The sequence below is a fragment of the Paenibacillus pasadenensis DSM 19293 genome (assembly GCF_000422485.1).
GTDB classification, from domain to species: Bacteria; Bacillota; Bacilli; order Paenibacillales; family Paenibacillaceae; genus Paenibacillus_O; species Paenibacillus_O pasadenensis.
In genome coordinates this window covers 168,178-225,848 of sequence record NZ_KE383853.1, presented here as the reverse complement: position 1 = coordinate 225,848, position 57,671 = coordinate 168,178, and the positions used below count along the sequence as shown (strand labels likewise).

Here is a 57,671-nt window from a genome sequence, read left to right as displayed (position 1 = left end):
TTCATTGTACGGCTCGCCGAAGCTGACGAAAATGATCGAGATCAAGGGGGGCTCCTATGAGCTCACGAGCATCAACCGTCATCGGGATGTCGATCAGCTGGTCTTTTATACATCGGACTATTCTCAATCGACTCATACCTCTCCCGACGGGGACGAATATGTGCTGACGATACGGGAAGGGGAAGTGAAAAGCGGACAGCAGGTCAAGCTCCAGGTTGCCGAAGTCCGAACGGGAAAAGGCGACACGGCATTGACGGAAGGAACCGTCGTCTTATCCGCGTCCGGAACGGCAAGAGCCGTTGCCTCCGGGCTTAAGGCAGGAGACGAGGTCGTCGCTTCTTTCCTGCTGGACGGTCCTTGGCAGGAGGCGGAGCTGATCATCGGCGGAACCGGACCGCTCGTAAAAGATGGCGTCGTCCAAGCCGACGTCGGTCCGGCAGGCGTCCATCCACGGACCGCTATCGGCACCAAGGCCGACGGCAGCGTCGTCCTGTTCGAGGTCGACGGCAGAGCGCCTGGCTTCAGCGAGGGCGTCGAGACGACCGAACTGGGCGGCATGATGAAGGATATGGGCATCGTGCAGGCGATGAATCTGGACGGGGGAGGATCATCGACGTTTATTGCCCGCATGCCGGGAACATCTAAAGCGGTCATGATGAACCGCGGATCGGACGGGTTCGAGCGCAAGACCGGCAATGGGCTGCTGCTTGTCAGCACGGCGCCAGAAACCGGGATCGCGGCGAGTCTGGCGGTACAGCCTTCGGCCGAGCGGATTTTGGCCGGCTCGTCGCTGGCCTTCACAGCCGCAGGCGTGGATGAGAACGGCCATCCTGCTCCAATGGCAGGCGAGCCTGTCTGGAGCAGCGAGGGCGGAATCGGAACGATCGGAAGCGACGGCAAGCTCCAGGCGGGGACGAGCGCGGGCAGCGGGTTGGTCCGAGCGGCATCCGGGCAAGCGAGCGGTACGGCTCAGGTCGAGGTAGTGGACGTCTTGACCGGCCTGGAGTTCCCCGACAAGGCGAGGACGTTTTCCAGCGGGGCCAAGGAAAAGCTCGCTGTTCGGGCGCTGAGAGACGGGCAGGTCATCCAAGCCGACAACCGGAGCCTGCAGTGGAGAGTGGAAGGCGATATCGGCACGATCGACGCGGAGGGGGTCTTTGCCGCTGCGGAAGAAACGGGCGTGCACGGCAAGATCGTCGCCAGCTACAGCGGCATCGAAGCGACCATGGACGTCAGCGTCGGCGTTCCGCCGGCTCTGCTGGAGACGTTCGAGCAGGGCTTGTCCGCGTATCAGGCATCCGGCGCCGCGTTCAATTCGGTGGAAATCGCCGAGACGTCCGATCCCGACTTCGTCCGCAGCGGGCAGAAGTCGCTCAAGCTGGATTACGACTTCACGGGCAAAACCGGCACGTCAGGGGCCTACCTGAGCGCCGTATCTCAAGAGACGCGGATCCAGGTGCCGGGCTACCCGGAAAAGATCAGCATGTGGGTATACGGAGACGGAAAGAAGCACTGGCTGCGCGGGCAGCTGAGGGACGGCAACAACGCGGCGGTGGCGATTGACTTCACCGATCAAGGAATCGGCGTCGATTGGACGGGCTGGCGCTATGTCGAAGCCGCGGTGCCGAAGGGCAAGACGCTTCCGTTCACGATGGACATGCCCGTCCGATATATGGAGACGAAAAATACGAACAAAACGGCAGGCACGCTCTACATCGACGACATCCGCGCCGTCTACGGTCCGCTGGAAGAGGACCGCGAGCCCCCGGCGCTCCTAAAGGCTTCGCCGGCTGCCAATGAGAGAGTGTCCACGCCGACGCCGATGATCTCCGTGACGGCAGAAGATGCCGGCTACGATCCGGTCCAGCATCCGGGAACGACGCTGATCGATCCGGAGTCGATCCGGGTCTATGTCGATGACCAGAAGGTCGAGCATGGCTTGTACCCTCCCAAGGGCGAGATTTCCTACAAGCCGCGAGAGCCGTTGGCGGAAGGACGGCATAAGGTCAAAGTGGCGGTCCGGGACCTGGCCGGCAACCAGACGATCCAAACCTGGTCTTTCAGCGTCAATCTGGGCTCGCCGTATTACGAATATGGCACTTCGGAGGAACTTCATCCTGGCGGAACCTACGCGGTGGAGGTTCGGGCCGAAAAAGCGTCCAAGCTGATGGAAGGGCATATCGCCTTCCGCTTCGATCCGAATGCGGCCGGAGGCTTGCAGGTGCGGCGCTCCGACAAGGTGTCGGAGCAGCAGCTGGAGACAACGGTAGACGAGGAACAAGGCGTAGTTCGCTTGAACTTCAAGCAATTGCATGAGGCGGGACTGTCCGATGAGGATTCGATCGCCTCGATCCTGTACACGGTGGACAGCGGCTATATCGGTCCCCACACGCTGGAGGAAGCGAAGGGAGAGCTGGCGCGTCCGTTTGCAATCCGCTTCGAGTCGGGCTCCGTCCGATCGACGGAAGGCGAAGGCAAGACGATCGAATTCGCCGGACCGGACATTGAGGCGCTCGTGCGTCCGGAGCTTTCCTTGGCTTGGCAGCCGCATGAGATCGCGCTTGGGGAGCCTGCGGAATTCACCGTCCTGAGGCAAGGGGCGGCGGTGCCGGATGCGAGGCTGCTCTTGAACGGCATTGAAGTGAGCGACGGCTCTGCAGAAGAGGGCGGCATCATCCGCAGCCTCGAAGCTGCGGCCAAGGCGGGAACCTACACGCTGCAAGCCGTGTCGGGCACATCGTACAGCGCGCTGCTGCGCTATACGGTCGCGCCCCCGGCAGGCTCTTCGGCGCCGCAAAATGTAAATGTCACGGTCGGAGAGGACGCCGCGACGGAGCGGCTGTTCGCTTGGCAGACGTCCCCGGAGACGAAGGGCACGGTCGTCGAGCTGGCGGAGCGGGAGGCGTTCGAGGGCTTCGATAAAGGCGCGGTCCAGCGGATCGAAGGAACGTCGAGCCTGTATACGACGGACAACGACGGCACCCTCCGCTTGCACCGGGCTCGGTCCGCCCATCTGGAGCCGGATACCGAGTATGCCTACCGGGTCGGAGACGGACACGGAGCCTGGAGCTCCGAAGGCTCGTTCCGCACGAGCGGGGACAAGGGAGCGACGACTCGATTGCTGTTTTTCGGCGACTCGCAGGCGGGCGATCAGGCCGGCTTCAAGCTTTGGGGCGATACGCTCAAGCGGGCGCTGGCGGACGTGCCGGATACGGATCTGATCCTTCATGCCGGCGATATGGTGGACAAAGGCTTTGAGCAGGAGCAGTGGAACTGGTGGTTCAGCGAAGCCGGCGAAGCGCTCCGCACGACGACGCTCGTGCCGGTCATCGGCAATCACGAGGTCATGGGCACGAACGGAAGCGGCGACTTCCGGGCGCAGTTCCAGACGCCGGACAACGGGGCTTCGGCAGCTCGGGGAACGAGCTATTCCTTTGACATCAAGGATACCCATGTCGTCGTCCTCGATACCGAGCAGGCCGATGCCGGGCTCAAGGAGCAAGCGGAATGGCTGGATCGCGACCTGGCCGGCTCCGAGGCGAAATGGACGGTGCTCGTGTTCCATCAAGGTCCTTACGGCAGCATTTATTCGAATGAGAAGGTCCAGCAGCTGTGGGTGCCTGTCATCGACAAGCATGAGGTCGACCTCGTGCTGAACGGACATGACCACATCTATATGAGAAGCTACCCGATGAGGGGCGGGCAGATCGCGGCGGAAGAGGACGGCACCCGCTACGTCATCGGCGGCTCTTCCGGACCGAAGTTCTATGCCTGGACGGAGCGCATGTGGCAGGAGAAGATTTTTGATGGAGACGAGCAGATCTATACGTCGATCGTTATCGGCGAAAAGGAGATCCAGCTGACGGCGAAAAAGCTGGACGGAAGCATCGTCGACACGCTGCGCATTCCAAGCCGCGAGGCGGAGAAGCCGGCCTCGCTGCGGCTGACGGGCAAGCTGCAGCTGAAGCCGGGAGAAACGGATGCCGTCGTGACCGAGGCGGTGTACGCCTCCGGCCGCGTGCAAGCGGTTCGGGAAGGCGTCGCGTACTCCAGCTCGAATGAGCGGGTCGCGACAATCGACCGCGACGGAATCGTCACGGCGCTGCAGGCAGGCCGCGCTGTCGTGCAGGCCGAGCATGGCGGCTTGACGGCGAGCTACGAGCTGGAAGTGACGGAGAAGGAGCCGACGCTCGCGTCGATCCGGCTCCAAGGACCGCGCAAGCTGGCTCCGGGAGAAAGCGCCGTGTTGGTTACCGAAGCGGTATACAGCGACGGGCTTCGTTATGAGCTGAAGGGAGTCGAGTACGGCACGGACCATCCGTCCGTGGCGATCGTCCAAGACGGCTATCTGAAGGCGGTAGGAGCCGGCCGGACGGTCGTGACCGCCGTCTACGGAGAATGGCGAGACCGGTACGAGCTGGAGGTTGCAAGCCCGGCATCGCCTTCGCCGGAGCCTTCGCCGACGCCGAGCCCGAGTCCGGATCCGAGCCCGGATCCGACTCCAGCGCCAAGCGTTCCGGCATTGCCGACGCCGCGTCCAGGCGGCGACCCGACCCCGACGCCGACGCCGTCGTCGGATGTGCTGGTGCTGACGGAAGAACAGCTGCGAGGAGCGGGGCAGGAGGAGAGCCGCGTCGTCGTGAGCGTTTCGGACTGGCCAAGCCGGATCGCGTTCCCGGACCGGGCTGGCGAGCTGCTGGACGGGCGGACGCTGCAGATCCAATCGAGCCGGATCCGCGTCTCGATTCCAGCGGACACGCTCCGCAAGCTGCAGAGCCGGCTGCCGGGAGATGAATCCGCCGCCGCGGGCGCGAGCCTCGTGCTGACATCCCTCCCGCAGGATGCGGAAAAGCTGCTGGCCGCCGCCGCGGTACGCTACAACGCCCGGGTGCAGGCCGCGGGCGAGCTGCGGGAATGGTCGCTGGCGCTAGTCGGCCAAGACGGCCGGACGATCGCCGAATCGGATCAGCCGATCGGAGTGGAGCTGCTTCAGGAAGGAGCTGATCCGCAGCGGACAGGCCTTTATCGGCTGTTGCCGGACGGAACGCTTCGCTTCGAAGGGGCCGCGGCAGGCTCCTGGGCTTCCATGAAGCTGGAGGAAGCCGGCGTATACGGAATGCTTCTATTCGAACGGTCCTATACGGATGTGAAGGCCGGCCATTGGGCCGAGGGAGCGATCCATTCCTTGACGGCGAGGCTGATCGTGCAGGGCGTTGGCGGACAGGCGTTCGAGCCGGGGCGGAGCGTGACCCGCGCCGAGTTCGCGGCGATGCTGGCCCGCGCTCTAAGGCTGGAGCCGAGCGACGGAGAAGCGGGCTATGCGGACGTTTCGCCGGACAGCTGGCATGCCGCCGAGATCGCGCAGGTCCGGCAGGCTGGACTGACGATGGGCTCGGCTGCCGGGCGGTTTGAGCCGGACCGTGCGATCATGCGCCAGGAAATGGCCGCCATGCTGGTCCGCGCCTACGCGCATCGAACGGAGCGGCCGCTCCCGGACGCGCCAGCGGACGCGGGCTTCCGCGATACGGCCAAGCTGGCGGCTTGGGCCAAGCAGGCGATCGGCCAGGCTGACTCGCTCGGATTGATCGAGGGGGCCGGCGACGGCCGGTTCCTGCCGGTCGCGAGCGGGACGCGGGCCGAGGCGGTCGTTTTGATTCAGCGGCTCCTGGACCTGCTGGAGGCGATCGAACAGGATTGACGAAGGGGCGCCCGCCGGGGCGCCTTTTCTGCTTGTCCTGCCAGGTCCGGGAAGCCCCCGGACAGCGGGTGGAGGAAGCCCCCGACCTGAGTCCAGGTCGAGAAACGTTCCGAGGTCCGTTTTGGGAAATGCGCGTCTGACCTAGAATAAAGACATGAAGAAAACGACCTAAGGTCCGGAAGGCGGTGACAATCAACGATGAAAAAGAATTCGACGGTAGGCTTAGTCTTGATTGCGGCAGGGGTGCTCGTCGCAATGAAATTCCTGGGGCTCGGACATTTGATCAGCTGGGTCGTCTCGCTGCTGTTCCCTCTGATCCTGATCGGCCTCGGCTACATCGGATGGCGCAACGGCAATAAGCTGATCGGCGGCATTCTCGCCTTTATCGGCGTAATCATCCTGCTCGGCAAGCTGTCTGGCCTGTTCCTGCTGCTGCTGGCGATCGGCCTGATCGCATGGGGCGTATCGAAGCTCAAAGAAGGACGTACTTACTGACCGGATATCGCATCATAAGCGCCTGCTAAGGAGGAAGAATGGATGAGCATCATCAGAAGAGTTCGCGACATTACGCTCGCAACCTTGAACGAGCATCTTGAAAAAGCCGAGGATCCGGTCAAGCTGATCGACCAGTTCCTGTGGGCGACGCGGGAGGAGATCATTCAGTCCGAACGGCTGCACGCCAAGTACTCGACGCATGGCCAGCACCTGAAAATGCAATGGCTCCAGGCGGAGCAGCAGAAGGAAAAGAGAGAGCAGCAAGCAGTGACGGCGCTGAAAGCCGGAGAAGAGCAGCTGGCTCGCATCGCCCTTCACGAAAAGGCTTCGGCCGAGGAACGCTCCGCCCAATACCGCGACCTGTACGAGCAGAGCCGGCTCAATATGGAGGATCTGGAAAAGACGCTGCAGGAGATGCGCAGCGAGTATCAGATCGTATACGACAAGCGGGAATACTACTCGGCCCGCATGGAATCGCTCAAGCTGCAGCAGCGCATGAACTCGCGCTATGGCGCGGTCGGCTCCAGCGGCAAGCCGGAGGGCATGTTCCGCCGCCTGGACGACCGCATCAGCTGCCTGGAGCATGAAGCCCGCAGCCTGCGCGATCTCAGGCAGGGCGGCCCCGACTACGCCGGTCCGCAGCGCGGAGTCGGCAATCCCCAAGTCGAGCTGGAGCTGGAGCAGCTCAAACGGAAGCTAGGACAAGGAGGCTGACCGACATGAAGCAACTTTACCGGTCCAGACAAAAGAAGATCATGACCGGGCTCAGCGGCGGATTGTCCGATTACTTCAACGTCGATGTCAATCTGCTCCGCATCCTGATTATCATCCTGGCGATCTGCACGAGCGGAGCTGCGATCGTGGTCTACATTCTGGCGGCGCTCGTCATTCCGAAGGAGCCGCCCTACGATTCCTACCCGCCCGGAGGCTACGGATCCTATGGCGGATACGGCGGCCCGCAGCGTCCGGAGCAAGGCTACGGCTTCGATCCGCGCAGACGCCCGGAGGGTCCTCACGGCGGCCCGTACCGCAACCCGCCGCATTTCGGCGCCGGCGCGCATGATCCGGCATGGAAGGACGCTTCGGAGCCGACCGCGTCCGAGCTGGACAAAATGATGGACGATCTGGAGAAAAAGGCGCTCCGCAAGGAGCTGGACGATTTGAAAGCCAAACTCGCGAAATACGAGAAGGGAGAATGACAACATGGGTATTTTCAAACGGATGAAGGATATTACGAAGGCTTCGATGCATGAGGTGCTGGACAAGATGGAGGATCCGGTCATCATGCTCAACCAGTACCTGCGCGACATGGAGCAGGAGATCCACCAGGCGGAGGTCACCGTCGCCAAGCAGATGGCGAACGAGCGCCGCATGCAGCAGCGCTACGAGGAAGCTCAGCGCAGCGCGGCGGACCGCGACAGCAAGGCCGAGGCGGCTCTGCGCTCCGGACAGGAGGATCTGGCCCGCACGATGCTGGAGGAAAAGCTGTACTTCGACGAGAAGACCGAGGAATTCAGCCGCCTCCATGCGGAAGCCAAGGCTCAGGCCGATGAGCTGAAGCATCAGCTGTACGGCATGAAGGACGAATTCTACCAGCTGCGCAACAAGCGCAACGAGCTGGCGGCGCGCGCTCAAATGGCCAAGGCCAAGAAGCAGATGTCCCAGAGCTCTTCCGTCGGCCATATCGACTCGGGCACCGCTTCCCGCGGCTTCGGCCGCATGGAGGAGAAGATTCTTCGCCTGGAGGCGGAAGCCGATGTGCTCCGCACGCCTTACGGTCAAGGAACCGGCGGCTATCGCTCTGAGACGAAGCCGGAGAACCAGCTCAAGGTCGAGGAGCAGCTGCGTCTGCTCAAGAACAAGCTGAATCCGACGCCGCCGGCGGAAGAGCCGACGTCGACGGAATCCTAGGACGACAGGCGGAACGGGGGCCGAGACTCGCGGCTGCTCGTCCTGCGGCAGCCCCAACCGGACAGCTGAAGCTGACGGTTCGGGGCTTTTCTTTGGTTGAGTGGCTTCGTTGCGACGGCATGAGCTTGTTCCGACAGCTCGGGAAGCGTTAAAGTAGAGAAAGAGAGGGGGAGCTGAATTGTCCGCCAAGAAACCTCCGGGCAGCGAACGGGAGCCAAGCCGCCGCAACCGAATGGAAATTCTGCTGTGGCTGCTCATTTTGCTGGGCTTGCTGCTCATTTTGCTGCAAGGGCTCGGGTATGTGGAGTTTTTCGCGCTGCAGGGCAAGGCCGCTCTGTACGGACTGTCGATCATCGCGGTCGCGATGGCGGCGGCCGCGCTCAAGAGCTCGGTGCAGACGAGCAAGCTGAAGGAAGCGCTGCGCAAGCTCAATCAGCAGCAGGGGGCGCGGCGCAAGACGATTACGATTCCGTCGGCGAAGGATCACGACGAGCAAGACGAGCAAGAGGAGCAGGAGCGCGAGGAATGGCAGGAGCAGGTAAAGTTCACTGCGGTCATCGAAGAGCGCCAGCGTCTCGCTCGGGAGCTGCATGACGCGGTCAGCCAGCAGCTGTTCGCCATCTCCATGACGGCTACCGCCGTCAGCCGGACGATCGAAAAGGACTGGGAACGGGCGCGCCGCCAAGTGCAGCTGATCGAGGAGATGGCGGCGGTCGCCCAATCCGAGATGAGGGCGCTGCTGCTTCATCTGCGGCCGGTCCATCTCGACGGCAAGGATTTGGCGCAGGCGCTGGAGCGGCTCGTGTCGGAGCTGCAGGCGAAGGTGCCGATGGAGATCAGCATCCAGGTCGATCGGACGCTGCTGTTCCATCCCAATGCGGAGGACCATTTGTTCCGCATCGCGCAGGAGGCTCTTTCGAATACGCTGCGGCATGCCAAGGCGACCAAGATGGACATTTCGCTGAGACGGGACGGATCGATGGCCAAGCTGAGCTTCACCGACAACGGAATCGGATTCGATTTGGAAGAAAAGAAGCAGGCCTCTTACGGCTTGCTGACGATGGAGGAGCGCATCCATGAGCTGGGCGGACGGATCGCCGTCAATACGGCTCTGGGCGAGGGCACCGCGATCGAGATGTGGGTGCCGCTCGAGGATGGAAAGGGGATAGGAGCATGAGCAGAGCGTTAGACGTCGAAGGCCGGGAGGCATCGGCGATCCGGGTGCTGCTGGTCGACGATCATGAGATGGTGCGGATCGGACTGGCGGCGGTGCTGGATACCGAGGACGGCATCGAGGTCGTCGGCGAAGCGGGCAACGGCAAGGACGGGGTCCGCCTGGCCATGGCCTACAAGCCGGAGGTCGTGCTGATGGATCTCGTCATGGAGGAGATGGACGGCGTGGAGACGACCCGGCAGATCATGGAGCAGCTGCCGGAGACGAAGGTCATCGTGCTGACCAGCTATCTGGACGACAGCAAGCTGTACCCGGTCATCGAGGCGGGGGCGTTCAGCTATTTGCTGAAAACGTCGCGCGCCGGCGAGATCGCGGACGCGATCCGGGCCGCGTCCCGCGGACAGTCCGTGCTGGAGTCGCAGGTGGCGGCCAAGATGATGAACCGCTTCCGGCAGCCGAAGCCGTCCGCGCAAAAAGCTCCGCATGAGGAGCTTACGGAGCGGGAGATGGACGTGCTCAAGCTGGTCGCCCAGGGGCTGTCCAACCAGGACATCGCCGACCGGCTGTTCATCAGCATCAAGACCGTCAAGTTCCATGTGACGAACGTGCTGAACAAGCTTGGCGTAGAGGACCGCACGCAAGCCGCGATCTACGCGCACAAGCATGATTTGGCGCTCGACTGAACCGGCGCGGGCGACAGGCGGGCGGGCCGCATGGCCGACGCCCGCGCCGAAGCGGCGCCTGCCCCGCTCACAAAGAGGCGGCGCCTGCTTCGCGCGAGCGGGGCTTAGACGCTTTCGTGCAGCCGCCAGCCTTGCGGCGGCAGGAAGCTGCCCGGCGTCCCATACTCGTTGTACTGCGTATAGGGCAGCGTCAGCGCGTCGCTCAGCAGCGAGCGGGACGGCTGCGCCAGCAGCCCGGTCAGGATGTCCTCGGCGCAGGGGAGCAGGCCTTCCGCGCTGAACAGAGCGCGGAGCACGGAGTCCGGCCGCTCGTCGAGCAGGCGGCGCAGGGCGATCGAATCGAGCTGGAGCCTCCCTTTCCCGGCAGCCTCGGCAGGCTGGAATCCGGCTGCTGCGGCGGCAGGATGCGCAGCCAGGCGGCATAGCTCCGATTCAACGTCATCGCTCAACGTCGCGCTGTAGCGGAAGCCCAGCAGCAGCAGCGAGTTCCATCCGCTCTCAAGCCTGCGGACGGCCTCTCCAAGGCCGGGGACGTCCAGGACGCTTCTGCCATCCGCCAGATGGCGGCGGCGTTCCCGCAAGCGGCGGATGTCCAGGAGCTGAGCGGCCATCGCTTCCGACCAGGAAGCGGCCTCCGCGAGCGCTCTCTTCATATGACCTCCTGCTTCTCCATAGAGCAGGCTCCAGTCCGGAGCCCCAGAGGGCGCGGAGGTCTCCGGACGGATGGAGGCGGGCTGGATCGGCGCTGTCCGCTCGATCGAGCGGCGAGGGAAGATCCGTTGCAAGGGCTGGAGCATGGGAGGTCCTCCTTCCTGATGCGGAATGGAATGCTTTCCCTCTTTTACCCGGATCGATCGACGCGCCAAACAGCCTGCTCCCTTTTTTTCGAAAAGGAAGCAGGCTGATCCGCGCTGAGCCGGCCGAGTCCAGCTCCGTATCAGATGAGAAGCAGCAGAAAGGCCAGGGCGGCCAGGCTGACGCCGATCGCCGCGCCGAAGCCATACGGCGGAAATCCGCCAGGGTAGCCGCCGGGATAACCGCCGGGACCGCCCGGATAGCCGAAGCCCTGCGCTCCTCCCTCGGCCGCGCCGGGGCCGTAAGGATAGCCGGGACGGAACGGAAAAGCCTGCGTATGGGCTTCCGGCTCCAAGTCGGCCGACTTGGCGGCCTTGCCTTTTTTGCCCTTGACCTTAGACGGCTTGGCGGTCTTGGCGGCCGAAATGCCGGCGGACAGGAAGCGGCGGTCATGATGCTCCTCGCCGCCGTTCAAGAAAATATGGCCGTCGCGGCAGGCGGTAAGCATGCCGACATGGCGCGTGCCGTCCTTCAGGATCATGCATACGGGCATGCCGCAAAATTGCTTGATGTGGTCTTCGTGAAGCGGTCGAATCGGTTCCATGCTGCCAATCATCCTTTCTGACCGAAGTGGGGGATGGGATGATGCAGTATATTCACCTACGGGCGAATGCGCATGGTCAAATACCCAATTCGGATCATCCGAAAGGAGCGGATCGGATGCAAGCGAACGATTTGGAGCGGAAACGGCGGTCCAGGCAGGCTTTCGGGCTGGGGGCGGCGGCGCTGCTGCTCGCCGTGCTGGCCCTCTACTCGTCTTCCCGCGGGGCGGGGACGCCAGGGTGGGGAGTGCCCGACAAGCCGGCGAGCGCGAGCCAGCTCGTGTCGGCGTCGACGGGCGATCTGGGCCGGCTCTGGCAATGGGCCGATGCGGAGTTCAGCGGCGGCGCGGCCGGCGGCAGCTGGGGACTTCGCTGGCTCGTCCCGGAGCTGACGGAGACGCAGGCGAAGCAGCTGCGGACGCAGCTGGCCGGCGTCGATGCGGCTTCCGTGCCTTCCACGGATGAAAGGGGAGCGGAATCGGGCATTCTATGGAAAGCGGAGCGGACGGACGAAACGGGCCGCTGGCTCGTCTCCGCGCTGCGGAGCGGCAGCGGGGAAGGAGAGATGGAAGCCGTCATCCGGCTGGCAGCGGCGCAGCCCGCTTCCAAGCCGTCGCTGGAGCGCGCGCAAGCGCGGGTGCTCGGCGTCCTGCGCGGCGCCGGCGTGGACGACGCGGCCGCGCTCCTGTCGATTCAGGCAAGCGGGAAAGGGCTGCGGGAGGACAGCGCCGAGCGCATCCTCGCCGCTGCCGAGGCGCGGCGGCTGGACAAGTACGAGGACGAGGCGACGATCGTGTCGACCTACGCCACCGACCGCCTGGAGGGTTCCGTCAGCCTGGAGGCTGATGATGGCTCGGAGCGGGCGAACCTGCAGCTGGCGCAGTCCAAGCCGGGAAACAAACCAGGCGCAGCCATCACGATCGGCGTGCCTTTATTGACGGGCGAGGCCGGCCGGCCCTAGGCGGACGCAGCCGCCATGCTTCGATGCTTGCCGAACGTGAAGGGCCCATGAAGATTGGGTGAGATCAATAGCCGCGCCCTGCACGATATGATACACTACATACCATATCGAACCGATCCAACCAAATTCATGACGAAAGAATGAGGAACATGAACTACTCTAACAAACAGGAACTGACAGCCGCCGAAGGCGCGGTCTACTATCTGTTCGGAGCCACAGGCGATCTGGCGAGGAGGAAGCTGTTCCCGGCGCTCTTTTCCCTATATAAAGAAGGCAAGCTGGCGGAGAACTTCGCGGTCGTCGGCCTCGCCCGCCGTCCTCGCGACAACGGCCAGTTCCGCCAGGACATATTCGAGTCGATCCAGGAGTTCTGCCGGTACAAGCCGTCCGATCCGGAGCTGTGGAGCCGGTTCGCCGATCATTTCGTCTACATGCCGCTGGACATCCACAACGTGGACGGCTTCCGCGAGCTGAACCGGCTGTCCGGCGAGCTCGACCAGAAGTTCGGCATCAACGGCAACCGCCTGTTCTACCTCGCGCTGGCGCCGGAGCTGTTCGGTCCGGTCTCGTTCAACCTGCGGGACGGAGGGCTGCTCGAGTCCGCCGGCTGGCATAAGCTCGTCATCGAAAAGCCGTTCGGCTATGACCTGAAGTCGGCGCGCGAGCTGAACAGCCAGCTGAGCCAGGTGTTCAAGGAAGAAGAGGTGTACCGGATCGACCACTATCTCGGCAAGGAGATGGTGCAGAACATCCAGGTGCTGCGCTTCGCCAACCAGATGTTCGAGCCGCTCTGGAACAAGAACCATATCGCCAACGTGCAGATCACGCTGTCGGAGACGGTCGGCGTCGAGGAGCGCGGCGGCTACTACGACCACTCCGGAGCGCTGCGGGACATGGGCCAGAACCATATCCTGCAGATGATCACGATGATCGCGATGGAGCCGCCGGGACGCCTTCATCCGGAGAGCCTGCGCGACGAAAAGGTCAAGGTGCTCCGCTCGCTGCGCCAGTTCGCCGGCAGCGACGAGGTGCGCGAGCGCGTCGTGCGCGCGCAGTACCGCGCAGGCAGCAGCAAGGTCAAGGAGCTGCCGGGCTACCGGCAGGAGGACAAGGTCGATCCCGAGTCGACGACGGAGACGTACTTCGCCGCCAAGGTGTTTGTGGACAACTTCCGCTGGGCGGGCGTGCCGTTCTACATCCGCACGGGCAAGCGGCTGCCGGTCAAGACGACGGAAGTCGTGATCGAGTTCAAAAACGTGCCGGACAACGTGCTGTTCGCCAAGCGGCATCAGCTCGCTCCGAACCTGCTCGTCATACGCGTCAATCCGATGGAGGGCATCTACCTCAAGATCAACGCCAAGCGGCCGGGCTCCGACAACGAGGTGCAGCCGGTCGCGATGGAGTTCTGCCAAAGCTGCCAGATCGGCATCAATACGCCGGAAGCGTACGAGCTGCTCCTCTACGACGCCGCTCGCGGCGACTCCACATACTTCACCCGCTGGGACGAAGTCGCGGCCGCTTGGACGTTCGTCGACCGCATCGCCGCCGCATGGCGCGAGTCCGACGGCGATCTCCGCTCGTATGCGGCCGGCTCCTGGGGGCCGGAAGAAGCGGATCGCCTGCTGCAGCAGGACGGATTCTTCTGGTGGCCGGTCAACGGCCAGGCCGAAGACAACGTCGTCTGGATCAGCGGCGGCGGCAGCTGATTCGACCGATTCTTCATATCCATCGCCATTCCAATCCTGTTCGGGCATCCGGACAGGATTTGAGGCGTTTTGGCCCGTCTATTCCTTCTCGCGAAAGGGGATTCCTATGTTCAAGATCTACGACATCTCCATGACGGTCCAGCCCGGCATGGCCGTATGGGGCCGCGCTCCCGAAAAGCAGCCGGAGCTGCGCACGCTCAGCCCGCATCCTCCGGACAAGGACGGCGTCTACGAATCCGAGCTGCGGCTCGGCCTCCATACCGGCACGCATCTCGACGCTCCGCTGCATATGCTGGCGGACGGCGATACGATCGAGACGATCGGCCTCGAGGAGCTGGTGGGAAGCGCGCGGGTCGTCGACTTGACGGCCGTGCGCGACGGCATCGGACGCGCCGATCTGGAGCCGCTCGGCCTCGTCCGGGGCGACTGGGTGCTGTTCAAGACGATCAACTCCGAGACGGAAACGTTCGAGGACGACTTTATCTACTTGCGCGAAGATGGCGCTCGGTATTTAATTGAAGTAGGGGTTCGAGGCATCGGCACGGACGCGCTCGGCATCGAGCGCTCGCAGCCGGAATTTCCGACGCATCGGCTGCTGTTCCGCAACCGCATCCTGATTGTGGAGGGCCTCAGGCTCAAGGAGGTCGCCGCCGGAACCTACTTCATGGTCATCGCTCCGCTCAAGCTGAGCGGGATCGAGGCCGCGCCCGCGCGGGCGCTGCTGATCGGTTCATGACAGAGGGGAACAAGCCGATGCTGCATCCGATCTGAGTTTTCCGGCCATCCGCCAACGGAGAGCGACGCACAAGTCGGAGCCTGACGATAAATTGCACGAAGCAAGGAGAAGTCAATGACGAAGCAACTTATGGAAGAGATTCAACACGAAGTCGACAAGAGGCGGACGTTCGCCATCATTTCCCACCCTGACGCCGGCAAGACGACGCTGACCGAGAAGCTGCTGCTGTTCGGCGGCGCGATCCGCGAGGCGGGGTCCGTCAAGGCCCGCAAGGCAAGCAAGCACGCGACCTCCGACTGGATGGAGATCGAGAAGCAGCGCGGCATCTCGGTCACGTCCTCGGTGATGCAGTTCGATTACAAAGGGCATCGCGTCAACATCCTGGATACGCCGGGCCACCAGGACTTCAGCGAGGACACGTACCGCACGCTGACGGCCGCGGACAGCGCGGTCATGCTCATCGACGTCGCCAAGGGCGTCGAGGCGCAGACGATCAAGCTGTTCCAGGTATGCCGCCGGCGCGGCATTCCGATCTTCACGTTCATCAACAAGCTGGACCGCGAAGGGCAGAGCCCGTTCGACCTGATGGAGGAGCTCGAGCGCGTGCTCGGCATCCGCAGCGTGCCGATGAACTGGCCGATCGGCATGGGCCGCGAGCTGTGCGGCGTCTATGACCGCATGAAGGACCAGGTCGAGCTGTTCCAGGGCAACGACCACTCGACGATCGAGGTGCGCAAGGTCGGCGGCTTCCGCGATCCGGTCATCCGCGAGATGGCGGGCGACTATTTGGCCGACCAGCTGGAGCAGGACCTGGAGCTGCTCGATGTCGCGGGCGACCCGTTCGACTTCGAGAAGGTGCGAGCCGGCGAGCTGACGCCGGTGTTCTTCGGCAGCGCGGTCAACAACTTCGGCGTGCAGACGTTCCTGGAGAACTTCCTGCAGCTGGCGCCCAAGCCGACGCCGCGCAACAGCACGAGCGGACCGGTGGAGCCGACGAGCGAGAAGTTCAGCGGCTACGTGTTCAAGATCCAGGCCAACATGAATCCGGCGCACCGCGACCGGATCGCGTTCCTGCGCATCGTCTCCGGCCGCTTCGAGCGCGGCATGAGCGTCAAGCATGTGCGCATGGGCAAGGACATCAAGCTCGCCCAGCCGCAGCAGTTCCTCGCCCAGGACCGCGACATCGTCGAGGCGGCTTATCCGGGCGACATCATCGGCCTGTTCGATCCCGGCATCTTCCGGATCGGCGACTCGCTCGCGATGACCAAGGAGCTCGAGTTCGACGAGCTGCCGACGTTTTCGCCGGAAATTTTCGCCAAGGTATCCATCAAGAACGCGCTCAAGAAAAAGCAGTACGAGAAGGGCCTCGACCAGCTGACCGAAGAGGGCACGATCCAGGTGTTCACGACGGCGGGCGGCTTCGAGGACACGATTCTCGGCGTCGTCGGCCAGCTGCAGTTCGAGGTGTTCGAATACCGCATGAAGGGCGAGTACGGCGTCGACGTCATCCTGCAGCGGATGCCGTTCCAGTTCGCCCGCTGGATCGTCGACGACAATATCGATCCGTCCAAGTACCGCATCAACTCGACGCTCGTGAAGGACAAAAAGGGCAACTATGTCGCGCTCTTCGAGAACGAGTACGCGATGCGCACGGCCATGGACAAAAATCCGACCTCGAAATTCCTCGAGACCGCTCCTTAATGGAGCGGTTTTTTTTGCGCTCGCTCGATGTCGCGATTTCGCATTGACAGCTGAAAGCGCTTCGCGTTAGAATGAACGCGCGTACATTATGATGGCATCAGAGGGTCCAAGAAGAAGCGGAAAGATGGTTTTGCGATGAGGAAGCAAGTAGCGGACAAGGCGGGCGTTTCCGAGGCGACGGTCTCGAGGGTGTTCAGCGGATCCGAGGCGGTGAAGCCGAAAACCCGCGAGCGGGTGCTGCAGGCGGCAAGCGAGCTGGGCTACGTGCCGAGCGAGCTGGCGCGGCAGTTCGCGAAGCGGCGCAGCGGCAATATCGGAGTCGTGCTTCCGTACCTGCCCAAGGTGCAGCTGTTCTCGACGTATTATTTCTCGGAAATTCTCGGCGGCATCAGCGAGGCGGCGCGGGAGCTCGGTTCCGACCTGCTGCTGCTGCAGCGCAGCCCGGACGAGCGGCGGGAATACGGGCTGCTGTTCCGGCAGCGCAAGGTCGGCGGCCTGATCGTGCTCGGCGCCCGCGACGGCGAGGAGGAGCGAGAGGCGCTGCTGGAGCTGGAGCGGGACGGGCATGCCTACGCGCTCGTCAATCAGCGGATGGAAGGGCTCGAGCAGCGGACCGTGGAGGCGGATCATCGGGAAGGAAGCCGGCTGGCGACGGCGCATCTGCTGGAGCAGGGCTGGAGCCGTCCGGCGTTTGTCGGCGGTCCGCCGGATTATTCCAACAGCCGCGACCGGCTGCTCGGCTACCGCGATGCGATGAGCGCCGCCGGCGCGGAGCGGCTCGAGCCGCTCGTCGGCAACTATAGCCGCAAAAGCGGGCTGGAGATGGCTGACGCTGCGGCTCGGCTGATTCGCAGCGGCGAGGCCGACGCGCTGGCGGCGGCGAACGACCGCATGGCGATCGGCCTGCTGCAAGGAATGCGGCAGCTCGGGCTGGAAGCCGGCCGGGACTATGGCCTGGCCGGCTACGACGATTCCGACGGCGCGAGGCTGACGCAGCCGGCGCTGACGAGCGTTTCGGCCAGCTTTTACGAGATGGGCCGGCTGGCGGCGAGGATGGCGCTCGGCGAGCTGGAGCGGCCGGACGGGAAGCTGCCGCCGCGGCTCGTCGTGCGGGAGTCGAGCCTGAAGCGGGATGTCGAGCGGAATTGACCAATTCAAGCGAAACGGGGAGAGGCATATGGCGCAAGCGGAAGTGAAGAACACCCTTCGGATCGGCATGATCGGCTACAAGTTCATGGGCAAGGCGCACAGCAACGCCTATCGGGCGCTGCCGATGTTTTTCGGCGGCGCTCCGCTGCTGCCGGAGATGGCCGTACTGTGCGGGCGTGATGCCTCCGCGGCCGAGACGGCGAGAGCTCAGCTCGGCTGGCGGGAGCTGGAGACGGACTGGCGCAAGCTGGTGGAGCGCGACGATCTCGATCTGATCGACATCAACGCGCCGAGCGACGCGCATCTGGAGATCGCGGTCGCGGCGGCGAACGCGGGCAAGCATCTGTTCTGCGAGAAGCCGCTGGCGCTCTCGCTGGCGGATGCCCGCACGATGCTGAAGGCGGCCGAGGATGCCGGGGTCAAGCATATGACCGGCTTCAACTACCGCTTCTCGCCGGCGGTGAAGCTGGCGAAGAAGCTTGTGGAGGAAGGGCGGCTCGGACGCATCTATCATTTCCGCGCGTGGTTCCTGCAGGACTGGATCGTCGATCCGGACTTCCCGCTCGTATGGCGGCTGCAAAAGGAGATCGCCGGCTCGGGCTCGCATGGCGATCTCGGGGCGCATCTGATCGACCTGGCCCGCCATCTGGTCGGAGAGTTCGACGAGGTGGTCGGCATGAGCGAGACGTTCGTCAAGGAGCGTCCGCTGCCGACGGAAATGTCCGGGCTGAGCGCGAAGGGCGGCGCGTCCGCGGATGCGCCGCGCGGCCCGGTCACGGTCGACGACGCCACGCTGTTCCTGGCGCGCTTCGCGAACGGGGCGCTCGGCAGCTTCGAGGCGACGCGCTTCGCGCCGGGACATCGCAGCACCAACTCGTTCGAGATCAACGGCAGCAAGGGCAGCGTCCGCTTCGACTTCGAGCGGATGAACGAGCTGGAGGTGTATTTCGCCGACGATGCGGAGGACGTGCAGGGCTTCCGGCGGGTGCTGTGCACGGATGCGGCCCACGCCTATTCGGAGGCTTGGTGGCCGGCCGGGCATACGATCGGATTCGAGCATACGTTCACGCATGAGATGCTGGAGCTGATGAGCGCGGTCGCGGAAGACCGCCAGCCGAGCCCGAGCTTCGTGGACGGCGTCAAGTGCCAGGAGGTGCTCGAGGCGGTGGAGCGCTCCGTGGAGGAGCGCCGCTGGGTGAAGCTGGCGGAGATGGAGCAAGGCTGAACGGCGGCGGAAGATCGGGAACCGGGAGAGGGGAAGAGAAGAAATGAATAAACAGGCATTGATCGTGCAAGGCGGCTGGGACGGCCATCAGCCCGCGGAGGTGGCGGAGCTGCTGGCCGGCGTGCTTCGCGGCGAAGGCTTCGAGGTGAAGGTCTCGGATACGCTGGACAGCTTCAAGGATGCGGCGCTGATGGCGTCGCTCGACCTGATCGTGCCGATCTGGACGATGGGCACGATCGAGCAGGAGCAGCTGAAGCCGCTGCTCGAGACGGTGCAGGCCGGCTGCGGGCTGGCCGGCTGCCACGGCGGGATGTCGGACGCGTTCCGTCAGGAGGTCGACTATCAGTACATGGTCGGCGGCCAGTGGGTCGCGCATCCGGGCAACGACGGCGTCCGCTACGATGTCGAGATGGTCGACGCGGACGATCCGCTGACGTCCGGCATCGGGACGATCGAGGTCGCCTCGGAGAAGTACTACATGCATGTCGATCCGGCGATCAACGTCCATGCGATCACCCGGTTCGGCGAGACGGAGATGCCGGTCGTCTGGACGAAGGGCTGGGGCGCAGGACGCGTCTATCACTGCACGCTCGGCCATCAGGCGAACATCGTCGAGATGCCGCAGGTGCTGGAGCTGATGCGGCGCGGCATGCTGTGGGCGGCAGAAGGAAAACAAGCGTCTCGGGAAGCGGCAGCCGGGACGGCTCAGGAGGAGACGACGCGATGAGCGGAAGCATGCGGAAGGCGAAGGTCGGCATCATCGGCTGCGGCAACATCAGCCGCATCTATTGCAAGAATCTGCTGGCTTATGAAGAAACGGAGCTCGTGTTCTGCGCCGATCTCGATCCGGCCCGGGCCGCGGAGCGCGCGGCGGAGTACGGCGTGCCGAAATCCGGCACGGCGGAGGAGCTGCTGGCCGATCCGGAGGTAGAGATCGTCGTCAACCTGACGATCCCGGCCTCGCATGCGCGGGTCAGCCTGCAGGCGCTGGAGGCGGGCAAGCATGTCTACGCGGAGAAGCCGATCACGGTGACGCGCGAGGAGGCGCTCGCGCTGCAGGAAGCGTCGCGCCGCACCGGCAAGCGCATCGCCGGCGCTCCGGAGACGTTCCTTGGCGGAGCGATCCAGACCTGCCGCCGGCTGATCGACGAAGGCGCGATCGGTCGTCCGGTCGCCGCCTCGGCGTTCATGCTGAGCGGAGGCCACGAGAGCTGGCATCCGGATCCGGAGTTCTACTACAAGCAAGGCGGAGGCCCGATGTTCGACATGGGGCCGTACTACCTGACCGCGCTCGTGACGCTGCTCGGTCCGATCGCTTCGGTCACCGGCTCGGCCGTGACGACTCACGCCGAGCGGCTGATCCGCAGCGAGCCGAAAAAGGGCACGCTCATCCAGGTCGAGGTGCCGACGCATCTGGCCGGCGTCCTGGATTTTGAAAACGGGGCGGTAGCGACGCTCGTGACGAGCTTCGACACCCCGGGAGGCACGACCGTTCCGCCGATCGAGATCTACGGCACCGAGGGCACGCTGCTCGTGCCGGATCCGAACGGCTTCGGCGGAGACGTGCAGCTGCGCCGGATCGGCTCGCCGGGCTTCGAGAGCATCCCGCTGACGCATGGCTATACGGACAACAATCGCGGCATCGGCGTCGCCGATCTGGCCCGCGCGATCCGCGAGGAGCGGCCTCATCGCGCGAGCGGCGACATGGCGGCGCATGTGCTGGAGGCGATGCATGGCATCCATGACGCGGCGGCAACGGGCATCCGCTACCGCATGCGCAGCCGCTGCGAGCGGCCGGAGCCGATGCCGGAGCTGCAGCCGGAGGACGGCGCGGCGGCAGGCTGACGGCTTCCGCAGCGCGGATCGGCGAATGCGGATTGGCGGAAGGAATCGCCGGCGCGCGGAATTGGAAGGGTAAAGGCCGGATGCGGCAGCTGCCGCGCCCGGCCTAGTTGGTTTTGTCCAGCTCCTCGAGCTGGAAGGCGGTGCGGAAGCGCAGGCTGTCCGCCGGAGATCGCAGGGAGCGTCCGCTCAGCTGCTCGATTTTGGCGATCCGGTAGATGACCGTATTGCGGTGGACGAACAGCGCCTTGGCGGTGTCGGCGATACGTCCGTGATGCTCGTAGTAGGCGCGCAGCGTCCGGCGCAGCTCCTCGCTCTCCTCGGCGAGATCGAGCGCGCCGAACGTCTCGGCGACGAAGCGGCGGCGTTCCTGGAGCGGCAGCATCCGCAGCAGCTCGGGCAGCTCGCGCACATGGCTGAACTGGATGAAGCGCCGCTTGCCACCGAGCAGGCCGGACTGCCAGGCGTCCTGCGCTTCCTGGAAAGAGCGCGCAAGAAAGCTCAGCGTCTCGGCCGGATTGCCGATGCCGCAGCTGAGTCCGGCGCCGAGCGCTTCCGCGGCTTGGCCGACGGCTCGCTGCAGCGGCGAGCCGAGCAGCGGCTCCAGTCCGCTCGCTCCGCCTGCCCGGCAAGGCTCGATCATCGCCAGGCCGTCCTGCTTGGCGAACAGCAGCCCGCCGAGACCGGCGGAGCGCGCGGCTTTTTTGACCGCTTCGTACAAGGCGTCCCGCTCGCGCCGATCCATCCGCTGCGGACTCGACTCGCCCCCGGCCATCAGGTCGGACGGCGGGTCTTTTTTGATGACGACGCAAACATAGGGCTGCAACGGCTGCAGGCCGTAGACGCTGCCCCGCCGCGCGATCTCGTCCTCCTGGACGATCAGCCCGTCGACGACATCGGAGAGGAAGTCATGCTTGTAGCGGCGCGAGCGCTCGCGCACGGCCAGCGTCTTGAGCAGCTCGAAGCTGGCGACGTTCGCCGCCTGCTCCAGCGTCTGGTAGACCATCTCGTCGGGAGAGCCGTCGCGGCATAAGGCCAGCAGCCCGCCTTGGAGCTGGGTCGTATGGATCGGCGCGGCGAGCACGCCGGACCAGCTGGAGCCGTGGCGATCCAGCGGGAAATAGACCGGGCGGAGGGAGGAGAGCCCTTGACTCTCGCGCAGCCTCCGGAAAATAGAGCTGCCGAGCGGCTCGCCCGTGCCGGAGGACGGCCGCTCGCTGGACATCAAGTCAGCGGGCCAAGCGCCGCCCGCACCGATGCCTGAGGTCGCCAGCGGCTCTCCTTCGATCCCGAGCAGCAGCACGGGCAGGCCGATCAGGCGGCCGACGGCCTCGGTCAGATCCTGGAGGCTGCGCCCTTCCATGACGAGCTCGGTCAGCTGGCGATGGGCGAGCAGCGCATAGCGCATCTCCTCCGTGCGGAACTGCAGGATGCGGCCCATCAGCTGCTGCACCGCATCGGCCAGCGAGCAGTCCAGCCCCAGCTCCAGCAGCGGCAGCTGATGGCGGTCCGCCGCTTCCTGCAGCCCGGCCGGCATGCGGTCGAAGTAGCGCTTCGTCTTGATGCCGAGGCCGGCGCAGCCGAGCCGGGCCATCTCCTCGATGAGGCGCAGCAGCATCTCCGGCTTGTCCTTGACGGCATAGGCGGTCGTGAGCAGCAGCTCATTCGGCTTCAGGAAGTCAAAAATATCCGGCGAATCCATCATGTTGACGCTGGCGACCATCCGGTCGAGCCCGCCCTTGCCGCCGATGAGCCGGGAGCTGCCGAGCACGGGCGCATCAATCAGATCTCCGATCCTCATCGTCCTTCTTCCTCTCGTCATATATATGTCAGATATTCAATCCTGCGAGAGTTCCTTTGGTCATTCGAGCCAAGTGGGCTCTATTTTTTCGTTAAGTATAACCAAAGACAGCAAGGGGAGCAATCCATTATGCTAGTTTCAAGTCAAAGAATGTTAGAAAACATGACATAAACGGGGTGGAGACAGATGGGCACGATACTGATTCGAAACGGCTCCGTCCTGACGATGAACGACAGCCGAGAGCTGCTGGAGCCGGGATATGTGCTGGTGGAGGACGACCGGATCGTCGAGGTCGGCCGCTGGCCGCTGGAGGAAGGCGAGGCGAGGCTGCTCTCGCGGGCCGAACGGATCATCGATGCGGGCGGGATGGCGGTCATCCCGGGGCTGGTCAACGGGCATACGCATCTGTTCCAGACGTTTCTGCGCGGCGTATCCGACGAGTTCCGGCTGTCCGACTGGCTGCGGCAGGTGATCTGGCCGGGCTCGCTGGCGATGGAAGAAGAGGATTTTTATTTGGCGGCGATGATCGGCTGCATCGAGAACCTGAAGTCCGGCGCGACGACGATCATGGACCATCACTACATCCATACGTTTGAAGGCAATACGGACGGCGTGCTGCAGGCGATGCGCGAAAGCGGCATCCGAGGCTATCTGGCGCGGGGCGGAGTCGATCTGAGCTACGAGGAGCGGCTGCGCGAGGAGGAGGAGGACATCTTCCGCCGCACGGAGGAGGCGCTGGAGCGCTGGGACGGCGAGGCGGGCGGCCGGCTGCGGATCGCGATGGGGCCGCTCAATCTGTACGGCTGCTCGCGGCAGTTCCTGGAGCGGGCAGGCCGATTCAGCCGCGAGCGCGGGCTCATCGCCCACATCCATGTCGCGGAGACGAGCAGCCAGATTGAAAATACGCTGGAGCGCTTCGGCCTCCGCAACCTGGAGCTGGTCGAGGCGTCCGGCCTGCTCGGGCCGTCGACCCAGGTCGTCCACGGCATCTGGCTCAGCGACCGCGAGCTGGAGCTGATCCGGGATGCGGGCGCGTCCGTCATCCACTGTCCCGTATCCAACCTGTACCTCGCCTCCGGCGTCGCCAGAGTGCCGGACATGCTGGAGGCCGGCATCAACGTCGCGCTCGGCACGGACGGACCGGGCAGCAACAACTGCCAGGACAATCTGGAGGTGCTCAAGTTCACCGCCTGCCTGCACAAGCTGGATCGGATGGACTCGACCGTGCTGCCGCCGATGCAGGTGCTGGAGCTCGGCACGAGAGGCGGAGCGAAGGCGCTCGGCCGCGAGCATGACCTGGGCAAGCTCGCGCCGGGCATGAAGGCCGACATCGTCATCGTCGATCTGCAAAAGGCGCATATCGCGCCGGTGCACCGCATCTCCTCGGCGCTCGTGTACAACGCCAACGGCAACGATGTGCACACGGTGCTCGTGGACGGACGCGTCGTCGTCAGCGGCGGCCGCTGCACGCTCGTCGACGAGGCGGAGGTGATCCGCCGCGCCCAGAGCCGCGTCGATCGGCTGCGAAGCCGGCTGGCCGCCTCTTATCCGGCCTACGCCCAGCGGGGCTGACGCCGGATCGGAGGCGAGATCGACAGAAGTTCCATAGAAGGGGGTCATCCATTTGGGAGATAAGGGCACGGCCCGTGAAAAAGCCCTCCTGCTGCTCGTCGAAGCGCTGTTTTACGCTCTGGCGCTTGCCGGGGCGCTGGCGGCAGGAGCGGCGGTGATGGCGGCGGCGGGCATCTCGCCCTGGTCGGCCTATCCGGTCCTGTGGGAGGGGGCGGCCGGCAGCGCGAACAGCATCAAGGAAACGCTCGTGAAGGCGACGCCGCTGCTGCTTACGGGGCTCGCCTACAGCTTCGCTTACCGCTGCGGCCTGTTCAACATCGGCGCCGAAGGCCAGCTCTACGCCGGAGCGCTCGCCGGCACGGCGGCGGCGCTGCTGCTGCCGCCGCTGCCGGGCTGGCTGCATCTGCCGCTGGCGCTGCTGTGCGGCATGGCGGGCGGGGCGCTCTGGGGCGGCATCGCCGGAGCGCTCAAGGCCGGCCGAGGAGCAAGCGAGATCATCAATACGATCATGCTCAATTATGTCGGCCTGTACGTCGTCAGCTACATGGTGACGGGGCCGCTGCGCGATGCCGGCGGGTCGCTGCCGCAGACGGCGGCGATTCCGCTGGCGGCGGAGCTGCCCAGGCTGCTCGGCTCGCGGCTGCATGCCGGCGTGTTCGTCGCGCTGGGCGCGGCGCTCATCGCCTATCTCCTGCTGCATCGCTCGGCATGGGGCTACGAGATCCGCTCTGCCGGCTCGAACTGGCGGGCGGCCGAGGTGATGGGCATGCCGGTGAGGCGCAACACCGTGCTTGTGCTCATGGCGAGCGGCGGCTTCGCCGGTCTGGCCGGGTGGGTCGAGATCGCCGGCGTGCAGCATCGGCTGCTGCAGAATTTTTCCCCGGGCTTCGGCTATGACGGCATCGCGGTCGCGCTGCTCGGAGGCGCGCATCCGCTCGGAAACATCCTGTCGGCGCTGCTGTTCGGCGGACTGCGCAGCGGAGCGAACGCGATGCAGCGCGCGACGGGCGCCTCGACTTCTCTCGTCTACGTCATCCAGGCGGTGCTCATCATCCTGCTGCTCTGCAACCGCTACTGGCTGGCCGGGGTGAAGCGGACGATCGTCGCGCGGCTCGTCGGCCAGCGGTCGGCGGAGCAATCCGGGCACTCCGGGCAATCCGGCCAAACCGGACAGAGCGCGGCTATCGATTCCAAGCTAGGAGGGGAAGGCGCATGAGCGCAGACGTATGGATCAACTACGCAGCGGCGGCAATCCGGCTGTCCGCGATCGTGCTGCTGGCTTCGCTCGGCGTGCTGTTCATGGCGCGCAGCGGCATCCTGAACATCGGCATGGAGGGCATGATGCTGATCGGCGCGCTGGCTGCGGTGCTCGGCTCGGCCGCCGGCGGCAGCGCCTGGATGGGACTGGCGGCCGGCGCTGCCGCGGGCTGCCTGATCGGCCTTCTGTTCGCCTTTCTCGTCGTCACGACCGGAGCGGACCAGGTCATCATCGGCACCGCGCTCAATCTGCTCGGCCTTGGCGTGACGACCGTTTTCGGGCGCAGCCTGCTCGGCATGGGCACGGAAGCGCGGCAGGCGGTCAGCCTGCAGCCGTGGCCGGTTCCGCTGCTGAGCGATCTGCCGGTCGTCGGACCGCTGCTGTTCCAGCACAATGCACTGACTTATCTCGCCTTCCTGCTGCTGCCGGCCGTCAGCCTCGTCCTGTATCGGACGAACTGGGGACTCAGCGTGCGTGCGGTCGGCGAGCATCCGCTGGCCGCCGATACGCTCGGCGTGCGCGTGCATCGCATCCGCTACCAGTGCTGCGCCATCGGCGGCGTGCTGGCTGGACTTGCGGGGGCGGCGCTGTCGATCGGCATCTTGAACCAGTTCACGGAAAATATGGTGGCGGGGCGAGGGTTCATCGCCTTGTCCGCGGTCATCTTCGGCCGCTGGACGCCAGGGGGCACGGCGGCGGGCTCGCTGCTGTTCGGCGCTGCCGACGCGCTGCAGCTGCGCTTCCAGACGCTCGGCATCGAGATTCCGTACCAGCTGCTCCTCCTCTTCCCGTATGTGCTGACGATGCTCGCCCTATCCTGGTTCTCGGGCCGGACACGGGCGCCGGCAGCGACGGCCATGCCGTACAAAAGCGCCGCCAACCGCGCCTGAGCTTGCTCGAAGCCTAGATAAGGAGGGAACGCCATGCGGACAAACGGCAAAGCGGCGGGAGAAAGCATGCTCGCCACCCGCGGACTGACAAAGCGGTTCGGCTCGTTCACGGCGAACGACAGGCTGGACCTCGATATCCGGCGCGGCGAGATCCACGCCATCCTCGGCGAGAACGGCGCCGGCAAAAGCACGCTCATGAACATGCTCTCGGGGCTGATCGAGCCGGACGAGGGCGAGATCCTCTTCAACGGAGCGCCGGTCCGCTTCGATTCGCCTCGCGCGGCGATGAGAGCGGGCATCGGCATGGTGCATCAGCACTTCATGCTCGTGCCGGCGCTGACGGCGGCGGAAAACGTAATGATCGGCCTGAAGCAGGGTCGCGGTCCGCTGTTCCGCAAGCGGCAGGCTTGCCGCGACATCGAGCGGCTGTCGGAGCGGTTCGGACTGCGGATCGATCCCCGGCGCAAGGTGCAGGAGCTGTCCGTCGGACAGCAGCAGCGCGTGGAGATCGTCAAGACGCTGTATCGCGGAGCCGAGTTCATTATTCTCGACGAACCGACGGCGGTGCTGACGCCGCCGGAGGTGGAGGAGCTGATCGTCATTTTGCGCCGCTTGCGGGAGCAGGGCAAGACGATCGTATTCATCAGCCACAAGCTGCAGGAGGTGATGAGCGTCTGCGACCGGGTGAGCGTGCTGCGCTCCGGCCAGCTCGTCGCCAGCCGGGACATCGCTTCGACGAGCGCCTCCGAGCTGGCCGCGCTCATGGTCGGGCGCGAGCTGAAGCCGGTCTCGAACCGGACGGCGCGCCGGCAAGGGCAGACGCATCTGAAGATGAAGGAGGTGCATGCGCCGGCGCCGGAAGGCCAGCCGCTGCAGGGGGTGTCGCTGGAGCTGCGGGAGGGTGAGATATTGGGCATCGCCGGCGTCGACGGCAACGGCCAGCGGGAGCTGTGCGAGGCGCTGCTCGGCCTGCTGCCGATCGCAAGCGGCGAGGTGGAGCTGGGCGGGAAGCGCCTGGAGCGGCCCAATCCGCGGCGGCTGGCGGAGCTCGGGGTCGGCTACATCCCCGAGGATCGGCATCGCGAGGGGCTGTGCCTCGATCTGACTATCGGCGAAAGCTTGATCGCCAAGTCCTATCGCAGCGCTCCGTTCAGCCGCTTCGGGCTGCTGCGCCGGCTTGAAATCCGCCAGGCCGCGGAGCAGGCGGTGCAGTCGTTCCGCGTGCGGACGCCGGGTCTGAGCAAGCCGGTGCGGGCGCTGTCCGGAGGCAATCAGCAGAAGGTCGTGCTGGCGCGCGAGCTGATGCTGGAGCCGAGCCTGCTGCTGGCGATGCAGCCGACGCGGGGCATGGACGTCGGCGCCGCCGAGCATGTGCGCGAGCGGCTGCTCGCCGAGCGCGAGCGCGGCTGCGCCGTGCTGCTGCTGTCGACGGAGCTGGAGGAGCTGCTCGCTCTGTCCGACCGCATCGCGGTGATGTACCAGGGCCGGCTGCTCGGACAGCTGGAGCGCGGCGAGTTCGACGCGGGCCGGATCGGCATGTGGATGGCCGGCATGGAGAGCTGACCGTTCAGGCGGGCGCGGCTCGCGGCTGGAGGAGGTTCATTTCAAACCAAAACGGGGGTCGATGAGATGGAACAGGCATACGGAATGAAGCAGCAGGAAAACGGCAGGAAGCGGCTCGGCAAGCGGAGCCGCATGAGGACGTCGCGGCTGATCGCGCTGCTGCTGGCGCTGACGCTGCTGCTGGCAGGATGCGGCGGCAACAAGGCGGCCGGAACGACTGCCAAGCCGGAAGCGGAAGCGGCGGGCAAGAGCGGCTTCAAGGTCGCCTTGCTGACGCCGGGAGCGGTGAACGACAACGGCTGGAACAGCGTCGCCTACAACGGCTTGCTGAAGATCAAGGATGTGCTCGGAGCCGATACCCAGCATTCGGAGAAGGTCGGGCAATCCGACGCGGCGGAGTTCATCCGCGGCTATGCGCAGGACGGCTTTCAGGTCGTGATCGGCCATGGATTCGAATACGCCGAGCCGATGATGGAGATCGCCAAGGAATTCCCGGACACCTGGTTCCTCGTGACGAGCGCCGCCGTCTCTCAGGAGCCGAACGTCGCCTCGATCAGCATCAACAACCGCGAGCAAGGCTATCTGATGGGCACGGCGGCCGCGCTGCTGTCCAAGTCGGGCAAGGTTGCCGCCATCGGAGGCACGGACATCCCGCCGATCACCAATTCCGTCGCCGGCTTCAAGGAGGGCGCGGAGGCGGCCGTGCCGGGCATCGAGGTGTTCACGGCGATGACAGGCAGCAACGATGACATCGCCAAGGCGAAGGAGACGGCCATTTCGATGATCGAAAAAGGCGCGGACGTCGTGATGGCGAATGCGAACGCGGCCGGCAACGGCGGCATCGAGGCGGCGAAGCAGAAGGGCGTGCTGTCGATCGGCTCCAATGTCGATCTGAATGCGCTCGCGCCGGACACGGTCGCCGTCAGCGTCATCCAGGACTACCCGGCGGCGATGGCGTCGGTCGTGAAGGACATCAAGGAAGGCCGCATGAAAGCGGAGCCCAAGATGCTGGGCGTCAAGGAAGGCGCCGTGTATCTGAGTCCGTACCACGGCTTTGAATCGAGCATCCCGCAAGCGGTCAAGGACAAGATCGAGGCGGTCTTCGTCTCGCTCCATAGCGGCGAGCTGCAGGTCAAGAACGAACAATAGGAGGAAGAGACCATGAGCATGACAATCCCGAACACCTCGAACTACGCCGATCCGGCGCCGCTCAAGGACGGCGTCCTGGAGCATGAGTGGCATCCGGCCTGCTCGTCGGCCGAGCTGCAGCAAAAGCCTCTGTCCGTCATCGTGCTCGGCGAGCGCGTCGCCGTCTACCGCACGTCGCGAGGCGTGCATGCGCTGCGCGACCTGTGCGTCCATCGCGGGGCGATGCTGTCCAAGGGCTGGGTGGAGAACGACCGCGATCTCGTCTGTCCATACCATGGCTGGAAGTACGATGCCGACGGCAAATGCGTGTGCATCCCGGCGCAAGGCAAGGACGACCGCATCCCGCCGCGCGCCAGGGCGGTCAAATATCAGGCGCGCGAAAAATACGGCATCGTCTGGGTGTGCATCGGCGAGCCGGCCGCCGAGCTGCCCGACTTCGCCGAATTCGAGACGGCGGAATATCGGCCGCTCGTCTGCGGTCCCTACCGCGTGAACGCGGCGGGCACGCGCGTCATCGAGAACTTCACCGACTTCGCCCATCTGATGTATGTGCATGGCGGCCTGCTCGGTCATCCCGATTATGCGGAGCTGCCGGACTTCGAGGTGTACCGCGAGGAGGGGCGCGTCTACACCGGAGATGTGCCGATTTTCCAGCCGGTCGCCCACTCCGGCTCGGAGCATGCCGAGGGCACGACCTATGTGTACGTCAAGGAGGTGTTCCGTCCGCTGGCCGCGCGGCTGTCCAAGCGCGATGCGGCTACCGGCCAGACGCTGTGGATCATGCTGACGGTGCTGCCGGTGTCGGAGAAGGAGTGCCTCGTCTATATGCCGGTGTCGCGCAACTATGCGTTCGACGTGGACGATCAGAGCTTCATCGACTTCCAGGATACGGTATTCGAGCAGGACAAGTGGATCATCGAGACGCAAAAGCCGGAGCTGCTGCCGCTTGACCTGCAGGCCGAGCTGAACCATAAGGCTGACAAGCTGTCGGTCGCCTATCGGAAATGGATCGCCGGCATGGGCATGCGCACCTGCATGGCCTAGCTCCAAAAGCCCTGTTTTCGCGGAGGTCGCGAAAACAGGGCTGTCGGGGCTTGTTCGGCCCAATAGGCCGGAACGCTCGCAAGCCGGACGGCATGCGGCAAGGCGGAAAGATCAGCTCTGCTGCGACTGGCTGTGCAGATGCCCGTGCAGCTTGCCGACGAGCGACTGCTGCTCGGCGGCCGCGCTGTCCTTCCAGATCATCTCGAACAGCACGCCGAGGCCCGGAAGGGCCTTTTCGTCGCTGTCGATGGAATCCCGGATGATCTCGCTCAGCTCGCCTTCGGACTTGTCCTGCACGATCTGCGTTATCGCCTCTCGCAGGTTGAATTGGCTCATCGCTTGCTCATTCCTCCTTGAATTCGGATCGCCGTTAGGTTGCCCGTCCCGGGCCGCGGACATTCGGGAAATCGCCTGCCGTATGCTATAATGGATGCCATCAGAGCGGATTGGAAAGGCGGGAAGGTAAGGCATGCGCAAAAAGCAGTTTGCCGTCATCGGCATGGGCCGCTTCGGCTCAAGCGTCGCCCAGGCGCTGTCGGAGATGGGCTTCGAGGTGCTCGCCATCGACAGCGACGAGGAACGGATCCAGGACATGGCGCCGATCGTCACCCATGCGGTATCGGCCGACACGACCGACGAGGAGGCGCTGCGCGCGATCGGCATCCGCAACTTCGACGTCGTCGTCGTCGCCATCGGGGAGGACATCCAGGCGAGCATCCTGACGACGCTCATCCTCAAGGATCTCGGCGTGCCGCAGCTGATCGTCAAGGCGCAGAACGAGCTGCACGGCAAGGTGCTCGGCAAGATCGGCGCGGACCGCGTCATCTATCCGGAGCGGGACATGGGGCTTAGGGTCGCCCATCATCTGATCTCGCCGAGCGTGCTCGACTTCATCGAGCTGACGCCGGAGCACGGCATCATCGAGTTCGAGGCACCGGACGCGATGCTCGGCCGCACGATCAAGCAGCTCGACATCCGGGCCAAGTACCAATGCAACGTGCTCGGCATCAAGGCCGGCGGCAAGATGGACATCACGCCGATGCCGGATCAGGTCATCCGCAGCGGCGACGTGCTCGTCATCGTCGGCGCCAACAAGGATCTGCTGCGGCTCGAGGTCGAGTTTGCCGTGACGCGCGAGGTGAAGAGCCGGTGATCGAGGCGCCGCTGACGATCGCCTCGACCGCCAATCCCAAGGTCAAGGCATGGGCCTCCCTGCAGGAAAAGAAGCATCGCGACCGGCTCGGCCAGTTCCTCGCCGAAGGGCCGCATATGATCGCCGAGGCGCTCTCCTGCGGAGCCGTCGTGCGCGCCGTCGTCTACGACGCGGAACGGGGCTTGCCGCCGGAGCTGGCGGAGCCGCTGCGCCTCTACGGCAAGGCCGTCGAGCTCGTCGCGGCCTCGCGCGCCGTCGTCGCGAAGTGCGCCGGCACCGACTCGCCGCCGCCGGCATTCGCCGTCGTCGACAAGCCGTCGGCGGACCGCTCGGCGCTCTACCGCGAGCGCGGCTTCGTCGTCGTGCTGGACGGCGTGCGCGACCCCGGCAACGCCGGCACGATCATCCGCAGCGCGGACGCGGCCGGAGCCGACGCGGTCGTGCTGGGCCGAGGCTGCGTCGACCTGTACAACCCCAAGGTCGTGCGCTCGACGATGGGCTCGCTGTTTCATCTGCCTGTGCTGGAGGGCGATCTGGCCGAGCTGCTGCCGGAGGCGCGGTCGCGCGGGATGAAGCTCGCGGGCACGAGCCTGCAGGCGGCGCGCGGGCTGTACGAGTGCGACTTGACGGAGCCGACCTGGCTGCTGCTCGGCAGCGAGGCCGACGGACTGTCGCCGCTGTCGCTGCAGCAGATGGATTACGGCGTCCTGATCCCGATGAAGGGACGCAGCGAATCGCTCAATGTGGCGATGGCCGCCACGATCGTGCTGTACGAGGCGATGCGGCAGCGGGAGTTTTAGGCGAAGGACGGGAAAAAGCGTATGCGTTGCAGGTTTTCGCTTGTCGCCAGCTGAAACGATGGGCTCGCATCAAGACATGTTGTTCAATCGCGATTAGCGGCCTGAGCAACTTTCGATGCAAGAAGGAGGGCAATGCCAATTGGGCATTGCCCTCCTTTGTTTATAGATGGCTGCACAGATGAGCACGACGCTGCCCGGCATGTCGGCGCGGACGTCCTTCGGGGGGAGCGCCGTCGACTGCGAGGCTATTTTTTTTGCCTTCGGGTCATAGTCGCGCGAAATAGCCGACGCTAAAAATACCCGCGCTTCCGGCTAATTTATTCTGCTTATTCCGGTTCAAAATGCCTTTTATACTTGGCTTAGATGCGAGCCGCGCCTGTCGCGCTGCAGAAAATTGAAGGTCCTGTCATCAAAAGGGGGAGGGAGGAAAGCTGCGCTTCTTTTGGCAATAGAACATGATTAAAAACCGAATGGGGGGCCATAAGCCATGAAAAGAACGACCCTGCTGTCTACTATGCTTGTTTTCCTGTTCCTTCTCGCTGCCTGCGGCAACGGAGGCTCGACAACAAATTCGAATAACGCCGTTGAGGCGTCGGGCAACCAGGCATCCAATACTGCGGCCAACACAACGCCGGATACGGCTGGCCCGGTCGACGGTCCGATCACCATTAATCAGGACCTGCCGGACAAGGACATCCTGAGCAAAGGTCCAGACGGCGAAAGCGCTGTCTCGGCCAAGACGTTGTCGCTATCGCCGGAGGAGCTGGCAAAGGTCCAGGAAGGCAACTTTACGGCAGCGATCTCGATGCACTATGCCGGCAACGACTGGTCGGCCGCTCAGCTCAAGGGGCTGAAGGATACGTTCGCCAAGATGAACATCGAGATCGTAGCCACGACTGACGCGAACTTCAAGGCGGAAACGCAGGTCGCCAATATCGAGACGATTCTGGCCAAGAAGCCGGATATTCTCGTGAGCATTCCGGTCGACGCCGTATCTACGGCAAGTGCGTACAAGAAGGCGGCTGCCCAGGGCGTCAAGCTCGTCTTCATGGACAATAAAGCCGCAGGTCTAACGGCCGGCCAGGATTATGTGAGTGTCGTTTCCGCCGACAACTACGGCAACGGCGTAGAAGCCGCACACATTCTCGCCAAGGCGATCGGCGAAGAAGGCGACATTGGCGTGATCTTCCACGACGCGGACTTCTTCGTGACGAAGCAGCGCACCGAAGCGTTCGAGAAGACGATCAAGGAATCGTATCCGAATATTCATATCGTCGAGCGCGGCGGCATTGCAGGTCCGAACGACGGCGAGAAAGTAGCCGCGGCGATGCTGACCAAGCACCCCAAGCTGAAGGGCATGTTCGTCGTATGGGATGTGCCGGCTGAAGGCGCCATGGCCGCCGCCCGTTCGGCAGGCCGCACCGATCTCGCCATTTCCACGATCGATCTCGGCACGAACGTTGCCCTGGAAATCGCCAAAGGCGGCATGATCAAGGGGCTCGGCGCCCAGCTGCCGTATGACCAAGGCGTAGCGGAAGCCATCCTGGCTGCCCATGCGCTGCTCGGCAAGGAGACGCCTCCTTATGTTGCGGTTCCGGCGCTGTCCGTCCATCAGGAAAACATCCTGGATTCGTGGAAGACCGTTTACCATGCGGATGCGCCCAAAACGATCCAGGACGCGGCCCAAAAATAGGCGTATAAGCAGAAGCGGAAGTTCCGTCCCTACCAAACCGATACAGACAGAGAAGGAGAGAATGGCATATGCGCACATTAAATGTTGGAATGATCGGCGGCGGGTTTATGGGCAAGGCCCACTCGCTCGCCTATGCAGGGATGCCGATGTTCTTCTGGCCGGCACCGGCCATTCCGGTTCGCAAGACCGTCGTGGATATTCGGGACGACCTGGCGCAGGAAGCGGCAGCCCGTTACGGCTTCGAATGCTACGCTTCCGACTGGAGAAAAGTGGTCGAGGATCCATCCATCGACATCATCGACATTGTGACGCCGAACAATACGCACGCCGAAATCGCGATCGCGGCAGCCAAGGCAGGCAAGCATATCATTTCCGAGAAGCCGCTTGCCCGGACGACCGAGGAAGCCAAGCAGATGCTGGATGCCGTTACCGCAGCGGGCGTAAAGCATATGGTTGCTTTCAACTACCGTCGGACGCCGGCTGTCGCGCTGGCGAAGAAATATATCGAAGAAGGGGCAATTGGCCGCGTGTTGAACTTCCGCGGGACCTATTTGCAGGACTGGTCGGCCGATCCGAATTCGCCGCTGTCCTGGCGGTTCCGGAAGGACGTCGCCGGATCGGGCACGCTGGGCGACATCGGCACCCACGTCATCGATTTTGCCCGTTATCTGGTGGGCGAAATTACCGAGGTCATGGGCACGGCCCAGACGTGGATCAAGGAACGGCCGGTATCATCCGGGCCGGTCGATAAGCTGGGAACCGTGAAGGCTTCAGGCGAGGTCAAAAAGGAGGCTGTCGACGTCGACGACGAGATCAGCACGCTGCTCCGGTTCGAGAACGGTGCAGTCGGCAGCATGGAAGCGACGCGCAACGCATGGGGACGCAACAACTTTTTGACGTTCGAAATCCATGGGGAAAAAGGCTCCATCGCGTTCAACTACGAACGCCGCGACGAGCTGCAGGTCTGCTTCGCCGACGATCCGGACGACCGTCGCGGATTCCGGACGATCTATACGGGCCCGGCGCATCCGAACGGCCCGGCGCTTTGGCCGATTCCGGCACTTGGCATCGGTTATGGCGAGACGAAAATTATCGAAGCGCATGATTTCATCTCCGCCATTGTCAACGATACCGACGTATCTCCGAATTTCCACGACGGCTATCGCATCCATGTCATTTCCGATGCGATCCTAGCTTCCGCAAAAAGCGGCACATGGGTCAAAACCGTCGAGTAACGAGTAACGCTCCCGGAACACACGAGATCATGAAGCAGAGACAGTCCCGAACGAATCTCCGTTCGGGGCTGCCTCTTTGTCGTTTATCGCGAAGGGATACTTAACGATCCGATCGTCCGGCTGGTATCCGGAACCGGAACCGCGTGCCCGCGCCGGGCTCGCTTTCGACGGCGACCTCCGCTTCGCTGCCATAAACGAGGAACAGCCGGCGGAAGGTGTTGCGCACGCCGGTATGCGACCGGAAATACGGATCCTTTGACTCGCCTTGTTGCGCGATCAGCTGCCGGATCCGGCGAAGCACGTCCGGCGGCATGCCGGTGCCCGTATCCTGGATGTCGATCACGAGGCGATTCTCCTGCAGGGACACCTTCACGATAAGCTTGAATTCGTCCGTCGTCATGTTGGGGCTCCAGCCGTATTTGATCGCGTTCTCGATATACGGTTGAACGCTGAGCTTCATGACCGGCACCTCCATGGCCGCAGGATCGATGTCAAAGCGGGCGTTCAAGTCCCGGCCGTTGCGGTAGTAATGGATCGTCAGGAAATTCCGGATATAATCCAATTCCTCACGGAGCGGCGCCCAGCCGTCATCGTTCCGGACCGTATGCCGCATCATGCGCGAGACCGATTGCACCATCTCGCCGACCGCCTCGCCGTTGTTCCGGGAAGCATAGGAATCGATCGTTTCAAGCGTATTGAACAGGAAATGCGGATTGATCTGAGCCTGCAGCTGCAGCAGCTCGCGCTCCTTTTCCCGCAGGTTGGCCTGGTACACCTCTCGCTCCATCCGCTGCAGCTTCTCCAGCGTCTGGTTGAAGCTGCGGATCAGATAGCCAATCTCGTCATACCGCCTTCCCTGCGGAATCGGCACATACTTGCCGTGTCCCAGATTCAGCATGCCGGCCTTAAGCTTGTCCAGCGGACGAAGAATGACGCTCATGACCGGAAACGCAACGATCAGTGCTGTAAGCAGGCTGAGGACCGCAATCAGCAGCGACAGTTGAACCGTCTGCCGCACCGCTTTATGGATCGTATTCAGGGGCGCGGTCCAGACGACCAGCCACTGGCTGTCGGCAAGCGCGGCGTAGCTGGCCTGGTATTCGGTCTGACCGGAGCGAAAAAGGAACGGCTGCTTCGACCCGGCGTGACCGGCCAGCGCCGTTTGGAAATCGCGCATGACGCCGGAGTCGACTGGCGTCTCCGATACGGTGGCACCGGTTCGGGTGTGCATCAGGATCACCTGGCCCGGGCGGCCGGTCTGCTCGCCCCGGAGCATGCCCTTGACCCGGCTCTCTTGGATTTCCACGACGAAAACGGCTCGCGTTACGCCGGTATCCGTGTCCAGAATGGGCCGGATATAAGAGAACGTCGTATCTTTGCTGTAAAGCACGTATGGCATGGAATGCGGCTCGCTCAACGAATTCCGGTTAATCCGGAACGCCTTCTGATACCACGGGTCTTCGCCGAACGAATAAGCCGGATCGAGCTGCCGTTGATAGGAGTCGAAGTACGCCTTTCCCAAGCGGTCCAAGTAAAGTACGCCGATCACCTCGGGATGAAATTGCAGCGAGCTCCGGACGAGCGGGCGGAACCGCATGAGATCCTCTGCCTGCTCCTTCAGAAAGCTGTCTGGCGTGCCCATGTAATGAACGAAGGCCGGTGTGCTGAAGAGAGGGTCGAAGGACTGATTCAGGCTCTGGAGATAGGCGTTCAACTCTGTCGATACGAAATCCACGTATTGCGATGAGATGGAACCGGAATACGCCGTTCCGGAGCGGAACATGAACGTATTGGAGTTATAAGCGACCAAGGTAATTGGGATGATGGATATCAGGATCAACAACACAAACAGCTTGAATTTCAAACTAAGCCGGTTTACGATACGCATGACAAAGGCGGGCAGGGTCACGTAAGGCTTCCTCCTGGCGTGTGACGTACTCCAGCTCAGGTTGGCCGGAAGGAGCAAGTCCGATTATGAAAATTTGCGTCGTCGACGACGAACAGGAGGTCCGGATGAGCATTCTCCAAAAGCTGAATGCGCTGTTTCCGGACGACGAAATATTTGACGCCGAATTCGGTCATCAGGCGTTGGAGCGAATGGATATGGTGCGTCCCGATCTTGCCTTCCTGGATATTCGCATGCCGGAGATCGGGGGGCTTGACATCCTCAAACGGCTGAAAGCCAGTTACCCGGCCATGCATGTGGTCATTATATCAGGGTACGATGATTTTGAATACGCGAGGCAAGCGCTTCAATATGGAGCATCGGACTATCTGCTGAAGCCTGCGGATCGCGCACAACTCAGAGAAATCGTGGAGAAGATTCGCACCTCCTTGCAAATGTCGTTGCTCCAGGACGTGCGGCAACGAATCGAAGCGGCAAGCATTCCCTTGCTGGCCGGTTTCGGGATTGCGCCGCAGGAAGCGGGAATTTGGTTCGACGAGCGGCTATGGAAGGCGATCTCCTTTGTGGACCCGGGATCGGCAACAAGCCCATCTAACGGTGAAACCGGCCTTGTATTTACCTTCGCGTTGAAAGACGGAACGGAAGGGGCGGTCATCGGCACGACGGTAGAGCCGGCATCCGGCGGCTTCCGGGAAAAGGCGGCTTTCCTCCCTTCCTTGCTTGCCGAGTACCGGAAGCACAGATCCCGCATGTTTTTCCATCCGCGTCCGGCGGCAGCGGATTATGGCGTTCGCTCGGACAGGGAATGGGGGCGTCGGGCCGATGCCTGCCGGCAGCGGATCGTCCTTCACGCGCGCGGCGGCGAGTACGCGCCATTGGAGCTTGCATTCGGCGAATGGATGGATTGCCTCGGCCAGCTGGATTATAACGCTCTGGAGCACCAGTGCGCCTATTTGATGGCGCTTTTGGATGAAGGGCTGACGAAGAAGGACATGTTCATCGTCGACGAGGATTCGCTGCGCTATTGGCAGCAATGGGTGTCGAACCATGTCTCCTGGGAACAGCTTCAGCAACGGTTGCGGCGTATCGTTCTGGGCGGCGTAAAGGCGTTTCAGGACGTGGAGCGGCAGGAGCGCGCCGAGCGGGAGCAGCCAGTGGGGAGCTGGTTCCAGCAGGCTTTGGCGCTCATCGAGAATTCCAACGACATGAATGTCAGTCTGGAGGCGGTTGCGGAGGCGGTTAACGTTCATCCCGTCACGCTGAGCCGGATGTTCAAACAGCAGATGGGGGTTAATTTTGTCCGTTACTTGACGCGCAAACGGCTGATGCAGGCCAAGGACCGTCTGCTGCGAACCTCAAAAAAAATCAATGAAATCGCCGAGGAGACCGGTTACGCGGACCATGCCTACTTCAGAAGCCTGTTCAAACGGGAATTCGGCTATTCGCCTTCCGAATTCCGCAAGCAGCACGGAATCGACGGGGGGCCGGAGGATCATCATTAGGATGCCATGCGGAAGAGGGACAGCCGGGATGAAACGATTGCGAGTCGGATGGAGAACGTTGCTGGCTGCTTCGCTGCTGCTCGCAGGGTGCAGCCAGTCAGCCGGCGGCGGGCTTGAGGAGCAGCTCCCGGCGAAGCGGCCGCTGCGGGTGCTGTATGCAACGGTTGAAGCCGGCTCGGAGGCCGTCATTCCGGCGACCGAGCGCTATCAGGCCATGACCGGCCAAGCGGTTGAAGTCGATACGTTTCCGTACAACAGTCTGCAGGAAAAAGTGTTTTCAGAGTTTGCGCGGAAGAGCGACCAGTATGATCTTATGGCCGTTGATACGCCTTGGATGCCGCGTATCCTTTCTCATCTTGAACCGCTGTCCGCCTACATCCGGAGCGCGGATCCGCCGATTCGCGTCGACGATTTTATCGCCAAGGTATTTCTGGATACGTCTGTCTTCGATCCGATTCAGTCGCGCCAGCAGCCGCCTGCCATGGATGTCGTCGACGTGGACCGCGTTCAAAACGCCGGCTTCGATATTTGGAGCCTGCCCATTCAGTCCAATGTGCTGACCGTCAGCTATCGGAAGGATCTGTTCCTTGATCCGTCCAACCGCGCCGCATTCCGGGAGCGGTACGGCCGCGAGCTCGAAGTGCCGCAGACGCTGGACGAGTACCTCGACCTCGCTCGGTTCTTTACGCGCGACACGGACGGGGACGGAGCGATCGACCTGTACGGCACGACGCTGATGGCGGGCATGAGCGAAGCCAATTTCGTCGATTTCAAATCGTTCCTCAATGTGTACGGCGGGGAGCTGTTCGACCGGAATTTAAGCCCGGTCTTCAACTCGCCGGCTGGGGTCAAGGCGCTGGAGACTTACGGAGATTGGATTTTCAAGAACAAGGTGACGCCTCCGGGCGTAACGGGGTACACCTGGGACGAGGTGGAGATTGCCTTCGGTTACGGGCAGACGGCGATGGGGATGAATTATCACGACATGAAGCTGAATCCTAAGGTGCACGGTCAGGTAGGCTCGTTCATGTTTCCCGGCGTGGAACAAAACGGCACGATCGTCCGGGGGCCCCACTTCGGTTCGTGGGGACTGGCCGTCAACAGGTACTCCCGGCAGAAGCAGGCGGCCTTCGATCTCGCCGCTTACCTGACGGGGGCCGAGGCCCAGAAGGGCTATCTGAAATACCGTCACCATGTGACGCGCATGTCGGCCTATGAGGAGGCGCGGCATCTGCCGGATGCGTCTCATCGGGAATATTACGACGTCCTGGGGGCGTCGCTGCGCGTCGGCGTGGGCCGGCCGCGCATCAAGAACTATAATCAGCTGTCCGAAGCCGTGCAGACCGCGGTACAGAGCTACCTGTCCGGCAGGCAATCGGCCAAGGCGGCGCTGGACCATGCGGCGGACACCGCCTCGCAATGGATGATCATGGAAGGCTATTGAATGGAGTGCCGGGTTGCGCCGGGTTCGCGAATCGTTTGCGAACCCGGTTTTTTTGTCGCTAAGAAAGGTTCTTTTCCAGAATTGTCCGGCTAAAAATTTCCCCCCGTGGGGTTAAAATCGTCGGCTACAGCCGTTCCCTCGCTCCCGATATACTCAGGTTACGAATCGTTCGCGAGTGTCCGATTCGACATACTGGCGAAAGAGCGGGGGAAGCAAAATGAAGAGAAAGTCTTGGACAACCGTTATCGCGGTTCTGCTCGTCAGCGGGCTGGCGCTGGCCGGCTGCGGCTCGGCAAAAACAAATACGTCGGCGGAGGAGGTCGCTTCCAAAAACTACAGCGAGGAAGCATCCGGACCGCTTACGATCAATCCGAACATCCCGGACCTGCCGGTTCAGGACATCGGTCCGAACGGGGAGAAGGCGGTGTCCGCCAAGGAACTGAAGCTCGCCGAGGACGATCTCAAGAAGATTAAGGATGGCCATTACACGGCCGCCATCGTCATGCATTACTCCGGCACCGATTACATGAATGCAGCCGTCGGCGCCATGAAGAACACCTTTGAGCGGATGGGCATCAAGGTAGTGGCGCTAACGGACGCCCAGTTCAAAGCAGAGAAGCAGGTGAACGACATCGAGACGGTGCTGGCGAAGAAGCCCGACGTCATGATTTCGGTTCCGGTCGATGCAGTGTCGATGGCCAGCTCCTACAAGAAAGCCGTTGAGCAGGGCGTCAAGCTCGTGTTTATGGACGGCGCGGCGCAGGGCATGGAGCCCGGAAAAGATTACATCAGCATCGTATCGGGCGACAACTACGGCAACGGAGCGCTCGCTGCGGACATCATGGCCGAGAAGCTCGGCGGCAAGGGGAAGGTGGGAGTAGTCTTCCATGACGTTAACTTCTTTGTCACGAAGAACCGCTCGGACGCCTTTGAGAAGCGAATGAAGGAAAAATACCCGAACATCGAAATCGTTGCTCGGGGCGGCATTACGGATCCGAACAAGGGCGAGGAGGTCGCTTCGGCGATGCTGACGCGCCATCCTGACATTCAGGGCATCTTTGCCCCATGGGACGTGCCGGCCGAAGGCGTTATGGCGGCCGCCCGGACGGCCGGGCGGAACGATCTGATCGTAACGACGGTCGACCTCGGCACGAACGTGGCGATTTCGATTGCGTCCGACGGCATCGTCCGCGGTCTCGGCGCCCAGCTGCCTTACGACCAGGGCGTGGCGCAGGCGATTCTGGCGGGCTACGCGCTGCTGGGTAAACAGGCTCCCGCCTACGTCGCGTCCCCGGCAATCAAGGTGACGAAAGAGAGTGTGCTCGACAGCTGGAAGCTGATTTACGGTCAGGACGCCCCGGACAGCGTGAAGAACGCGCTGAAGCAATAAGGAGCAGCATCAGGCGGAAGGCCGCTCCTTGGCGTCCTTTCGCCATCCCATAAAGAAGGTGAATGCGAATGGATCAACCCGTGCTGGAGATGACGAGCATTTCCAAGGCGTTTAACGGCATTACGGTTCTTGACGATGTCAGCTTCTCGGTGAACAAAGGCGAGGTTCATGCGCTGATGGGCGGCAACGGGGCGGGCAAATCGACCCTTATGAAAATTCTCACCGGCGTGTATTCCGCAGACAAAGGCGAAATCCGGATCGAAGGCAAGCCCGTTGCGATTCACAGTTATGAAGACGCGAGGGCGAACAATATCTCGATGATCTTCCAGGAGTTCAGTCTGATTCCGACGCTCACCGTTGCACAAAACATCTTTCTGACGCGCGAGACGAAGACGGCGATGAGGCTGCTGGATGACAGGGACAACAAAATCCGGACGGCGAAGCTTTTGAACGACCTGGGCGTTGACATCAAGCCGGACGATGTCGTGCAGAGCCTCGGCGTCGGCTATTGGCAGATGACCGAAATCGCGAAAGCGTTGTCGCAGGAAGCGCAAGTGCTCATTATGGACGAGCCGACCTCGTCGCTGACAAAGACGGAGACGGAAGTGCTGTTCTCGTTCATCGAAAAGCTGAAGGCTAAAGGTTATGCCATTATTTATATTTCGCACCGGATGGACGAAATTTTCAAAATTTGCGACCGGATCACGATTCTAAGGGACGGCCGTAAAATCACGACGGAAGTGATCAAGGAGACAAACCTTGAGACGGTGATCCAGCATATTGTCGGAAAGTCTTTCAATAAGGCGTTCGAATGGGTGGAGCGCGACTATGCGAAGGAAGCGGCGCCAGTGTTGGAGCTTGTCGGCGTCTCCTCAGGCGAACGCGTCCGCGACGTGAGCCTGAGCATCCGACCCGGCGAAATTGTCGGCATTGCCGGCCTAATGGGAAGCGGGCGGACGGAGCTGCTTCGCACCATTTTTGGTATTGATCCGATGGACGGCGGCGAAATCCGCATCGGCGGCAAACGGCGCGTGATTCGCAGCGCGACCGATGCCATTGACGCGGGCATTGCGCTCATCCCGGAGGATCGGCGCGTGCAAGGTCTGGTGCTGCAGCACAGCGTGCGGGACAACATGATCCTGCCGGTCATCCGCAAGATGAAGAAGGGTCTCTGGCTTGACGACCGCAAAGCGAACGACGTCAGCAAGCGAATGGTCGAACGGCTGAAGATCAAGACGGACAGCATTTTCAAAACGAGCAACCTGCTGTCGGGGGGCAACCAGCAAAAGATCGTTCTCGCCAAATGGCTGGCGAACGATCCGGAAGTTCTTCTGCTCGACGAGCCGACAATCGGTGTCGACATCGGCGCCAAAACCGAAATCATCGACATCGTCCGCGAAATGGCGGAGAGCGGTAAAGCAGTACTGGTCGTTTCCTCCGAATTGCCAGAGCTGCTGGCGCTCAGCGACCGGGTGCTGATCATGCACGAAGGCCGGCTTATCAAGGAATTGCAGCGGCAGGACATCCACACAGAGGAGGAGCTTCAGTATGCCATCCAAGGGTATTAATCCGGCAACACCGGCTCCGTTTGCGGGGCTCAAGGGCTTTGACTGGCGCAACTATATCGTCTATATCGCATTCATCGGCGTGCTCATCTACTTCTCCGTTACCTTGTATTCGGACGGCTTTCTGACGACGGGCAATCTGCTCAATATCGTGCGGCAGACGGCGACCATCTCGCTGATGGGTCTGGCGATGACATTCGTGATCAGCACGGGCGAGATCGACCTCTCTGTCGGCTCCATCGCCGCCTTGTCTTCGCTGACGGGCGCCCTGGCGGTGTCGCATGGCTTCGGCGTCATCGGCGGTCTCGTCGCCGGACTCGGAACCGGCGTTCTTGTCGGGCTCGTCAACGGCATGCTGGTGACGAAGGCGGCTATCCCTTCCTTCCTCGTGACGCTAGGTACGATGGGGGCGGTCAAGGGGGTTGCCATGTGGGTCACGGACACGGCGCCGGTGCCGATCGTGAGCGACACGTTCAACTTTATTTTCGGTGCGGGCGATATCGGCCCGATTCCGGTTCTGCTCATCTGGACGCTCGTGTTCACGATCATCGCACACGTGATTTTGCGCAAAACGTCGTTCGGCCGACAGACGCTGGCCACGGGCGGCAATGAGACCGCCGCCCGCTTCTCCGGCGTCAAGACGATGCGGATCAAGCTGCTCGTCTTCCTTGGCACCGGTTTGATGGCCGGTCTGGCAGGGCTTCTCTATGCGGGCCGGATGAACGCCGGCCGATTCTCCTTCGGCGAAGGCGACGAGCTCTCGGTCATCGCCGCGGTCATTCTCGGCGGCACGAGCCTGTTCGGCGGCGTCGGCACGATCATTGGAACGGTCGTCGGCGCTATCATGATCGGAACGATCAACAATGGCTTGATCATCATGGGCCTCGACGTTTCCCAGCAGATGATGATCAAGGGCCTGATCATCATCCTTGCCGTGATGTTCGGCAAAAAGGCGATCAAAAAATGACGGCCCCCAAAATTCGGGCGGGCGTCATCGGAACCGGTTTTATCGGCCCGGCGCATATTGAGGCCATGCGTCGGCTCGAATTCGTCGAAGTGGTTGCTGTGGCCCAGGAGGGGCAGCAGAAGGCGCGCGAGAAAGCGGCGCAGCTCGGCGTGCCGCTTGCCTATGGCGATTACCGGGCGCTGCTGGCCGATCCGGACATCGACGTCGTGCATAACTGCACGCCGAACCACCTTCATTTTGAGATCAACAAAGCGATTATCGCTTCGGGCAAGCATGTGCTGTCCGAGAAGCCGCTGGCGATGACAAGCCGCGAGTCTGCAGAGCTGCTGCGCCTGGCGCGCGAACGCGGCGTCGTGCACGGCGTCAATTTCAACTACCGGCAATATCCAATGATGAAGCAGCTGGCCGAGATGGTAAAGCAAGGCGAGCTTGGCCCGATTCATCTCGTGCACGGCAGCTATTTGCAGGACTGGCTGTTGTTCGATACCGACTACAATTGGCGGCTCGACCAAGCAGTCGGCGGACGGTCGCGGGCAGTCGCAGACATCGGCTCGCACTGGTGCGATACGGTGCAGTATGTGACGGGCAAGCGGATTACGGCCGTCTTTGCGGATTTATGGACGGTCCACCCGTTCCGGAAAAAGCCGATCGCGAGCGGTGCAACGTTCGGCCTGCAGACGGACGGCGGCGAGACCGCCTATGAAGAGATGCCTGTCAGCACCGAGGATTGCGCGACGGTGCTTGTCCGGTTCGAGGATGGGGGCAGGGGCTCCTTTACGGTTTCCCAAGTCAGCGCGGGCCGCAAAAATGCGCTGAGCTTCGAGCTGAACGGAAACCGGAAGTCGGCGTACTGGAAGCAAGAGGAGCCGGCCAGCCTTTGGATCGGTCACCGGGACAAATCGAACGAGGTGCTGATGGCGGATCCGTCGCTGTTCCTGGAGGAAGCCCGGACATCGATCCACCACCCCGGCGGGCATACGGAAGGCTGGCCGGATTCGTTGAAGAACATGATGCTTCAATATTATGCCTTCATCCGCGACGGCAAGGATCCGCGCATGGATCGGCCGAACTTCGCTACCTTTGAGGACGGGCACTTGTCCATGTGCATTACCGAAGCCATCCTTCAGAGCCACGAAGAGGAACGCTGGATACGCGTAAAAACTTAACCCCCAAGGAGGGAATCATCATGATGAAGGCGGTTGTTTTTCCGGGAGACAAGAAGGTCGAAATCAGGGAAGTGCCGATTCCGTCGCCGGGCGGCGGTGAAGTGCTGATCAAGATGAAGGCGTCTGCGATCTGCCGCAGCGATATGAGCCTGTACTACGGCAGCGATGCGGTGGTCGGAGGCGAAGCGACGAAGTCGGGATGCATCCATCCCGGCCATGAACCGGCGGGCGAAATCGTGCAGGTAGGCGAAGGAGTAACCCGCTTCAAGGAAGGCGACCGCGTGGCGGTGTATCTCGCCGTCGGCTGCGGCGAATGCGCGCACTGCAAGAGCGGCTACCGGATGTTCTGTCCGGAATGGAAATGCATCGGCTTCGACCAGCACGGCGGCGACGCGGACTACATGGTCGTGCCGGTCGAGAACTGCATGCGTATCCCTGACGGCATGAGTTACCTGGTGGCAGCGGTATCTACCGATGCGGTCGGTACGCTGTATCACGCGCAGAAGCGGCTGGCCATCAGCGGCCGCGACACGCTGGTCATCTTCGGCATGGGCCCGATGGGCGGCGCCGGCGTCATGGTTGCGAAGGGGCTCGGTGCGACCGTCATCGCCGTCGACATGCTGGACGAACGGCTGGAGGTCGCGAAGGAACTGGGCGCCGATTATGTCATTAACGGCAAGGAAGATGTGCTGGCGCGAGTGATGGAGATGACGGGCGGCCGCGGCGCCGATGCCGCGATCGACTGCTCCGGCAGCCCGCACGCGGAAAACGCGGCCTTGAACGTCCTGCGGCCGCACGGCCGCGCCGCTTTCATCGGTGAATGCCGCGAACTGACGATCCATCCCAGCAATCAGCTGATCCGCAAGCAAGTCACCGTGATGGGCTCCTGGTATTTTCCCATCTTTGAATATGACGAGATTACGCGTTTCATCATGGAGAAAGGCCTTCCGGTGGAGAAACTCGTTTCCCACACGTTCCCGATCGGGGAAGCCGAGACGGCGTTCCGTCTGTTCGACGAGCGGAAGACGGAGAAAGCGGTCTTTGTCTGGGACTGAAGCGGGCGACCTGAACAGCAAGACGATCTTTCCGAGAGGACGTGTTTTGAATGAAAGGACTTTCGTTTAACAGCTGGGTGTACAGCAGCTTCCCCGTGTGGGTTCCTTCGTATCCGCTGGAGGAGACGATCCGGCGCATTGCCGGCTTCGGCTATGACGCGATTGAGATCGGCTGCGCCAGTCCCCATGCCTGGCCCGCACATCTGACCGCCGAGCGCCGCCGCGACATCCTCGCCTTGCTGCGCAAGGAGAAGCTCGCCGTCTCGTCGATGCTTCCGGCGCCGGGCGGCGGACCGGGCAACAACCCGAGCTCGCCGGTAGCGGAAGAGCGCGCCTGGGTCGTGGAGCATTACAAGGACATTTTGCGGCTGGCCCACGACTGGGAGTGCCCGACCGTCATCTATGTGGCCGGCTGGGTCGTATTCGGCACGTCGCAGACGGAGGCCTGGAGCTACAGTCTTGAAGCGCTCGACAAAATTGCGCCGTATGCGAAGGAGCTGGGCATTACGCTCGCGATCGAGCCGACGCCGACGGACAGCAACCTGATCGAATCCGCCGACGACGCGATCCTTCTGGCCGAGCAGTCCGGCCACGACAACGTGAAGCTGATGTTTGATACGATCCATGCCCTGTACCGTAATGAGGTGCCGAGCGATTATGTGTACCGGATGGGCGACAAGCTGCACCATGTCCATATCTCGGACAGCGACCGTCTGCCGCCCGGACACGGCCGGGGCGATTTTGAAGCGGTGCTGCAAGCACTGAAGGACATCAATTACGGCGGTTATCTCGCCGCCGAGATCGGCTTCCACAGCCGCCAATCCGAGCCGGATTGGTACGCCAGGGAGAATATCCGCTCTCTGAAGGCCATCATGGACAAAATCGACTGGAAAATGGGATAGCCACAAGCGGTCTCTAAAACGGCCGTTGAACCTTTGCACACGAATATGCCAGGCCCTTTGCGGGCTTGGCTTTTTTCTGCAGGCGGGTAATCCGCAAGCCGGACTTCATGCGTCGCTCCAGGCGCCGTTAAAACTCGCGGTCTAAATACCCAGGAACCGGTTCATACTGGGAGCAGGAAGGAAAAAGATAGACTCAAAAAACAGAAGCCAGACGTTACGGAATATGCTATCATGAGTTATGCAAACGTTTGAACAACTTGAACGAAAACAACGATCAAAAGGGTGATGGATAAAATGACGCATAACATCCGCTGGTGGAAGGAAGCGGTCGCCTACCAGATCTATCCGCGGTCCTTCATGGACAGCAACGGCGACGGAATCGGCGACATCCCCGGCATCATCTCGAAGCTCGACTATCTCAAGGGGCTCGGCGTCGGGCTGATCTGGATCTGTCCGATCTACAAGTCGCCCAACGACGACAACGGCTACGACATCTCGGACTACCAGGACATCATGGAAGAGTTCGGCACGATGGCGGACTTCGACCGGCTGCTGGAGGAGACGCATGCCCGCGGCATGAAGCTCATCCTCGATCTCGTCATCAACCATACGTCCGACGAGCATCCGTGGTTCATCGAGTCGCGCAGCTCCCGCGACAGCGACAAGCGGGACTACTACATCTGGCGCGATCCGCATGCCGAGACGGGAGCCGAGCCGAACAACTGGGAGAGCATTTTCGGCGGCCCGGCGTGGGAGTTCGACGACAAGACCGGCCAGTACTTCATGCACATCTTCTCGCGCCGCCAGCCCGACCTCAACTGGGAAAACGACGCCGTGCGCCGCGACCTGTACGATATGGTCAACTGGTGGCTGGACAAGGGCATCGACGGCTTCCGCGTCGACGCGATCTCGCATATCAAGAAAGTCGAAGGCTTCCCGGACCTGCCGAACCCGCAAGGGCTGCCGTACGTGCCGAGCTTCGACGGGCATATGAACCGCGAGGGCATCCACCGCTTCCTCGCCGAGCTGAAGGAAGAGACGCTCGCCAAGCATCCCGAGGCGGTGACCGTCGGCGAAGCCAACGGCGTGACCGCCGACGATGCGGAGGCATGGGTCGACGAGCGCAAGGGCGCCTTCAACATGATTTTCCAGTTCGAGCATCTCGGCCTCTGGAACCGCAGCCCGGAGGGCGGCCTCGACCTCGCCTCGCTCAAGGAGACGCTGACGCGCTGGCAGAAAGGGCTGGAGGGCAGCGGCTGGAACGCGCTGTTCCTCGAGAACCACGACCAGGCGCGCTCCGTATCCACCTGGGGCGACGACGGCGTCTACTGGAAGCAGTCGGCCAAAACGCTGGCGACGATGTACTTCCTCATGCAGGGCACGCCGTTCATCTACCAGGGGCAGGAGATCGGCATGACGAACGTGCAGTTCCCGTCGATCGAGGACTACAACGACGTCGCGATCAAGAACCTGTACCGCTACGAGACGATGAACGGCAAGAGCCATGAGGACGTCATGCGCGTCATCTGGAAGACCGGCCGCGACAACTCGCGCACGCCGATGCAGTGGAGCGCGGACGACCAAGCCGGCTTCACGACGGGCGAGCCTTGGCTCAAGCTGAATCCGAACTACACGCATATCAACGTGCAGCAGGCGATCGACGACCCGGACTCGATTTACCATCACTACAAGCGGCTCATCCGCCTGCGGACGGAGCATGAGGCGCTCGTCTACGGCACGTACGATCTCGTCCTGGACGACCATCCGCAGATCTACGCCTACACGCGGACGCTGGACGGCGAAAAGCTGCTCGTGCTTTGCAACCTGAGCTCGTCGGATGCCCATGCGGAGCTGGCCGGCGAGCTGGAGGGCCGCCGCACGGAGCTGCTGCTCGCGAGCGAGCTGGCCGACGCCGAGGCGCCGATCGCGCAGCTGTCGCTGAAGCCGTACGAGTCGCGCGTCTACCGGCTCGCGCCTGTCGCCGGCTCGGACAGCCCTGCGCCGTCCGCAGAGGACGGCAGCTCGGAAGCGGTCGGCACGATCTGACTTAGAGCCTAAGCACCATCAACGTCCGCGGACCCGCGGACGTTTTTTGGCTTGGGCCGCGGCGCGAGGAGGACCGGAGCCTTGCCGAACCGTCGTCGGGTCGTGTAGAATTACGCCCAAAGACTCTAACGGCTAGAGGGCAGAAGGGCGTGCAGCTATGACTTATGACATAACGATCACATTCAAGCCGCTTCACGAGGCGATGAGCAGCCTACATGCCTACATCTGCCGCCAGTCCCACAAAAAGCTCGATCTCCCGGCGGCGTGGGCGGCAGAGGTCAAGGCAAGGCTGGAGCCGCAGTTCGCGGAGCTGCTGGACGAGCTGGCGATCAACGCCGACTGGAAGCTGACGTTCCTGCTCGTGCATCTCAGCCCGGCGGAGGATGCCTCAGGCTTCGCGGCTTGGCTGCGCGGGCAAGGGGCGGGAGAGCTGTACGAGCGGCTCGCGCCGTACTGCAGCCAGTTTCCCAAGGATATGGCGGCGTTCCGCGACTTGACCGCCTCCGTCTTCGAGCGCTGGGAGGAGCAGTACTTCCGCAGCGTCGACCGGGAGGCGATCGTCCGGCTGGGAGCGGTCTGCCGCGAGCGCAGGACGGCGCTGGCGGATGCCGACGATCTGGACAAGTATGTGGACGAGACGACGAACGGCCTCCGCTTCGAGCCGATCGACGGACTGCGCGAGCTCGTCCTCATTCCGCAGATGCATTTCCAGCCGATCAACGTCATCTTCCATTTCCGGCGCATGACGATCTGTTATTATGCCGCCCGGATCGATCTGAGAGAGGACGAGTTCCTCTCCGCCCATGACTTCCGGATTATCCGCAGTCTCGGCGAGCGGAGCCGGCTCAAGATTCTCCGCTTCCTGCACGGCGGTCCGCGCAGCTTCATCGAGATCGTCCGCCACCTGCAGCTGTCCAAGGGAATCACCCACGACCATATCGGCAAGCTTCGCAGCGCAGGCTTGATCCATGCCCATTTCGAAGGCGAGACGCTGACCGTCTACAGCTTGCGGAAGGGCGCTCTGGAACGGATGCAGGCTGCATTGAAAGCGTATATCGAAGGCTGACAAGTCCTTCCCCCGACTCGACGATCGTTCGTCGTTCGGAGGAAGGGCTTTTTTATTTCATTCTCTAACCACAGAATTTTTTAACAGTTCTCTATTTACAGAACCGATAGAGGCTCCTATAATGGGGATATTCATTCAAAAAACATACTTAATCAATCGGAATTAAATCATTCGATTGAGCGGGAGGAAGCCATGAAAAACAGGGTAGGGTTCGCTTCAACCATTTTGCTGTCCAGCGTGCTGTTCTTGTCCGCCTGCTCCAACGGAGCCGCGGAGAACGACGGAGCATCAGCCTCTCCGGCTCCGACGGCCAGCGCGCCGGCGGCAAACGCAGGCGCGGCGGACAGCGCAGGCGCTGCGGCTGCGCAAGCGGAAGGCGCCATTGTGGCGTCCGACCTGTCCAAGCTGCCGGAAGCGGCCAAAAAGCGGACGGATACGATCATCGTCGGACTCGTCGATCCGAGCGGCGCGTTCACGCCCTATTTCCAGCAAAGCGGCTATGACGGCAACGTCTCCTCGCTGCTCTACACCTCGCTCGTGCTCGTGGACGACAAGGGCGAGCCCACGCCGGGCCTCGCGGAAAAATGGGAAGCCAGCCCGGACGGCCTGACCTACACGTTCCATCTGCGGCCTGACTTGAGGTTCAGCGACGGCTCGCCGCTGACAGCCGACGACGTCGCCTTCACCTGGACGATCCTGAACGACAAGTCCTACGACGGCGACTCGCAGATTCCCGCGCTCGGCATCAAGGGGGCGGCAGCCTACAAGGACGGGACGGCGGCTGCCGTATCCGGCATCGAGGTGAAGGATCCGCAGACGATCTCGGTCACGCTCGACAAGCCGAACGCGGCCGCGCTCGTGCTGCTCGGCGGCGACGTCCTTTCCAAGGCCTACTACGGCAAGGACTACAAGCAAGGCGATCTCGGGTACATGAAGCAGCTGAGCTCGAGCCCGCTCGGCAACGGTCCGTACAAGCTGGAGAAATTCATCCCCGGCCAGGAAGTGCGCTTCACGGCCAACGAGCACTACTTCGGCGAGAAGCCCAAGACGCCGCACTTCATCTATAAGACGTCCGAGGGCGACACCTGGCAGTACCTCGAGACGGGCGAGGTCGACTACGCCTCGTTCAGCGCCACGCAGGAGAACATCGACAAGCTGTCGGCGCTCGGCTTCGTCAACATCGTGCCGTATACGCCGAGCACCTACGGCTACCTGCAGGTGAACCTCGAGCGCCCGGCGCTGCAGGACAAGAAGGTCCGCCAGGCGCTGACCTACGGCCTGGACCGGCAGAGCATCTACGTCGACGCGCAGCAGGGAGCCGGCGTAGTGGCCAACATTCCTTCTCCGCTCACCTCCTGGGCCTACACGGAGGAAGGCATCAACGCCTACCCGTACGATCTCGAAAAAGCGAAGGCGCTGCTGGACGAGGCCGGCTGGGCCGAAGGCTCGGACGGCATCCGCGAGAAGGACGGCCAGAAGCTGAAGATCCACTACCTCGGTTCCAAAAGCAAGAACACCGACATCTTCATCGCCGTAGCGCAAGAGAACTACACCGCGCTCGGCATCCAGTTCGAGCCGGAAATCTTCGCCGACTTCAACTCGCTCGTCTCGAAGGTCGAAGGCGGAGACTACGACCTCGTCTCCTTCTCCACGCCGATGCTGACCGATCCTGCCGACGGCCTCGCGCAGTTCGTCGACGGCGAGATCAAGGGCTTCGACAACGCCGCCTTCAAGGAGCTGTACGACAAAGGTCTGGCGACGACCGACATCGAGCAGCGAAAAGCGGTGTACAAGGAGATCTTCCAGCTGCTGAACGACGAGCTGCCCGTCATCTTCACCAGTTATCGCAAAAGCGTCTATGCCTACAACGGCCGCATCGAGAACCTGGAGATCAGTCCGTTCTACGGCCTGGCTGTGAGCCTGCCGAACTGGTCGCTCAAGGACGTCCAATAAGCCTGGATCTCTCCCCTGTCCGACTGGCGCGGACAGGGGAAATCCCTTTTCGGAAGGAGAAGCCATGAGCACTTATCTGATCCGGCGGCTGAGCTACATGCTGCTCATCCTGCTGGCCGCCTCGTTCCTGATCTTCGCCCTCTACGCGCTGACGCCCGGCGACTTCATCAGCGGCAACATCAAGCTGACGCCGGAGCGCAAGGCGGAGCTGCGGATGATCTACGGGCTCGACCAGCCGCTGCTCGACCGCTATCTGACCTGGATGGGCAACGCGCTCCGCGGCGACTTCGGCATCTCGCTGGCGCAGCAGAAGCCGGTGCTGACGCTGTTCCAGGACTACATCTGGAATTCGTTCCTGCTGGCGGCGGTGTCGACGTTCTTCACCTGGCTGCTCGCCGTCGTCATCGGCGTGCTTGCCGCCTACCGCCAGTACTCCTGGTTCGACTCGCTCGTCATGGTGCTCATCTTCGCGGCGATGAGCATCCCGTCGTTTTTCATCGGCCTGTTCCTCATCAAGATCTTCGCCGTCGACCTGCACTGGCTGCCGCCCGGCGGCATGACGACGACCGGCAGCAACGCGGAAGGCTGGGCGTACGTGCTGGAGGTCGCGGACCATATGGCGCTGCCGGCCGCGGTCATGACGCTGCTCGGGCTCGGCTCGCTGACCCGCTACTTCCGCAGCAACATGATCGACGTCATCAAGCAGGACTATATCCGCACGGCAAGAGCCAAAGGGCTGCCGGAGAGGAAGGTGCTGTTCACCCATGCCCTGCGCAACGCGCTGCTGCCGGCGATCACGCTGGTCGGCTTCGAGCTGCCGGCGCTGTTCGGCGGCTCGCTCATCATCGAGAGCATCTTCAACTGGCCCGGCATCGGCCAGCTGTACATGAAGTCGTTCGGCCTGCGGGACTATCCGCTGCTGATGGGCTTCACGATGTTCATCGCCGTGCTCACCGTAGTCGGCACGCTGCTGTCCGACCTGCTCTATCGCATCGCGGATCCCCGCGTCAACCTGTAACCGAAGGAAGGTTCTTCTATGTCAGTGGCTAACGGAAGGCTCGCCGTCCAGCCCGGCGCAGGCCGGTCGAAGCGGTCCTCGATCTGGGGCGACGCGGCGCGGCGGCTGATCCGCAACAAGCTGGCTGTGTCCGGCTTCCTCGTCGTCGCGCTCATGTTCGCGGCCTGCTTCCTCGGGCCGCTGTTCTCGCCCTATGCGGACAACAAGATCAACATGGCGCAAATGAACCGCCCGCCGAGCGCGTCGCACTGGCTCGGCACGGACGCGCTCGGGCGGGACGTGCTGACGCGCGTGCTGCAGGCGGGGCGCATTTCGCTCACGGTCGGCCTCGCCTCGATGGGGCTGTCGGTCGCGCTCGGCGCGCTGCTCGGCATCGTCGCGGGCTACTATCGCGGCATCGTCGACCAGCTCATCATGCGGCTGGCCGATCTGCTGCTCACCATTCCGAGCCTGCCGCTGCTGTTCATCGCCGGCGCGCTCCTCTCGGAGTGGAAGGTTCCGCCCGACTCGCGCATGTACATCGTCATGATCATGCTCGCCGTCGTCGGCTGGCCGGGGCTGGCGCGCATGGTGCGCGGCCAGATCCTCAGCCTGCGGGAGCGGGAATTCATGCAGGCGACGACCGTGCTCGGCCTGCGCGGCCGCCGCAGGCTGCTGGGGCATCTGCTGCCCAATCTCGTGCCGCTGCTGATCGTCATCGCCACGCTCAACATCGGCGGGGCGATCCTCAGCGAGTCGGTGCTGAGCTTTTTCGGCCTTGGCGTGACGCCGCCGACGCCGACCTGGGGCAACATGATCGACGCGGCCAACAACATGATCGACTTCGAGAAGCGGCCGTGGCTGTGGATTCCGCCGGGCTTCTCGATTTTCGCGACCGTCATCGCGATCAATCTTTTCGGCGACGCGCTGCGCGACGTGCTCGATCCGAAGCAGAGAAGGTAGGTGGAGTCGATGGAAGCGCTGCTAGACATACGGGAGCTGCAGACCCATTTTCAGACCGAGGCCGGCGTGCTGCGCGCGGTGGATGGCGTCAGCCTGCGTGTCCGAGAGGGCGAGACGGTGTGCATCGTCGGCGAGTCCGGCTGCGGCAAGAGCATGACGGCGATGTCGGTGCTCGGCCTCGTCGAAGGGCCGTCCGGCAAGGTCGCCGGAGGCGAGGTCCGCTTCGGCGGGCGCGACCTGCTGCGCATGAGCCGCCAGGAGCTGCGGACGCTGCGCGGGCATGAGCTGTCGATGATCTTCCAGGAGCCGATGTCTTCGCTCAACCCGGTGCTGACGATCGGCCGCCAGATCGCCGAGCCGCTGCGCGAGCATCTGCGGCTCGGCCGCAAGGAAGCGATGCGCCGAGCGGTCGAGCTCATCCGCGAGGTGGGCATCAGCCGTCCCGAGCAGATCGCGGACGCTTATCCGCATGAGCTGAGCGGGGGCATGCTGCAGCGGGTGATGATCGCGATCGCCGTCTCCTGCAAGCCGAAGCTGCTCATCGCCGACGAGCCGACGACGGCGCTCGACGTGACGATCCAGGCGCAGATCCTCGATCTGCTGCGCGGGCTGCAGGCGAAGAGCGGCATGGCGCTGCTGCTCATCACGCATGATCTTGGCGTCGTGGCGGAGATGGCCGACTACGTGATCGTCATGTATGCGGGCAAGGTTGTCGAGGAAGGGGAGGTCGAGCGGCTGTTCCGCGAGCCGCGGCATCCGTATACGCAAGGACTGCTGCGCTCCAAGCCGGTGCTCGGCCAGGTGCGGGAGGAGCTGTACTCGATCCCCGGCCAGGTGCCGAATCCGCTCGAGCTTGGCGCCGGCTGCGCGTTCGCGGACCGCTGCGAGTTCGCGATGGATCGATGCCGCAGGCAGGAGCCGCCGCTTGCGCCGGTCGGCTCCGATCAGCAGGCGGCCTGCTGGCTGCACGGGAAGGAGGGATAGCATGAGTGAGGCGCTGCTCGAAATCGAGGATTTGAAGACTTATTTTCCGATCAAGTCGGGCCTGCTCGGACGGACGACCGGGCAGGTCAAGGCGGTCGACGGCATCAGCCTGACGATCCGCGAGGGAGAGACGTTCGGCCTCGTCGGCGAGTCCGGCAGCGGCAAGAGCACGGTCGGCAAGTCGATCGTGCGCCTCGCCGCCAAGACGGCCGGAACGATCCGCTTCATGGGCGAGGATCTGCATGCGCTGCACGGAGAGCGGCTGCGCCAGCTGCGTCCGAAGCTGCAGCTGATCTTCCAGGACCCGTACAGCTCGCTCAACCCGCGGGTGAGGGTCGGCGACGCGATCGGCGAGCCGCTGCTCGACCATGGCCTCGCGAGCAAGGCGGATGTCCGGGAAAAGGCGCTGCAGGCGCTGGAGTCCTGCGGCCTGTCCGCCTATCAGGCCGACCGGCTGCCGCATGAATTCTCGGGCGGCCAGCGGCAGCGGATCGGCATCGCCCGCGCGCTCGCGCTCGATCCGAAGCTGATCATCGCCGACGAGCCGGTATCCGCGCTCGACGTATCGATCCAGGCCCAGATCATCAACCTGTTCCGACGGCTCCAGCAGGAGAGAGGGCTGAGCTATCTGTTCATCTCGCATGACCTGAGCGTCGTCGAGCATCTATGCGACCGGATCGGAGTCATGTATCTCGGCTCGATGATGGAGACCGGCCCGCGCGAGGAGCTGTTCCGCTCGCCGCTGCATCCGTATACGAAGGCGCTGCTGTCCGCCGTGCCGATCCCGATCCCGAAGCTCAAGCGGGAGCGGATCGTGCTGAAGGGCGACATTCCCGACCCGTCGAATCCGCCCTCCGGCTGCAAGTTCCATACCCGCTGCCCGTTCGCCGTGGAGCGCTGCGTCCACGAGGCGCCGGAGCTCCGCTCCGCAGGCGGCGGACGGCAGGTCGCCTGCCATCTGGCATGAAAAGAGAAGCGCCCCTCGGGGCCGTTTTCGGACGATGGGTCCGGGACGGCTTCCAGAGGGGCGCTTTTTGGCGTCGGAGAGGGCCATTCTTATCGGGGAAGGCGGAGCGCGCAGGTCAGCGCCAGCCCGGCCTATCGCCGGAGCGTCACCGCCAGCCCGGCATCTCGTCGAGCGTCAGCACATTGGAGGCGCCATAGATGCCTGGCAGCGTGCTGCGGTTCTCCTCGATGAAGTCGGGCCATAACATCGCGTAGATCCACTTGTTCTGGCTGGCGAGCAGCGAGGCGGACGGCATGAACTGGCATTCGCCGATCGCGATCGGCTTGCCGCCGGACGCCTGGAGCATCGTGTTGTAGTTGTTCTGCGTGTAGCCGGTATTGTAGACGTCGAGCGAAGCGATGTCGAAATAGCTGCTGCCCGGGTTGTAGGCGGAGATTTCCGTGCTCAGGTTGGAGAAGTCCTGCACGTTCCACACCCAGATGAGGTTTTCCAGCCCCTTCGTGTGCGTCAGGTAGTCGTAGGTGATCTGGTACAGCTTGGCGGAGCCGTTCGAGCCCTTGTGGCAGGACCACCAGAACACGCATTGGTTCATCTCATGCAGCGGACGGAACAGGACGACGACGTTGTTGTTCTCCAGATCCTGCAAATAGGTCGCGAGCGTGTCGAGACGGCCGATCCAGCTGTTGTACAGGCTCGTGCCCGGCGTCGTCAGCTGGGTGAACTGGGCCGACGTCAGCTTGGCCGGATTTGCTCCGCCGATCTCGTCCCAGCTGCAGTATTCGTCGCGGGTCGGCGCGCAAGGATGGTACATGAGCGTGACGAGAGCGCCTTTGTTGAACTGGTTCTTCGCTTCCTGGATCATGTTCCAGCGGTTGTCGAGCGCGAGGCTGCCGAAGCCGAAGTCGCCTCCCCACAGAGACGGCGTGCGGCCCGCGATGCCTGCCACGCGGTCGCTGTCGCTGCGCGGGGTGTTGTTGAACTTGTTCTCGATGCCGACGATCGTCTTGCCCCCGAGATTGTTCAAGTAGCTCAGGATGCGCTGCTTGACGGCGGACACCGGCTCGCTGCCGCCTCCGTCTTGGCCGTTGTCGCCGTAGATCTCGAACTCATACAGCGAGTAGCCGTAGGCGGTCGCGCGCTGGAAGGCGTACATCTTGACGTAGCGGACGGTGGCCGTGAAGCTGATGTCGTTTACGCCGCCGACGCCGTTGTAGTTGGAATAGACGGTCGTCCAAGTGGAGTTGTCGTTCGACGTCTGGATCTGGAAGCCCTTCGCATACGCGGCCTCCCAGCGCAGCTTCACGCCGGTGAGCGGGCGGGCGGTGCCGAGGTCGACGATGATGTACTGCTGGTCGCTGTAAGCCGAGGACCAGCGGGTGTTGCCGTTGGCGTCCACCGCATAGGCGCCGGCGTAAGCGGAGCTCTCCGTGCTGGAGACGGTGACGGGGCGGTTGTAGGCGAGGTTGACGATCGCCGCCTCGGTCTTGGCGGGCCGGGCGAGCAGGACGAGCAGCGACAGCAGCACGGCGGCGAGAGCAAGGAGCAGAATGGAGCGGGGGCGGGGCAGCGTCAGTCGATTCATCATGGGCCTCCTTGAAATAAGGTGATGGATGATGCCTGGCGGAGCATGCGGTGATGCGGCCGGCGCTGACGGCGCCGAAGCGGGCATCGCCCCTTTCGCTTGGAAATGAATTCGCTTTCAACACCCATTATAAATATTTAGAAATAAAATTCAATAAGTTTATTTAAATTGAACAAACGATGTAAACGATTGACGCGGGCAACTGTTACCATTAAAATAACAGTACGGCGGGAAAGGAAGGGAGCGTGCGGATGAACAGCGAATTTACCATCGCGGTCCACAGCCTGGTCTATCTGGCCAGCCGGCCGGATCGGATGGCGACGAGCGATGCCATCGCCCGCAACGTGAACACCCATCCGTCGCGGATACGCAAGGTGATG

The 57,671-nt window shown here is 63.0% G+C and carries 47 protein-coding genes (1 of these 47 running past the window's edge); 41 read left to right on the top strand and 6 right to left on the bottom strand.

Annotation, left to right across the window (positions count from 1 at the left end):
* The first annotated feature begins 4 nt into the window (after positions 1 to 4).
* From H582_RS0120340 to H582_RS0120310, 7 genes are all read left to right on the top strand, one after another.
* Entirely contained in the window at positions 5 to 5,698 is a 5,694-nt protein-coding gene (locus H582_RS0120340) for a phosphodiester glycosidase family protein (RefSeq protein ID WP_164820140.1), read from the top strand.
* A gap of 198 nt (positions 5,699 to 5,896) precedes the next feature.
* Complete coding sequence (locus tag H582_RS0120335; RefSeq protein ID WP_028600022.1) at positions 5,897 to 6,193, top strand: LiaF transmembrane domain-containing protein; 297 nt, start codon at positions 5,897 to 5,899, stop codon at positions 6,191 to 6,193.
* Positions 6,194 to 6,235: 42 nt separating this feature from the next.
* A complete protein-coding gene (locus H582_RS0120330) occupies positions 6,236 to 6,907 on the top strand; it encodes a PspA/IM30 family protein (RefSeq protein ID WP_028600021.1) in 672 nt (223 codons plus the stop codon).
* Between the two features lie 5 nt (positions 6,908 to 6,912).
* Complete coding sequence (locus tag H582_RS0120325) at positions 6,913 to 7,392, top strand: PspC domain-containing protein (RefSeq protein ID WP_028600020.1); 480 nt, start codon at positions 6,913 to 6,915, stop codon at positions 7,390 to 7,392.
* A 4-nt stretch (positions 7,393 to 7,396) separates the two neighbouring features.
* Complete coding sequence (locus H582_RS0120320) at positions 7,397 to 8,104, top strand: PspA/IM30 family protein (protein ID WP_028600019.1); 708 nt, start codon at positions 7,397 to 7,399, stop codon at positions 8,102 to 8,104.
* A gap of 178 nt (positions 8,105 to 8,282) precedes the next feature.
* Positions 8,283 to 9,281, top strand: coding sequence for a sensor histidine kinase (locus H582_RS0120315; RefSeq protein WP_028600018.1), 999 nt, complete (start codon positions 8,283 to 8,285; stop codon positions 9,279 to 9,281).
* Positions 9,278 to 9,961 carry a response regulator gene (locus H582_RS0120310; RefSeq protein WP_028600017.1) on the top strand — a complete coding sequence of 228 codons (684 nt, stop codon included), beginning with the start codon at positions 9,278 to 9,280 and terminating at the stop codon, positions 9,959 to 9,961. Before H582_RS0120315 ends, H582_RS0120310 begins: the two co-directional genes overlap by 4 nt.
* A gap of 104 nt (positions 9,962 to 10,065) precedes the next feature.
* Here H582_RS0120310 and H582_RS0120305 read toward each other — a convergent pair whose 3' ends face one another.
* Together H582_RS0120305 and H582_RS0120300 are read right to left on the bottom strand one after the other, a co-directional pair.
* Positions 10,066 to 10,758: a hypothetical protein gene (locus tag H582_RS0120305; RefSeq protein WP_028600016.1), complete on the bottom strand. Its 693-nt coding sequence runs from the start codon at positions 10,756 to 10,758 to the stop codon at positions 10,066 to 10,068.
* A gap of 140 nt (positions 10,759 to 10,898) precedes the next feature.
* Complete coding sequence (locus tag H582_RS0120300; protein WP_101808767.1) at positions 10,899 to 11,360, bottom strand: hypothetical protein; 462 nt, start codon at positions 11,358 to 11,360, stop codon at positions 10,899 to 10,901.
* A gap of 116 nt (positions 11,361 to 11,476) precedes the next feature.
* Between H582_RS0120300 and H582_RS0120295 the strand changes: the two genes are divergently transcribed.
* The 8 genes from H582_RS0120295 (at position 11,477) to H582_RS0120260 (ending at position 20,681) form a co-directional block, all read left to right on the top strand.
* Positions 11,477 to 12,319, top strand: a complete 843-nt coding sequence (locus H582_RS0120295) for a hypothetical protein (RefSeq protein ID WP_028600014.1) — start codon at positions 11,477 to 11,479, stop codon at positions 12,317 to 12,319.
* Positions 12,320 to 12,468: 149 nt separating this feature from the next.
* Positions 12,469 to 14,025 carry a glucose-6-phosphate dehydrogenase gene (gene zwf / locus H582_RS0120290; protein WP_127464447.1) on the top strand — a complete coding sequence of 519 codons (1,557 nt, stop codon included), beginning with the start codon at positions 12,469 to 12,471 and terminating at the stop codon, positions 14,023 to 14,025.
* A 106-nt stretch (positions 14,026 to 14,131) separates the two neighbouring features.
* Positions 14,132 to 14,761, top strand: coding sequence for a cyclase family protein (locus H582_RS0120285; protein WP_028600012.1), 630 nt, complete (start codon positions 14,132 to 14,134; stop codon positions 14,759 to 14,761).
* 114 nt (positions 14,762 to 14,875) lie between these two features.
* On the top strand, positions 14,876 to 16,462 hold the full coding sequence (locus H582_RS0120280) for a peptide chain release factor 3 (RefSeq protein WP_028600011.1): 1,587 nt from the start codon (positions 14,876 to 14,878) through the stop codon (positions 16,460 to 16,462).
* 135 nt (positions 16,463 to 16,597) lie between these two features.
* Positions 16,598 to 17,611 (top strand): LacI family DNA-binding transcriptional regulator, encoded by a 1,014-nt coding sequence (locus tag H582_RS0120275; RefSeq protein ID WP_028600010.1) that lies wholly within the window; start codon positions 16,598 to 16,600, stop codon positions 17,609 to 17,611.
* A gap of 28 nt (positions 17,612 to 17,639) precedes the next feature.
* Positions 17,640 to 18,836 carry a Gfo/Idh/MocA family protein gene (locus H582_RS0120270; protein ID WP_043111634.1) on the top strand — a complete coding sequence of 399 codons (1,197 nt, stop codon included), beginning with the start codon at positions 17,640 to 17,642 and terminating at the stop codon, positions 18,834 to 18,836.
* Positions 18,837 to 18,879: 43 nt separating this feature from the next.
* Positions 18,880 to 19,563: a ThuA domain-containing protein gene (locus H582_RS0120265; protein ID WP_028600008.1), complete on the top strand. Its 684-nt coding sequence runs from the start codon at positions 18,880 to 18,882 to the stop codon at positions 19,561 to 19,563.
* 8 nt (positions 19,564 to 19,571) lie between these two features.
* On the top strand, positions 19,572 to 20,681 hold the full coding sequence (locus H582_RS0120260) for a Gfo/Idh/MocA family protein (protein ID WP_028600007.1): 1,110 nt from the start codon (positions 19,572 to 19,574) through the stop codon (positions 20,679 to 20,681).
* A 103-nt stretch (positions 20,682 to 20,784) separates the two neighbouring features.
* Here H582_RS0120260 and H582_RS0120255 read toward each other — a convergent pair whose 3' ends face one another.
* Entirely contained in the window at positions 20,785 to 22,479 is a 1,695-nt protein-coding gene (locus tag H582_RS0120255) for a PucR family transcriptional regulator (protein ID WP_028600006.1), read from the bottom strand.
* A 186-nt stretch (positions 22,480 to 22,665) separates the two neighbouring features.
* On the opposite strand from H582_RS0120255, the gene H582_RS0120250 reads away from it, so the two are divergent.
* From H582_RS0120250 to H582_RS0120225, 6 genes are all read left to right on the top strand, one after another.
* Positions 22,666 to 24,051: an amidohydrolase family protein gene (locus tag H582_RS0120250; RefSeq protein WP_028600005.1), complete on the top strand. Its 1,386-nt coding sequence runs from the start codon at positions 22,666 to 22,668 to the stop codon at positions 24,049 to 24,051.
* Between the two features lie 52 nt (positions 24,052 to 24,103).
* Complete coding sequence (locus H582_RS28670; protein WP_240479049.1) at positions 24,104 to 25,267, top strand: ABC transporter permease; 1,164 nt, start codon at positions 24,104 to 24,106, stop codon at positions 25,265 to 25,267.
* The gene (locus H582_RS0120240) at positions 25,264 to 26,199 is read left to right on the top strand and encodes an ABC transporter permease (RefSeq protein ID WP_028600004.1); all 936 of its coding nucleotides are present in this window, start codon (positions 25,264 to 25,266) and stop codon (positions 26,197 to 26,199) included. Before H582_RS28670 ends, H582_RS0120240 begins: the two co-directional genes overlap by 4 nt.
* A 33-nt stretch (positions 26,200 to 26,232) precedes the next feature.
* The gene (locus H582_RS0120235) at positions 26,233 to 27,762 is read left to right on the top strand and encodes an ABC transporter ATP-binding protein (protein ID WP_028600003.1); all 1,530 of its coding nucleotides are present in this window, start codon (positions 26,233 to 26,235) and stop codon (positions 27,760 to 27,762) included.
* Between the two features lie 84 nt (positions 27,763 to 27,846).
* Entirely contained in the window at positions 27,847 to 28,911 is a 1,065-nt protein-coding gene (locus tag H582_RS0120230) for a BMP family protein (RefSeq protein ID WP_228551348.1), read from the top strand.
* Positions 28,912 to 28,923: 12 nt separating this feature from the next.
* Entirely contained in the window at positions 28,924 to 29,955 is a 1,032-nt protein-coding gene (locus H582_RS0120225) for an aromatic ring-hydroxylating dioxygenase subunit alpha (protein ID WP_028600001.1), read from the top strand.
* Between the two features lie 111 nt (positions 29,956 to 30,066).
* Here the strand turns inward: H582_RS0120225 and sspI are convergent, their stop codons facing one another.
* Positions 30,067 to 30,291 (bottom strand): small acid-soluble spore protein SspI, encoded by a 225-nt coding sequence (sspI, locus tag H582_RS0120220; RefSeq protein ID WP_028600000.1) that lies wholly within the window; start codon positions 30,289 to 30,291, stop codon positions 30,067 to 30,069.
* 133 nt (positions 30,292 to 30,424) lie between these two features.
* On the opposite strand from sspI, the gene H582_RS0120215 reads away from it, so the two are divergent.
* From H582_RS0120215 to H582_RS0120200, 4 genes are all read left to right on the top strand, one after another.
* Complete coding sequence (locus H582_RS0120215) at positions 30,425 to 31,108, top strand: potassium channel family protein (protein ID WP_028599999.1); 684 nt, start codon at positions 30,425 to 30,427, stop codon at positions 31,106 to 31,108.
* Positions 31,105 to 31,908 (top strand): TrmH family RNA methyltransferase, encoded by an 804-nt coding sequence (locus H582_RS0120210; RefSeq protein WP_240479048.1) that lies wholly within the window; start codon positions 31,105 to 31,107, stop codon positions 31,906 to 31,908. Before H582_RS0120215 ends, H582_RS0120210 begins: the two co-directional genes overlap by 4 nt.
* A gap of 487 nt (positions 31,909 to 32,395) precedes the next feature.
* A complete protein-coding gene (locus H582_RS0120205) occupies positions 32,396 to 33,601 on the top strand; it encodes a substrate-binding domain-containing protein (protein WP_028599997.1) in 1,206 nt (401 codons plus the stop codon).
* Between the two features lie 68 nt (positions 33,602 to 33,669).
* Positions 33,670 to 34,836: a levoglucosan dehydrogenase gene (locus H582_RS0120200; protein ID WP_028599996.1), complete on the top strand. Its 1,167-nt coding sequence runs from the start codon at positions 33,670 to 33,672 to the stop codon at positions 34,834 to 34,836.
* 100 nt (positions 34,837 to 34,936) lie between these two features.
* Here the strand turns inward: H582_RS0120200 and H582_RS0120195 are convergent, their stop codons facing one another.
* Positions 34,937 to 36,745 carry a cache domain-containing sensor histidine kinase gene (locus H582_RS0120195; protein ID WP_028599995.1) on the bottom strand — a complete coding sequence of 603 codons (1,809 nt, stop codon included), beginning with the start codon at positions 36,743 to 36,745 and terminating at the stop codon, positions 34,937 to 34,939.
* A 65-nt stretch (positions 36,746 to 36,810) separates the two neighbouring features.
* Between H582_RS0120195 and H582_RS30380 the strand changes: the two genes are divergently transcribed.
* The 15 genes from H582_RS30380 to H582_RS0120120 all read left to right on the top strand — a co-directional run bounded on the left by H582_RS30380 (position 36,811) and on the right by H582_RS0120120 (position 55,709).
* Positions 36,811 to 38,244, top strand: coding sequence for a response regulator transcription factor (locus tag H582_RS30380; protein ID WP_052333475.1), 1,434 nt, complete (start codon positions 36,811 to 36,813; stop codon positions 38,242 to 38,244).
* A 28-nt stretch (positions 38,245 to 38,272) separates the two neighbouring features.
* Positions 38,273 to 39,688, top strand: coding sequence for an extracellular solute-binding protein (locus H582_RS28660; protein WP_052333474.1), 1,416 nt, complete (start codon positions 38,273 to 38,275; stop codon positions 39,686 to 39,688).
* 217 nt (positions 39,689 to 39,905) lie between these two features.
* Complete coding sequence (locus H582_RS0120180; RefSeq protein WP_028599994.1) at positions 39,906 to 41,078, top strand: substrate-binding domain-containing protein; 1,173 nt, start codon at positions 39,906 to 39,908, stop codon at positions 41,076 to 41,078.
* A 68-nt stretch (positions 41,079 to 41,146) separates the two neighbouring features.
* A complete protein-coding gene (locus H582_RS0120175; protein ID WP_028599993.1) occupies positions 41,147 to 42,646 on the top strand; it encodes a sugar ABC transporter ATP-binding protein in 1,500 nt (499 codons plus the stop codon).
* Positions 42,627 to 43,610 (top strand): ABC transporter permease, encoded by a 984-nt coding sequence (locus H582_RS0120170; protein WP_028599992.1) that lies wholly within the window; start codon positions 42,627 to 42,629, stop codon positions 43,608 to 43,610. Before H582_RS0120175 ends, H582_RS0120170 begins: the two co-directional genes overlap by 20 nt.
* Entirely contained in the window at positions 43,607 to 44,776 is a 1,170-nt protein-coding gene (locus H582_RS0120165) for a Gfo/Idh/MocA family protein (protein WP_028599991.1), read from the top strand. Before H582_RS0120170 ends, H582_RS0120165 begins: the two co-directional genes overlap by 4 nt.
* Positions 44,777 to 44,796: 20 nt before the next feature.
* Positions 44,797 to 45,831, top strand: a complete 1,035-nt coding sequence (locus tag H582_RS0120160; RefSeq protein ID WP_240479047.1) for a zinc-dependent alcohol dehydrogenase family protein — start codon at positions 44,797 to 44,799, stop codon at positions 45,829 to 45,831.
* Positions 45,832 to 45,881: 50 nt separating this feature from the next.
* Positions 45,882 to 46,733, top strand: a complete 852-nt coding sequence (locus H582_RS0120155) for a sugar phosphate isomerase/epimerase family protein (protein WP_028599989.1) — start codon at positions 45,882 to 45,884, stop codon at positions 46,731 to 46,733.
* A 294-nt stretch (positions 46,734 to 47,027) separates the two neighbouring features.
* Positions 47,028 to 48,779 (top strand): glycoside hydrolase family 13 protein, encoded by a 1,752-nt coding sequence (locus H582_RS28655; RefSeq protein WP_084137449.1) that lies wholly within the window; start codon positions 47,028 to 47,030, stop codon positions 48,777 to 48,779.
* Between the two features lie 157 nt (positions 48,780 to 48,936).
* On the top strand, positions 48,937 to 49,845 hold the full coding sequence (locus tag H582_RS0120145) for an ArsR/SmtB family transcription factor (RefSeq protein WP_028599988.1): 909 nt from the start codon (positions 48,937 to 48,939) through the stop codon (positions 49,843 to 49,845).
* 192 nt (positions 49,846 to 50,037) lie between these two features.
* Positions 50,038 to 51,798 carry an ABC transporter substrate-binding protein gene (locus tag H582_RS0120140; RefSeq protein ID WP_028599987.1) on the top strand — a complete coding sequence of 587 codons (1,761 nt, stop codon included), beginning with the start codon at positions 50,038 to 50,040 and terminating at the stop codon, positions 51,796 to 51,798.
* Positions 51,799 to 51,862: 64 nt separating this feature from the next.
* Positions 51,863 to 52,816: an ABC transporter permease gene (locus H582_RS0120135; protein ID WP_028599986.1), complete on the top strand. Its 954-nt coding sequence runs from the start codon at positions 51,863 to 51,865 to the stop codon at positions 52,814 to 52,816.
* 18 nt (positions 52,817 to 52,834) lie between these two features.
* Positions 52,835 to 53,758, top strand: a complete 924-nt coding sequence (gene opp4C / locus H582_RS0120130) for an oligopeptide ABC transporter permease (protein WP_028599985.1) — start codon at positions 52,835 to 52,837, stop codon at positions 53,756 to 53,758.
* Positions 53,759 to 53,767: 9 nt separating this feature from the next.
* Positions 53,768 to 54,742, top strand: a complete 975-nt coding sequence (locus H582_RS0120125; protein WP_028599984.1) for an ABC transporter ATP-binding protein — start codon at positions 53,768 to 53,770, stop codon at positions 54,740 to 54,742.
* Between the two features lies 1 nt (position 54,743).
* On the top strand, positions 54,744 to 55,709 hold the full coding sequence (locus H582_RS0120120; RefSeq protein ID WP_028599983.1) for an ABC transporter ATP-binding protein: 966 nt from the start codon (positions 54,744 to 54,746) through the stop codon (positions 55,707 to 55,709).
* A 145-nt stretch (positions 55,710 to 55,854) separates the two neighbouring features.
* Here the strand turns inward: H582_RS0120120 and H582_RS30375 are convergent, their stop codons facing one another.
* Positions 55,855 to 57,294, bottom strand: a complete 1,440-nt coding sequence (locus tag H582_RS30375) for a glycosyl hydrolase (protein WP_164820138.1) — start codon at positions 57,292 to 57,294, stop codon at positions 55,855 to 55,857.
* A gap of 248 nt (positions 57,295 to 57,542) precedes the next feature.
* Here H582_RS30375 and H582_RS0120110 point away from each other — a divergent pair, with 248 nt between their 5' ends.
* Positions 57,543 to 57,671, top strand: the 5' end (the start) of a protein-coding gene (locus H582_RS0120110) for an RrF2 family transcriptional regulator (RefSeq protein WP_028599982.1). Its footprint extends 300 nt past the window's final position; 129 of the gene's 429 nt are visible here — the first part of the coding sequence; the start codon lies at positions 57,543 to 57,545; the stop codon falls past the right edge of the window.

Excerpts from the sequence above, each read along its gene's own strand:
- H582_RS0120270 (WP_043111634.1), top strand. The coding sequence starts at position 17,640 with ATGGCGCAAGCGGAAGTGAAGAACACCCTTCGGATCGGCATGATCGGC.
- H582_RS0120335 (WP_028600022.1), top strand. The coding sequence starts at position 5,897 with ATGAAAAAGAATTCGACGGTAGGCTTAGTCTTGATTGCGGCAGGGGTG.
- H582_RS0120265 (WP_028600008.1), top strand. The coding sequence starts at position 18,880 with ATGAATAAACAGGCATTGATCGTGCAAGGCGGCTGGGACGGCCATCAG.
- zwf (WP_127464447.1), top strand. The coding sequence starts at position 12,469 with ATGAACTACTCTAACAAACAGGAACTGACAGCCGCCGAAGGCGCGGTC.
- H582_RS0120310 (WP_028600017.1), top strand. The coding sequence starts at position 9,278 with ATGAGCAGAGCGTTAGACGTCGAAGGCCGGGAGGCATCGGCGATCCGG.
- H582_RS0120175 (WP_028599993.1), top strand. The coding sequence starts at position 41,147 with ATGGATCAACCCGTGCTGGAGATGACGAGCATTTCCAAGGCGTTTAAC.
- H582_RS0120240 (WP_028600004.1), top strand. The coding sequence starts at position 25,264 with ATGAGCGCAGACGTATGGATCAACTACGCAGCGGCGGCAATCCGGCTG.
- H582_RS28660 (WP_052333474.1), top strand. The coding sequence starts at position 38,273 with ATGAAACGATTGCGAGTCGGATGGAGAACGTTGCTGGCTGCTTCGCTG.
- H582_RS30380 (WP_052333475.1), top strand. The coding sequence starts at position 36,811 with ATGAAAATTTGCGTCGTCGACGACGAACAGGAGGTCCGGATGAGCATT.
- H582_RS0120235 (WP_028600003.1), top strand. The coding sequence starts at position 26,233 with ATGCGGACAAACGGCAAAGCGGCGGGAGAAAGCATGCTCGCCACCCGC.
- H582_RS0120145 (WP_028599988.1), top strand. The coding sequence starts at position 48,937 with ATGACTTATGACATAACGATCACATTCAAGCCGCTTCACGAGGCGATG.
- H582_RS0120200 (WP_028599996.1), top strand. The coding sequence starts at position 33,670 with ATGCGCACATTAAATGTTGGAATGATCGGCGGCGGGTTTATGGGCAAG.
- H582_RS0120135 (WP_028599986.1), top strand. The coding sequence starts at position 51,863 with ATGAGCACTTATCTGATCCGGCGGCTGAGCTACATGCTGCTCATCCTG.
- H582_RS0120225 (WP_028600001.1), top strand. The coding sequence starts at position 28,924 with ATGAGCATGACAATCCCGAACACCTCGAACTACGCCGATCCGGCGCCG.
- H582_RS0120230 (WP_228551348.1), top strand. The coding sequence starts at position 27,847 with ATGAAGCAGCAGGAAAACGGCAGGAAGCGGCTCGGCAAGCGGAGCCGC.
- H582_RS0120160 (WP_240479047.1), top strand. The coding sequence starts at position 44,797 with ATGATGAAGGCGGTTGTTTTTCCGGGAGACAAGAAGGTCGAAATCAGG.
- H582_RS0120170 (WP_028599992.1), top strand. The coding sequence starts at position 42,627 with ATGCCATCCAAGGGTATTAATCCGGCAACACCGGCTCCGTTTGCGGGG.
- H582_RS0120330 (WP_028600021.1), top strand. The coding sequence starts at position 6,236 with ATGAGCATCATCAGAAGAGTTCGCGACATTACGCTCGCAACCTTGAAC.
- H582_RS0120275 (WP_028600010.1), top strand. The coding sequence starts at position 16,598 with ATGAGGAAGCAAGTAGCGGACAAGGCGGGCGTTTCCGAGGCGACGGTC.
- H582_RS0120280 (WP_028600011.1), top strand. The coding sequence starts at position 14,876 with ATGACGAAGCAACTTATGGAAGAGATTCAACACGAAGTCGACAAGAGG.
- H582_RS0120165 (WP_028599991.1), top strand. The coding sequence starts at position 43,607 with ATGACGGCCCCCAAAATTCGGGCGGGCGTCATCGGAACCGGTTTTATC.
- H582_RS0120285 (WP_028600012.1), top strand. The coding sequence starts at position 14,132 with ATGTTCAAGATCTACGACATCTCCATGACGGTCCAGCCCGGCATGGCC.
- H582_RS0120295 (WP_028600014.1), top strand. The coding sequence starts at position 11,477 with ATGCAAGCGAACGATTTGGAGCGGAAACGGCGGTCCAGGCAGGCTTTC.
- H582_RS0120125 (WP_028599984.1), top strand. The coding sequence starts at position 53,768 with ATGGAAGCGCTGCTAGACATACGGGAGCTGCAGACCCATTTTCAGACC.
- H582_RS0120320 (WP_028600019.1), top strand. The coding sequence starts at position 7,397 with ATGGGTATTTTCAAACGGATGAAGGATATTACGAAGGCTTCGATGCAT.
- H582_RS28655 (WP_084137449.1), top strand. The coding sequence starts at position 47,028 with ATGACGCATAACATCCGCTGGTGGAAGGAAGCGGTCGCCTACCAGATC.
- sspI (WP_028600000.1), bottom strand. The coding sequence starts at position 30,291 with ATGAGCCAATTCAACCTGCGAGAGGCGATAACGCAGATCGTGCAGGAC.
- H582_RS0120325 (WP_028600020.1), top strand. The coding sequence starts at position 6,913 with ATGAAGCAACTTTACCGGTCCAGACAAAAGAAGATCATGACCGGGCTC.
- H582_RS0120120 (WP_028599983.1), top strand. The coding sequence starts at position 54,744 with ATGAGTGAGGCGCTGCTCGAAATCGAGGATTTGAAGACTTATTTTCCG.
- H582_RS0120305 (WP_028600016.1), bottom strand. The coding sequence starts at position 10,758 with ATGCTCCAGCCCTTGCAACGGATCTTCCCTCGCCGCTCGATCGAGCGG.
- H582_RS0120250 (WP_028600005.1), top strand. The coding sequence starts at position 22,666 with ATGGGCACGATACTGATTCGAAACGGCTCCGTCCTGACGATGAACGAC.
- H582_RS0120215 (WP_028599999.1), top strand. The coding sequence starts at position 30,425 with ATGCGCAAAAAGCAGTTTGCCGTCATCGGCATGGGCCGCTTCGGCTCA.
- H582_RS30375 (WP_164820138.1), bottom strand. The coding sequence starts at position 57,294 with ATGATGAATCGACTGACGCTGCCCCGCCCCCGCTCCATTCTGCTCCTT.
- H582_RS0120300 (WP_101808767.1), bottom strand. The coding sequence starts at position 11,360 with ATGGAACCGATTCGACCGCTTCACGAAGACCACATCAAGCAATTTTGC.
- H582_RS0120155 (WP_028599989.1), top strand. The coding sequence starts at position 45,882 with ATGAAAGGACTTTCGTTTAACAGCTGGGTGTACAGCAGCTTCCCCGTG.
- H582_RS0120255 (WP_028600006.1), bottom strand. The coding sequence starts at position 22,479 with ATGAGGATCGGAGATCTGATTGATGCGCCCGTGCTCGGCAGCTCCCGG.
- H582_RS0120205 (WP_028599997.1), top strand. The coding sequence starts at position 32,396 with ATGAAAAGAACGACCCTGCTGTCTACTATGCTTGTTTTCCTGTTCCTT.
- H582_RS0120140 (WP_028599987.1), top strand. The coding sequence starts at position 50,038 with ATGAAAAACAGGGTAGGGTTCGCTTCAACCATTTTGCTGTCCAGCGTG.
- opp4C (WP_028599985.1), top strand. The coding sequence starts at position 52,835 with ATGTCAGTGGCTAACGGAAGGCTCGCCGTCCAGCCCGGCGCAGGCCGG.
- H582_RS0120260 (WP_028600007.1), top strand. The coding sequence starts at position 19,572 with ATGCGGAAGGCGAAGGTCGGCATCATCGGCTGCGGCAACATCAGCCGC.
- H582_RS0120180 (WP_028599994.1), top strand. The coding sequence starts at position 39,906 with ATGAAGAGAAAGTCTTGGACAACCGTTATCGCGGTTCTGCTCGTCAGC.